This is a genomic window from Staphylococcus sp. CoH_129_LAB_1 (genome assembly GCF_058191515.1).
This window is the reverse complement of the sequence record NZ_JBXWKZ010000013.1, coordinates 1-57,671: the sequence shown is the minus strand read 5'-3', so window position 1 is coordinate 57,671 and position 57,671 is coordinate 1. Positions and strand designations below refer to the sequence as shown.

Below are 57,671 nucleotides of genomic sequence, written 5' to 3'. Positions count from 1 at the left end.
TTTTCGATAATATCATCAAAAAGAACGCCTAAAATTCCGGCTGGAATCATTCCTACTAATACGTGAAGTAAATTTAATCGGCGAGGTTTAGAACGCATTCCATCATTTTGAGCAACATGTTTATATTTTCCGATATGTAACATTTCATAGTAACGTTCACGGAATACCCATGCAGCAGCGAATACAGAACCTAATTGAATAACCACTTTAAAAGTAAAAGCAGAATGAGAACCTAAAAAGTGAGTTGATTTTAACCACATGTCATCTACTAGAATCATATGACCAGTTGATGATACAGGAGCAAATTCAGTTAATCCCTCTACTATACCTAAAATTAATGCCTTAATAAATTCAATAATAATCATAAGTAACCTCTTTCTTTTTATATAGACAATGAACTTTTATTTAAGTTAAGTATTTAATTTTTAAAATTCACTTTATTATAATAGCATATAAAAATACGCACTTACTAATATTTATCTGTGTATATCTTAATCATGTAAGATTATTTTGATATATAAATAGTAGATTGTATTTCAATAATGATTAGGGAGATTTAAAAAGGACATAATATTGTCACTGAATTTTGAAATCAATTAAATGATTATTTGTAATTAAGCTTTTATAATAAAGCATTAGGTGAAGAAATTTGAAAAATTTAATGAGTTTAGTCTTTAAATATAAATTATTTCCATTTTTTATGGGAATAGTTAGTTTATTCCTAGCCATATGTGTAGTGATTCAAAATATTGGAATTGCTGAGTTTTTGAATCAAGTCTTGTATCACGAGATTTCAGCTATTTATCCTTTATTATTCACTATTTTAATTGTATTAATTTTGAGAGTAACGTTTAATTTATTGAATCAACGATTAGGGGATGTTTTAGCTTATAAAGTCAAACATCAACTTCGTCAAAAAATAGTAACAAGTAAGTCTAAAGCTTCAATTGGCGTACAAACAAATATTTTAATTGAAGTGATAGATGGGATTACACCCTTTTTTAATAGTTACTTGCCACAAGTGTTTAAATCTATGTTTATACCCCTCGTCATCATTAGTGTGATGTGTTTTATACACCTTAATACTGCTATTATTATGGCTATTACTGCACCATTTATTCCATTATTTTATATTATTTTTGGCCTGAAAACTCGCGATGATTCTAAAGAACAAATGACGTATTTAAATCAATTTAGTCAAAGATTTTTAAATATAGCTAAAGGTCTGATTACTTTAAGACTATTTAAACGAACAACTCAAACAGAAAATCGAATATATAAAGAGAGTACACACTTTAGAGATTTAACGATGAAAATATTAAAGAGTGCATTTCTATCTGGACTTATGCTTGAGTTTATAAGTATGTTAGGTATTGGTTTAATTGCGCTTGAAGCGACGTTGAGTTTAGTCGTATTTCACCATATCAATTTTAAAATTGCAGCAATGGCGATTATTTTAGCACCAGAATTTTATAATGCAATTAAAGATTTAGGTCAAGCCTTTCATACTGGTAAACAGAGTGAAGGAGCAAGTGATATTATTTTTGATTTTTTAAATAGTATTGAAGAGTCAAGTATGAACATACCTAACCTAAATCAGAATCAACAAAATCAAATTGATTTCGATAAAGTAAGTTATCAATATCCTAATACGACTCGATATGCATTAAAGGAGATAAGTTTTTCAATCAAACAAGGGGAAAAAATTGCAATTGTTGGCCCAAGTGGTGCTGGAAAATCTACTCTTGCGAATCTTATTAAACAAATGATAGCACCCACGGAAGGTCGTATTATATTTAATTCTAAAGTTACAGAGATAGGTATGTTAAACCAGCATCCATATATTTTTTCAGCTTCTATTAAAGATAATATTACTATGTTTAAGGAGATTTCAGATAAAGAAGTTTTGAAAACTCTAGAAACAGTAAACCTTAAAGAAAAAATCTTAAGTTTGAATAAAGGTATTCATACTATAATTGGTGAAGGTGGAGAAATGTTATCTGGAGGTCAAATGAGAAGAATAGAACTTTGTAGATTATTATTACTACGGCCAAGTATTTTAATATTTGACGAACCTACTACCGGCTTAGATATTGAAACTGAACGTATTGTTCAACAAACATTAGAGCAAAACTTTAAGTATGCTACCACAATTACTATCGCACATCGTAATTCAACTATACGCCGTGCAACACGACGATTATTTATAAAAGAAGGTCATCTTATTAAAGATGATGATCAAATTTCTACGCAATTAAATAAGGTGGTGAATAAAGATGAAGCCACACATTAAATTTCATTTAGATAAAGATTTGTTTTTAGCTATATTAGTAAGCATTGCTGGAAGCCTTATAGCACTTACAATGTTCTTTCTAAGTGGATATATGGTAACTCAAAGTGCACTAGGCATGCCTATTTATGCATTGATGATACTTGTAGTTTCTGTGAAATTATTTGGATTTTTACGTGCTATTACACGATATATTGAACGTTTATTATCTCATCGAACTACATTTACAATGTTAAGAAATATAAGAGTACAGTTTGTAAAGCAACTCTTTCCAAGAGTACCTAATATTTATCGTGAATTTAGATCGAGTGATTTAATCTCAAGAATGGTTAATAAAGTAGAATCACTGCAAAATATATATTTACGTGTATATTATCCTCCTTTTGTCATAGGTTTAACTGCGCTAATTGCTGCTATTGCATTAATTTATTTTAGTATTACTCATGCTATTTTAATTGTCTTAAGTATGCTATTTTATTTGTGGATTGTGCCGTGGTTAAGTGCTAAACATGTGTGCATGCTTAAACAACAAGTTACAACTCATGAACGAAAAATGTTGGCTGAGTTTTATGATTATAAAGTAGGTTATCAAGAATTAATTACATTTAATCAACAAGATGCTTATAAAAAGAAAGTCATTAAATCATTAGAATATTATGATAGATTACAAGCTAAAGAAAATCGATTTTTGACATTTTATGATTATACATTGAACATTATTTCTATGGTAACGATTTTTTTAAGTTTAACTTTAGGTGTGATACAAATTGAACATGGACATTTGGATGTTATATATTTAACGAGTATTATTTTAATGATTTTAACCTTATTCGAACAGGCTATTCCAATGAGTAATTTTGCTTACTATAAAGCAGATACAGATCAAGCATTAACGGATATTAATGAGGTTTTTAATTCTTCGGTTACTACACCTAATTTAAATATAAATCAAGAACATGCACCTGTATTTAGTATTTCTAATCTGAATTTTAAATATTTTAATCAAGAAACATTAGTACTAAAAGATATTAATTTAACCATTCATAAAGGCGAAAAAGTAGCTATTATTGGACCTTCAGGTTCAGGAAAAAGTACGTTAATGCAATTACTATGTGGTTTATATGAAACAGAAGAAGGTAGTGTAGAGTTATACGGCCAACCCATTACAGAGATTAATGAAAGTGATAGATATAATGAAATCAATGCATTATTACAATCCCAACAAATATTTGATGGCACGGTTCGAGAAAATTTACTATCTAATCAAAAAGATGAAAATTTAATTGATGTCTTAAATAAGTTGAATTTAAGTTATTTAAATTTGAACACTCAATTGACTTTAGATGGAACGTCTTTATCTGGCGGTGAAATTCAACGTTTGTCTTTAGCACGTTTAATTTTAAAGTCTTCTAACATTTGGCTTTTAGATGAACCAACAACAGCTCTTGATGAAGACAATACGAAAAATATAATGAGGGAAATTAACAATCAAGTAGAAACATTAGTTGTTGCTACCCATGATTTAGATTTACTTCCATATTTCGATACCATTATTGTAATGATTGAAGGTGAGATTGTGGAGTATGGAGATTATGTGTCACTAAGCCAAAATAAAGGCTATTTAAATCATATGATCCATATTAATAAATGATAAAATAAAAAACCTGAGATAGTTTCAACAAATTATCTCAGGTTTTTCACTATTGATAAATATATAAATACATTTCGTAACGAATAACTTTAATTAGTTTAGTACTAGCATGTCACATTATTTATTTTCAGAAAAAGCAGTGATAATTTTACCTAATAGACGATTAAGTTCATGGACTTCATCATTACTCAAAGAAGAAGCGATGGCCACTTTTTGAGATGCATCACTTAGTTCGGGTTTAATATTTTCGCTTTTTTCAGTAAGATGAATAAATACTTCACGTTGATCAATTTCAGAACGTTCGCGTTTAATTAAATCAACGTTTTCCATTCTTTTTAATAAAGGTGATACTGTACCAGTATCTAATGCTAGTTCAGTAACTACTTTCTTAACATTTACAGGTGATTCTTCCCATAAAATATTTAAAACTAAAAATTGTGGGTAGGTAAGATTGTACTTTTTAAAGACTTTATTTGAATAGTAGCGATTTACTTGTCTTTGTGCATTGTACAAACTAAAACAAAGTTGTTCTTTTAAATTGTGTTGTTCAGACATTAAAGTTCTCCTCCAGACATTTATCCGTCTCTCTTTATTTCGGATTAAATTTCGTCTTTGTTGTGTAAAATATAAATTATAACACACTTCATTTCAATGCCATGCTAAAATTAAAGTATGGTTAAATTTTAGAAGAAATCACTATTTTAATCAAGTGTAATCTAACATGGATCTTTATAATATTAATTTCAAATACTTTTTATATAGAAATGAGTTTTTAAAATGATAAATAATAAAAATCAAAAAATATCTATTACAATTATTAGTGGCTTTTTGGGAAGTGGTAAAACTACATTTTTGAATAATTATATACGTCAATTATTAAAAAAAGATGAGAAAATAACGATTATTATGAATGAATTTGGAGCATTTGACGTTGATAGCTTACTTATTAAAGAAAACGTTGCTGTAAAATCATTAATTAATGGATGCGTATGTTGTGACTTAAATAATGATTTGGTGTTACAGTTACAATCACTTATTAAAGAAGGTGAAAGTCAACATATCCTTATTGAATCCACTGGAATTGCTCACCCTTTAGAAATATTTACAGCGTGCCAAGATCCAACAATTGTTGATGGCGTGGAAATTCCTAATATTATTGGACTTGTTGATGCCTTAAGATTTAATAATAGAATGAAATACACATCAGAGACGAATAAATTAATGGAAGAACAAATTAAATATAGTGATTTAATCATTCTCAATAAAATAGATTTAGTGTCAAAAGTAGAATTAGAAAATATAAAAGCACAATTAGTTTCTATTAATGCTAAAGCAACAGTTTACGTGACTACATATTGTAAAACAGATGACGTAGTAGTAATAAATAAATCTAATAATATTAATAAGCATGTGCACGTCCATCATCATAATGTGCAATCTATGAAGTATACGTTTACCTCTCCTATTGATCGACAATTATTTTATCAATTTATATTGCGTTTACCGGATGAAGTATTCAGATTAAAAGGATTTGTAAAATTTAAAGATCAGCCAGATTCAGTATACGAATTTCAATTTTCATTGGGGTTACCTACTTATGGGATAACTGATAAAGAAGTTCCATTAACTATTGTGATTATTGGTGAAAAGCTTGATACGACACGTTTGAAAAATCAGCTAGAAATGATTCAATTCACTTAAAATGATTACTTAATTTTTATATTATGAGGTATGAATATTCTAAAATTCTAATAAATAAGTCACAGGTCTGTCATGAGAATAAAGAAATATATCATTTATAATAGAATAAGGAGGGTATAATAATGAATCATAATGAAGATAAACGAACAAAACAAATTCGCTTTGAGTTTAAGTGGATTACGATGCCATATTTAATTTTTGCGATAATTATCTTATTGTTAAATATCTTTTATACAAATATAAAAATAACAATGACACTATTTGGATTGTTCTTTGCTTATAATTTAGGAATGTTGTTTATAGCATTTATTAATAAGTTTAAACGTACACTCGTATTAACGTTAATTTTAACTATTTTAAGTGCAGCAACTTTCTTCATTTTACTATACGTTTTTGGACTTAATAGAGAAATATTGGGTTAACAACAGTGCTAATCACATCATATAAATTAATAAAAAGGAGTCGCTATAGAACTTATGTTAAATTCTATAGCGACTCCTTTTAATTTAAAGATAAATAGGGTAGTTTACATATTAATAAATATAAGTATAGGAGTGGAAATATGAATATTGGTGTAATTCTCAATAGAGTATTTAGAATAAATAATAATCCGTTATTCGAATATATTGATCAACAAAAAGATGAAATTGATAAGTGCTATCTTCTTATTCCTAAGGAAATATTTGACGAGAAAGGTACAGATAAAAAAGCAAACTATTATTATGGAACTTTAGAAAAATTTTTAAATAATTTAAAAGAACACCATATAGAGCCATATATTATCGATTACAGTGATCTAGGCACATTTTGTACTGAACATCATATTAAAGAAATAATTATGGCAGGTGATATCATGAGTTATCATCAAGAAAATTATGATATTCGACATTTAAAACAAGCGTTTAAAAATTACGATATACCTGTAATAACCATCAACGTCAATCATTACTTTAAACCAAGTGACACTATGAATCAGCAGGGACAACCATATAAAGTATTCACAAGTTTTTATAAAGCCCACCGTTCAAAGCTTAGACAGCATTCTTCGTATCAATATCATTTGAATGATATCGCGGATAAATGTAGCCGATCGCAACAAACTATCACAAATGATTATTACGATGAAGGTCTATCAGAAAATCAAGCATTAAACAATTGGCAAGATTATTTGAATAATAGTATTCAAAATTATAAAAAGGATAGAGAGTATCTCCCTGAAGTACTCACTAGCCAATTGAGTATTGTATTAGCGTATGGTCTTATAGATATTAAACAAATTATTACAGATTTATTAGAACGATATGAAGAAAATGAGAGTAATATCGAAAGTTTTATTAGAGAAGTGATGTTTCGTGAGTTTTATTATGTCCTTATGGCCCAATATCCTTATACTGCTCATGAAGCATTTAATGAAAAATATCGTACGATACAATGGTCATATAATAAAGAAGAATTTAATCATTGGTGTGAAGGTAAAACCGGTTTTCCTATTATTGATGCTGCTATGACTGAATTAAATGAGACAGGATTTATGCATAATCGCATGCGTATGGTTGTCTCTCAATTTTTAACTAAAGATTTATTTATAGATTGGACTTGGGGCGAAGATTACTTTAGAAAAAAGTTAATCGATTATGATGCAGCTTCAAATGTGCATGGTTGGCAGTGGTCAGCTTCGACTGGGACAGATGCTGCGCCGTATTTTAGAATGTTCAATCCTACTAGACAAAGTGAACGTTTTGATAAGGACGCTTTATATATAAAAAAATATATTCCTATATTCGATAATGTGTCAGAAAAATTGTTGCATGATCCATCTCAACATCAAACACAATTAGTAAAAGAAGGTATAAAGTTAGGTAAAGATTATCCCGAACCTATAGTAGATCATAAAGTTGCGCGCGAACATGTGATGACAATATTTAAAAATATATAAAAAAAGAGCTAGGGGAAGGAAACTGAGTTCAAATTGAATCATGGTATCCCCCTAGCTTATTTAAATACATAAGTATATATAAAGGCTTAGAAAAAATTTTATACATTACATAATCCATAATAAATTGAAGTACACTAATGATTACAAAGAATAGTATCGATCATAATATCATTTTGCCATTCTTATCCCTTTAATGAATAATAAAATGACAAATTGAAGTAGCATCATTAACGAAATAAATATTAAACTACTACCATTTAAGGCACTAATGACTTCTGTGATAATAGTGAATGGACGGGTAATTAAATGAACAGTATGAAATCTCAAAAATCTACCCATAAATATTCCTAAACCATTTAAAAACATAAGTGCTATTAATAAACATCGATTTAACCATGGCTTTGAAGTGAAATGAGATAAATGAACAAATATGAGAGCCATGCAATAAATCGCAAAAAATACACCTAACAGTAAGAAAGTAAAGTATAACCATTCTATTAAATTAAGTTGGACGTAAAAATCAAATGTAAACTGATTGAGATGAATAAGATCAGTAACCATGTAAAATGTATTGGGTACTAATAAAATAAAAATAAGAGCAAAAATAATAAATATAGGCCATTCAAACTTTTTTCTAGGTCTAAATAATTCTAATAAGAAACATAACTCAAGTGGAATATAAGCTAGAAATAAATTTAAGCTTACAAAGTTAAATACACGCGTTTCAAATAATGATATTACAAAAAGAATAATAAAATAGATTCTTGCAATATAACGTGACGTCATAATATGCACTACTTTCTAACGATTTAGTTGAATTATTATAGTAAAGGTTAAATTCGAAGTAATCAAGAGAAAAAGAAATAGAGTATCTAAAGTTAGAGAGGTATTAATAATTGTAAAATATATGTGTAATCTGTAAGAAAAGAGTCTCAATGATTTTAAATAAAAGTGATATCATATTGTAATGAAGGGGTTGAATTGAGGTTTCTGCTCTTGATTGAAAGAGAAATATTACGATTTTAATAAGTTGAGTCTAGTCTACGAGTCAAAAGTTCGATTGATATCAAAATTAGTCATCGTAATAAAAACTTCACTTGTTGTTGAAATCACAGCTTTTGTTAAATGTCCACTTAACGTTTCGAAATATTGAGAGCCTAATATACTATGTAAATGTGAAAATGGTTGATTATCAATACGAGAAATATTCTCTAATAAACTTGTTCATTCTAATGCTTCAATTATTACTTTTTCATATCCAAATTACAATAATTTAGCACGACGTCATCACAAGCTCCGATACCACTCACTGAATTAAATTTAATATGTTAATGTTGAGCAAAGTGAGTAACCTCTTTTATAATATCTTCTCCATGTTCTAAAACAAGAAGAAAGTGTTTTCCATCTTTTCGGTATCTCATTGTCTTCATTTTTATAAGTAAAATCATTTAATTATATGTAACATAAATTTAAAATATTTTGAATAAACTATTAAGTAAGATAGTATATTTTAAAATAAAAAATAATATAATAGTATCTAAAAGAAAGATGAAAAATATAGAATTTTTAACTTTTCTCAGAATATGAATTAGATGAATTTTATTAATAGTATTTAATTATAGATAAAAGAGAGGTGGTCTTCTTGAAAAAACAATTATTTACATTATATTTTAATATATTTTTAATATTCGTTGGAATTGGCCTTGTTATTCCTGTTCTTCCAGTATATTTGAAAGACTTAGGATTAAAAGGAAGCGATTTAGGAATTTTAGTAGCCATTTTCTCATTGTCCCAAATGATTATTTCTCCTTTTGGAGGAAGTTTAGCTGATAAATTGGGGAAAAAGTTAATTATTTGTTTAGGATTATTATTTTTTACGATCTCTGAGTTTTTATTTGCTATGAGTCATTCTTTTATACTTCTAATAGTATCAAGAATACTTGGTGGTTTTAGTGCAGGGATGGTAATGCCTGGTGTAACAGGAATGATTGCAGATATTTCTAAAGCTAAAGATAAAGCGAAAAATTTTGGTTATATGTCTGCAATTATTAACTCTGGTTTTATTTTAGGACCAGGAATTGGTGGTTTTTTAGCAGAAGTATCACATCGACTTCCATTTTATTTTGCAGGTGCATTAGGTGTTATTGCGTTTATTATATCTGTAATATTGATTCGCCAACCGCAAAATACAGCGGAAAGTTATCATATTCACTTTGAAACTAAAGAACTTTCTAAAATTCAATGGAGTGTTTTTATTACTCCAATTATCTTAACGTTTGTACTTGCTTTTGGTTTGTCTTCTTTTGAGATGTTATTTTCTCTATATACTTCAGCGAAAGCAAACTACGCACCTGGCGATATTTCAATTGCTATTGTAGGTGGTGGTGTTGCGGGAGCAGTATTCCAAATTTTCTTTTTTGATAAATTTATGAGATATACCACTGAACTTACATTTATTACTTGGGCATTATTATATTCTGTCATTGTTATATTTAGTCTTATAATCGCTCATAGTTACTGGTCAATTATGTTAATTAGTTTTATTGTGTTTATTGGATTTGATTTAATTCGCCCAGCGCTCACTAATTATTATTCAAATATAGCGGGTAATCGACAAGGTTTTGCTGGAGGACTTAATTCTACCTTTACAAGTATGGGTAATTTTGTAGGTCCATTGGTAGCAGGTTCGTTATTTGATGTTAATATTGAATTTCCTTTATATATGTCTATTATTGTAATGTTATTTGGGATAGTAATTATTTTCATAGAAAAAAAATTTAAAGTTAAATCGTAGCGAATGTGATTAAATAAGTTTTATATAATAGAAATGTAACAATAAAAAGTCGTTAGGTAATATGACTGTTACAAAGATTACAATTATTTTAAATTGCCTTCTATTGAATTATTTTATCTATATTTGTATGTTAAGATATAAAAAAATTCAAAGAGAAGTGTGGGTAAGGAGATGAATTTAAAAAATATATTGTTAAGTGTGGTAGCTATCATTTTATCAATTTGTTTGGCATTTCTATTATTTATCGCAACCAATCAAAATGCCTTAGCTAAGGTACATCGAACTATTTCTACTTTTTCAAAAGTCGGAAGTATAGTAGAAACTAAAAATATATTAAATATAAACAGCAATCACACCGCCGAAGCTTCTGAGAAAAATCAAACGCAACGCAAAGCAGATATTCGTCAAAACCATGTTAATTATAGGTTAAATGAGAAAGCTCAAGAGAAATATTTATACTCGACAGAGGAATGTAAAACGATAGTTGAAAATTATATGCAACAAAATTATAGACAGCCTGTAAATTTAGAGCGTTTGAATGAAACTAATCAAGCCATCACTTTTGAAGCGTATCCACAAAACAAAAAAGCTGAAGACATAACAATTAATAAAATGGGTGAAGTTGTGATGATTTCTGCAAATTAAGTTAAATAAAAATGTAATGTAAGATTAGAGTAAGAAGGTGAAATCTAAAGGTTTCTATCTTACTCTATTTTTTATTTGTCAAAAAGAGTAGTAAAATTGGATATATAAAGAAGATAAATGAGGTGTTACATTGAAACATAAGAAAACCAATGCAATGAGAATGCTTGATAGAGCTAAGATTAATTATTCAGTAAATACATTTGAAATAGGTGAAGAACATTTAGATGGAGAAACAATTGCGGAATTAGTGCATGCAAATGTGAAAGACGTTTATAAAACATTAGTGTTAGAAAATGCTAATCATGATCATTTTGTATGTGTTATACCAGTCAGTGAAACATTAGATTTAAAAGAAGCGGCACATGTTATAGGTGAAAAGAAACTTAATTTAATGCCAATGGATGATTTAAAAAAAGTTACTGGCTATATAAGAGGAGGGTGTTCTCCAATAGGAATGAAACATTCTTTTCCAACGATTATTGATGAGTCAGCTTTATCACGAGACAAAATCAATGTGAGTGGTGGTCAACGAGGTATGCAAATTATACTCGAACCTAATGATTTAATTGCAGTTACACAGGCACAAACAGCGCGTATTACTCAACATTAAATGTATTAGCAGAGTGAGCAATGATATACATTGTGAACACTCTGTTAATTTTTCGTTTTTTTTGAACGTTTTTGAACGTTTTTGATAATTTTTGATTGAAATATGTAAGCGTGAACACTATAATAAAAGTTGTAAAGGAGTGTGAAAGATGATTTCTGAAAAACGACAAAGTTTAATTTTACAAGAACTTAAGAAAAAAGATTTTTTATCACTCCAAGAGTTAATTGAACGAACAGGTTGTAGTGCTTCAACTATAAGAAGAGATTTATCAAAGTTACAACAACTTGGACGTCTTCAACGTGTTCATGGTGGTGCGACACTTAATAGTCATAGAAATCAAGAACCCATTTTATCTGAAAAGCTGTCTACAAATCTAAAAGAAAAAAGAGAAATTGGAAGAAAAGCAGCTCAGTTCATTGAAGATAATGATTGTATTTTTATGGATGCAGGTTCTTCTACAATTGAGATGATTCCTTTTATAAAAGCACAAGATATCGTAGTGGTTACAAACGGATTATCTCACGTTGAAAGATTACTTCATCGAGGTATAAAAACCTTGATGATTGGTGGAGAAGTAAAAGCTACTACTTTTGCTACTGTCGGAGCAAGTGCCCTTGAAGTTTTAAGACGCTATTGTTTTGATAAAGCTTTCATAGGTATGAATGGCTTAGATTTGAATCATGGATTAACCACACCGGATGAAAAAGAAGCATTAATTAAAGAAAGAGCAATACATCAAGCAACCACATCTTATGTTTTATTAGATCATTCAAAATTAGATGAAATATATTTTGCGCATGTCTCAACCAAATCTTGCCGTGTTGAGTACATCGTATCTGAGCAATTACGTTATCATAATCGCTACAATGACTACAAAGAGAAATACCATTTTTTAGGAGGTTAATTATGATATATACAGTGACATTTAATCCATCTATTGATTACATCATGTTTACTGATGGATTTGAGCTAAAAGGGCTTAATAGAGCTAGAGAAACATACAAATTTGCTGGAGGAAAAGGTATTAATGTTTCTCGCGTGTTGAAAACCTTAGATATTTCGTCTACGGCATTAGGATTTGCTGGAGGTTTTCCTGGGGAATTTATTTCTAGTATTTTGGAACAAAGCGATATTAATACGGAGTTTATTAAAGTAAATGAAGATACTCGTATTAATGTTAAATTAAAATCCGGCGCTGAAACTGAAATTAATGCACCTGGTCCAAATGTGACTTCTGATCAATTCGAAGCATTATTAGATCAGATCAGACATACTTCTAAGGAGGACACTGTCATTGTAGCAGGAAGTGTTCCAAAAAGTATTCCGAGTGATGCTTATGCTCAAATTGCAAAAATCACTCAAGAAACAGGTGCAAAATTAGTAGTGGATGCTGAAAGAGATTTAGTTAATACAGTGTTAGAATATCATCCTTTATTTATTAAACCGAATAAAGATGAATTAGAAGAAATGTTTGATGTCACAATTAAATCAGATCAAGATGTCGTTAAGTATGGTAGAGAAATAGTAAAAAATGGAGCTCAATCTGTCATTATTTCTTTAGGTGGAGATGGTGCCATATATGTTGACGAAACAAGAAGTATTAAAGCTCAAAATCCTAAAGGTGAAGTTGTAAATACAGTAGGATCTGGTGACAGTACAGTTGCAGGTATGGTAGCGGGTCTTGAGTCGGGACTATCACTTGAAGAAGCATTTCGCCAAGCAGTAGCTTCAGGTACGGCTACGGCATTTAATGATGACTTAGCATTAAGAGAAGATATAGAAAAAATCAAGTCACAAGTTACAATTTCTGTACTTGATGGGGAGTGATAGAGATGAGAATAACAGAATTACTTACTAAAGAAACGATTGCTATGGATTTATCAGCTAGTGATAAAAACGGCGTCATTGATGAATTAGTTAATCAATTAGATTCAGCTGGTAAATTAAGCGATATAGCTCAATTTAAGGAAGCGATTCATAATCGTGAGTCACAAAGTACAACAGGAATTGGTGAAGGAATAGCAATTCCACATGCTAAAGTAGCAGCAGTGACATCACCTGCGATTGCTTTTGGTAAATCAAAAGAAGGTGTGGACTATCAAAGTTTAGATGGTCAACCTGCGCATTTATTCTTTATGATTGCAGCACCAGAGGGTGGCGCACAAACACATTTAGATGCTTTAGCTAAATTGTCAGGCATTTTAATGGACGATAAAGTAAGAGAAAATTTATTACAGGCTAATTCGAAAGAAGAAATACTTCGTATTATCGATGATGCTGATGATGAAGCAACTAAAGAAGAAGAAAAAGAAGCTCAAGAGCAAGAGGCTGAAGCACAAGCAACAACTAGTGCATCAGCAAATAATAATGCTGACGAACCTTACGTTTTAGCTGTAACAGCGTGTCCAACAGGGATTGCACATACGTATATGGCCCGTGATGCTTTGAAAAAACAAGCAGCAAAAATGGGAGTTAAAATAAAAGTTGAAACAAATGGTTCAAGTGGTATTAAAAACCATTTAACTCAACAAGATATTGAACGTGCAACTGGGATTATTGTAGCTGCCGATGTTCATGTAGAAACAGACCGTTTCGATGGTAAAAATGTAGTTGAAGTTCCAGTAGCAGACGGGATTAAACGTCCTGAAGAGTTAATTAATACAGCACTTGATACAAGTAGAAAACCATTTAAAGCCCATGGTGGACAAAAAAATACAGATAAAGATAGTAATGATGAAAAATTAAGTCCAGGTAAAGCATTTTATAAACACTTAATGAATGGTGTTTCTAATATGTTACCACTTGTTATTGCTGGTGGTATATTAATGGCGATTGTATTCTTATTTGGTGCCAACTCATTTGATCCAAAAAGTCCTGAACACAATGCGTTTGCAGAACAATTGTGGAATATTGGTAATAAGAGTGCCTTTGCATTAATTATTCCAATCTTAGCTGGTTTCATTTCTCGTAGTATTGCAGATAAACCAGGTTTTGCAGCTGGTCTAGTTGGCGGTATGTTAGCAATTTCTGGTGGCTCTGGATTTATAGGTGGTATTATTGCTGGTTTCTTAGCGGGTTATTTAACGCAAGGTATCAAATATATTACTCGTAATTTACCTCAAGCAGTTGAAGGTTTAAAACCAACATTAATTTATCCACTATTAAGTGTGACGATTACTGGATTATTAATGATTTATGTATTTAATCCACCTGCAGCATGGTTAAACAATCTATTATTAAATGGTTTAAATAGTTTATCTGGTTCTAACATTATGCTATTAGGACTAGTTATTGGAGCTATGATGGCAATTGATATGGGAGGTCCATTCAATAAAGCGGCTTATGTATTTGCGACAGCAGCTTTAACTGAAGGTAATGCTGCACCAATAACAGCAGCAATGGTTGGTGGTATGATTCCACCATTGGCAATTGCCACAGCAATGTTTATTTTTAAACGTAAATTTACAAAAGAGCAACGTGGCTCAATCGTACCTAACTATGTTATGGGTCTATCATTTATCACTGAAGGCGCTATACCTTTTGCAGCTGCTGACCCATTACGTGTGATTCCATCAATGATGGTCGGTTCAGGTGTTGCTGGAGCGATTGCATTAGGACTTGGTTCAAGAATTAATGCACCTCATGGCGGTATCATCGTTATAGCAGCAACAGACTTTAGTCATATTATCCAAACGATCATTGCTTTAATTATAGGTACACTTGTTTCAGCAGTACTTTATGGTTTACTGAAACCAAAATTAACAGAACAAGAAATTAAAGCTTCAGAATCTATGGATGAATAATAAATATTGGTTTAATGAGCCTGAGACATATTGAGTTGTCTCAGGCATTTTTTATATATTGATATTTGGTAATTAAATTGAAAACGTGTTGCATCAAGATTATTTAAAGGAGTACTAGCATCGAGCTCTTTGTAAAAAAGGCAATATTCAACGAAAGCTGGGGTTGGGGCCCCTAGCAAAAAGGGTTTTCTGGGAAACCCAACGTTCAACGAAAGCTGGGGTTACATTATCGAGGGGATTAATGCATTATGTCCAACCTTCTATTATATAGTTAATATGTAATTAAAAAGACATAGCGATATATATACTTGACTATTATTACAGATTAGTTTTAAATGGAAATTTGAGTTTAAGAAACAAATAACCATCTTGGACTATTATTGCACTTTTATAGTGTTCAATTAAAAAATCCCTCATATATCGTTTTTCTGATTTTCTTAAAGATTTATTACAAGAACCATTGAAGTATATATGAAATAGTAGGAAGAAAATCATTATATAATGCTTTTTAAATGTTAAAAGCTTTCTTATTCTTATTTAACCATTTAGTATAGAAATATGGTAAAATTAAAGTAATACATTTTTTTGGGGGTGTCTTGATGGGAAGGTCTTAACATGCTTTTATAACGGTGATAAGTATGGCATATTAAATTCTTGTTACTCATTAGAGACACATAATATTTGGAGGTGAATCCCTAGAAATAGGGAACTAATTGGAAACACTGACCATAATTAATTTAGTAATATTTTTTCTATTAATTGCTTTAACAACTGTATTCGTTGGATCTGAATTTGCATTAGTAAAAGTACGTTCAACAAGAATTGAACAACTTGCTGATGAAGGTAATGGAAGTGCAAAAATTGTTAAAAAGATGATTGCTAATCTTGATTATTATTTATCAGCATGTCAACTTGGTATTACGGTTACATCTTTAGGTTTAGGTTGGTTAGGTGAACCGACATTCGAAAAACTATTACATCCACTTTTCAATCTATTACATTTGCCAAGTGCAGTGACTACAACCATTTCATTTGTGATTTCGTTTGTTGTTGTAACTTATTTACATGTGGTATTAGGCGAGTTAGCACCTAAATCAATAGCAATACAGCATACTGAAAAATTAGCATTAACTTATGCTAGAACATTATATTATTTTGGTAATGTCATGAAACCATTAATATGGTTAATGAATGGTTCGGCACGAGTAATTATTAGAATGCTTGGTGTTGATCCTGATGCGCAAGCAGATGCAATGTCTGAGGAAGAAATTAAAATTATTATTAATAATAGTTATAATGGTGGAGAAATTAATCAAACAGAACTGAATTACATGCAAAATATCTTTTCATTTGACGAAAGACATGCGAAAGATATCATGGTTCCACGTACACAAATGGTAACGTTAAACGAACCATTTAATGTTGACGAATTACTTGAAACGATTAAAGAACATCAATTTACACGTTATCCAATTACTGAAGATGGGGATAAAGACCATATAAAGGGTTTTATTAATGTAAAAGAATTTTTAACAGAATATGCTTCAGGTAAAACAATTAAAATCTCTAATTATATTCATGAATTACCTATGATTTCAGAAACAACTCGTATTAGCGATGCATTAGTTTCAATGCAACGAGAACATGTTCATATTAGTCTTATTATTGACGAATATGGTGGTACTGCTGGTATTTTAACAATGGAAGACATTCTTGAAGAGATTGTCGGTGAAATCAGGGATGAATTTGATGATGATGAAATAAATGATATTGTTAAATTAGAGGAAGATATATATCAAATTAACGGACGTGTCTTACTTGATGATTTACATGAAAAATTTGATATCACTTTTGAAGATTCTGAAGATATCGATACAATTGGTGGATGGTTACAAGCACACAATACTAATCTTCAAGTTGAAGACTATATAGATACAAAATATGATCGATGGATTGTTTCTGAAATGGATAATCATCAATTGGTATGGGTTGTACTTAAATACCAATTTAATGAAACAAGACCTGTGATTAGTGATGAAGAGAAAGAAGAAAATCACGATCATAAACATGAATCGGATGAATAAAAATAAAGGCACTTGGGTATGTAAACCTAAGTGTCTTTATTTGTATGCGTAAAAAAAAATTAAGTTATGCTAATTTTTAGTTGAGAAATTATATTGAATAGGATGTGGCACAAATGATAAATGATACACAAGTGTTAAATAATGGTTACCCAATGCCTAAAGTAGGACTAGGCGTTTATAAAATGAAAGATGATGAGATGGAAAACGCAGTACAAACAGCATTAGAAGCGGGATATCGTGCATTTGATACTGCTTATTTTTACGGTAACGAACAAGCACTAGGTAAAGCTTTAAACAACAGTGATATTGCGAGAGAAGACGTATTTATTACTTCTAAATTATGGAATGATTATCAAGGATATGATAATACATTAGAATATTTTAATAAATCTTTAGACAACTTAGGATTAGACTATTTAGACTTATATTTAATTCATTGGCCATGTGAAAAAGATGGCTTATATATTGAGTCTTATAAAGCATTAGAAAAATTATATAATGAAGGTAAAATTAAAGCGATTGGTGTATGTAACTTTAAACCTCATCACTTAGAAACTTTGATGAAAGAGACAACTATTGTACCTCAAATTAATCAAATAGAAGTTCATCCTTATTTTAATCAACAAGATGTACAAGAGTATTGTGATAAACATGATATTACAGTCACAGCTTGGATGCCACTTATGAGAAATCGAGGATTATTAGATGACCCAGTAATTACAAAATTAGCAGAACAATATGACAAAACACCAGCACAAATTGTATTACGTTGGCATCTAGCCCATGACAGAATTATTATTCCTAAATCAAAAACGCCATCCCGTATTCGTGAAAATTATGATATTTTTGATTTTAATTTAGAACTTACTGAGATTGCAGAAATTGATAGTTTAAATAGAAATGCACGTCAAGGTAAAGATCCTGATAATGTAGCGATTGGAGATTTAAAATAATATAGTTTAAATTATTACAAAAGCTAGAGTTAATGTTAATTATTTGTTAATTACATGGTTATTAGTAGAATATTTATTGATTTTATTGATACAATATTATAAAGAATGTAGAAAAGGATGTAATTAGATGAAAATCAGAGTCATTATACCTTGCTTCAATGAAGGTAAAGTCGTAAAAAAAACTTACGATAGATTGACTGAAATTTTGACGGAGAATAGTAAAACTCGTCGTTATTATTATGACTTGTTATTTATTGATGACGGTAGTAAAGATAATACGATTGAGCATATACAAAATTTAGCGGAATACGATGAACATGTTAAATATATTTCTTTCAGTCGAAATTTTGGTAAAGAAGCAGCAATGATTGCTGGTTTTCAACACAGTGTGAATTTTGACGCAGTCGTAATGATTGATGGAGATTTACAACATCCTCCTGAATTTATACCTAAAATGATTGAAATGTATCAACAAGGTTTTGATCAAGTTGTCGCTAAACGAGACCGTAGTGGTGAAAATGTTGCACGTAAAACAATGTCAAAGTTGTACTATAAGCTCATTAATAGCTTTGTTGAAGATATTAAATTTAGTGATGGTGTAGGTGATTTTCGATTATTAAGTCAACGTGCAGTTAAATCAATTGTTTCATTAAATGAATATAATCGATTTTCTAAAGGATTATTTGAATGGATAGGGTATAATACAAAGATCTTTACTTATAAAAATGTAGAACGAGAAGCTGGAGAATCTAAATGGACATTTACCAAGTTATTAAATTATGGGATTGATGGATTAATATCATTTAATAATAAACCACTGAGAGCAATGATATATCTTGGAATGTTTATCTTTGGATTAAGCATCATTTATATTATTTATTTGTTAATAGGTATTTTAATGAATGGAATTAATCATCCAGGTTACTTTACAACAATAGCAGCTGTATTGTTATTAGGTGGCATTCAGTTAATGTCTATTGGTGTAGTTGGTGAATATATTGGACGAATTTATTACGAAGTAAAACAAAGACCAAAATATATTGTGGAAGCTTCCAATTTAAAAACACCTATTGAAAAAGTAGTAGCCGAAAAATAAAAAATAAACATGTAAAAGCTCTTACATAATAGCTTCTTACATGTTTATTTTTTTAAATTATTTTCAATATTATTATGTTTTAGTTGCCATAATAAATATATATCAAATAAAGCATAAATAATTATGAAGATATACCAAAATGACGTTAATAAGGTCAAAAGTACAATTGAAATAATAATAATTGTATGACCAATCATTATAGGATGTTGTAACTTACTTAAAAATTTAAAATGATTTATTTCATTTTTTGAAAAAGTACTTATGAAATCAATGCTTAAGCCTATAATGAATATAGCTGGAGCTAAATAAGGAATAGACATATAGATTGATTGGTCGCTAGATTCAAAAGTGATAAATAATGAGCAACTAATTATAATTGCAAAAATTAGCGCAAGAGATTTATACTCTGAAATAACTAAGTGCATATGTTTACGATTTAAATAATATTGTAAAATTGTCCAACTTAAGAAAAATATAATTGAAGCAAATGTTATAAAATTGAACTTTTCAATCGCAATACTATTAATAATAGCATTGATTACAATGGATAATAAAACGGAGTTAAATGTTAGTTGTTTGAAATGATGGTGATACAAATCAAAGCCTAGAACACATATGGTAATGGCTATATTAATAAATACATATATAATCATGCTGTACTCCTATCACGTGTAGTTCATTAAAATATTATAGCAATTAAAATACACTTAATCATTTCAAAACACTTAATAAATATGATTCTATTATAATTTACTAATTATACACCCTTTTTATTACTCCATAACAATGTATGTAACTGAGGTAAAACATACACATGATTCATATCGCTACTATTCATTACTGTGTCTACAAGTGTTTTATAGCGACCAAGTAATTTTTCAGTATGATGTTCCACATTATCATCTAAATAGGGGTTTCCTACTTGTAAATAAAACGGAATATTAGGATAACGATGATGAATCATTCTAGCAAATTGATAATCTTCCTTATCAAAAACAACTACTTTTAAGTTCAATGTTGATGGTATGCATTGCTTTATGACATCATCTAATATTTCTAAATTAGGCACCATATTAGAACTTGGAGGTTTAGGACTAATTGTTAAATCGTTAATTTGTCGCATCCAAGGTTGAAATTTACTGCCTTGTGTTTCTAATGCCGTATAAATATTTTTTTCTTCGAATAAATCTACTAAATCTTGAATTCCTTTAATTAGTGCAGGATTACCTCCAGAAATAGTGACATGATCAAATTGCTCGCCTCCTATCTCTTTTAAACGCTTATAAATGTCTTGAGCAGTTAATAACTCTATATCATTTTTAGCGCTACCATCCCACGTAAAAGCTGAATCACACCAACTACAACGATAATCGCATCCTGCTGTGCGGACAAACATTGTTTTTCGTCCTATAACTCGTCCTTCTCCTTGAATAGTAGGACCAAAAATTTCTAAAACTGGTATTTTTGAAGGCATTATTTTATCTCCTTTGGACGATATACAACATAACTTGATGGTGTTTCTCGTAGATAAACTTGTACGCATTTTGGCTTATTGGCACATATGTTAAGATGAGCTTGTACGATTTCAAAAATCGTCTGTGCCACAACTTCAGTAGAAGGACTTTTATCTTTAAATTGTGGTAAATCATTTAATAAATAGTGATCAAATTGATTATGAACCAAGCGTTTTAAGTCACTAAAATTAACTAAAAACCCATTATGATCAAGTGTATCTCCGACAATAGTTAAGTTAACAAAATAAGTATGTCCATGTGTTCTCATGCATTTTCCAGCATCTTCACTAGGAATAAAATGTGCTGCTGAAAAATTGAAGTCTTTATTTAATTCGAATGTATAAGGGTGATTTACTGAAGGATAAACTTGTTGTATCATAATTACGCATCTCCTTTTTGTTCTAAATATTGATGAAGTCCACGTTGTCTTAATTTACACGCTGGACATTCTCCACATCCATCTCCAATAACACCGTTGTAACATGTAAGAGTATTATTGCGCACATAATCTAGGACGCCTAATTCATCACTGAGTTCCCAAGTTTGCGCTTTATCTAACCACATTAACGGTGTATGAATAACAAAATCTCTGTCCATAGATAAACTAAGTGTGACATTCATAGATTTAATAAAACTATCTCGACAATCAGGATAACCAGAGAAATCTGTTTCGCATACTCCAGTAATAATATGCTTTGCATTAACTTGATAAGCAAGCGCCCCTGCAAATGATAAAAATAATAAATTACGAGCAGGAACAAAAGTATTTGGGATACCATCTTCACTTGTCTCAATGTTCATGTCATGATTTGTTAATGCATTCGGAGTAAGCTGAGATAGTAAAGACATGTCTAAAATATGATGCTTTAAGCCTTGTTCTTTTGCTATTTTTGAAGCAACTTCTATTTCAGTATCATGTCTTTGACCATAATTGAAAGTTACTAATTCTACTTCTTTAAAATGTCTTTTGGCATAAAAAAGACATGTCGTGCTATCTTGACCTCCACTAAACACAACAATTGCTTTTTCTAAATTCAAAACACTGTTTGGCATAACGTTTCTCCTTTAAAAGTTAATATTTTTAATTTATGATGAAATGGAATGAAAATATTTGTTATAAAATATAAAAAAAGCCTATCTCTATAAAAAAGATAGACTTAAAAGATGTAGAACATATATACATTAAATAATATGCATACATTTCTCCAAAGGTCTAGTTTTTTATAGAGGGTTTCGGCTAGGAACCTCTTTATATTCGAATTATACGATAGATAGCTTAATATATTCATATCTTAAAATCAAGTGATAGTTTATTGAACATTAAAGTAAGCGCTTATATATAAAATGTCTTTTTAAATATACTAGTTTGAAGGTTGGAAATAATTATGATTATAGTCATAGATAATAATGATTCATTTACATATAATTTGATTGATTACATCAAAACACAAACCACTCATAAAGTAGAGATATTAAAGGTAACAGAAGTGACTGTAGCATTACTTGAAGAATTAACAATTGAAGCTATCGTCATATCTCCAGGTCCAGGACAACCAAGTGATTATCCAATTTTGAAAAACGTTTTAGATAGATATGCATCTTTTGTGCCTATACTTGGTATCTGCTTAGGGTTTCAACTCATCTATGAATATTACGGAGGAGAAATTGTTCATGGGCCAAAGCCTGTTCATGGTCATACAACGTCTATAACGCATACAGGTAAAGGGATATTCAAACAATTACCACAAAATTTTAAAGTTATGCGTTACCATTCACTAATTGCAAATACACAACAATTACCCCCTCAATTAAATATTACAGCTACAAATAATGAAGGTATTATGATGGCATTTGAACATGATACATTAGCTATTTTTGCAGTACAGTATCATCCTGAATCTATATTAAGTGAATATGGTCATCAACAGATTCAATATTTTTTAGAGAGAGTAGGGAAAACACATGAATATTACGTTTAATTACCGTTATTATACTAATGAAGATGACTATACCAACTATTATTTGCATTTTGATCAATATACTTCAAAATTAGTTGCTTATTCTTTAGAAGAAGTGGGTGAAGTCATTCAATTTGCTGAAGAACAACAGAAAAACGGATACTATGTAGCGTTATATTTAACTTATGAATCAGCTCCTTTTTTTAATAAGCAATTAGAAACGTATCACTTAATGGAAAATGAAGTATACGCTGTTGCATACGCATTTAATCAGCCGTTAACCCCTGATAATACTAGAGATTCTATTCAATATCATTCTGTACATCATTTTCAATTTCAAGAAAGTGAAGAACAAATGAGAAGGAAAATTATTAAAATACAAGAAGCTATTACTGAAGGAGAAACGTATCAAGTTAACTATACTACTCGTTTATCGAGTAAGTTGCACTATCCTATTTCAGTTTTATATAACTATTTAACTCAAGCCAATAACGGCGACTATACAGCGTTGTTAGATACTGAAGAAGTAAAAGTAGCTTCTATTTCTCCAGAGTTATTTTTTCAAAAAGGTACGTTTAACGAAAAAGAAAATATTATTGTGAGTAAGCCGATGAAGGGAACAATGCCACGTGGAAAAAATAGTGTAGAAGATCAATTGAATTATGAAAAATTAATGTATTCTCATAAGGATAGAGCAGAGAATGTAATGATTGTTGATTTATTACGTAATGATATTTCAAGAATTTCAAAAACTGGAACCATCGAGGTCTATAAATTGTTTTTTATCGAAACGTATCAAACAGTATACCAAATGACAAGTATGGTAACAGGGCAACTAGAAGATGCAATATCTCTTAATTCAGTTTTAACAGCAATGTTTCCTTGTGGATCTATCACTGGTGCCCCTAAACAAAGTACAATGACTTATATCAAAAATTTAGAAAGCAGTCCACGATATATTTATTGTGGAACAATAGGTTTATTATTACCAGATGACAAAATGATTTTTAATATTCCAATTAGAACAGTAGAATATCGAAAAAATCTTGCTCTTTACGGCGTAGGTGCAGGTATAACCATTGATTCTATTCCATTAAATGAAGTTCAAGAATTTCGAGACAAAACAAAAATATTGGAGGAGTTATGATTGAAATTATTTGAAACAATGCGACTTGAACATGGGAATATACCAAGGTTAAACTATCATACTCGTCGATTATGTCATTCTTGTTCACAATTAGATTTTCATTTTTCAGAGAATACTTGGTTTAGTTATGTTGAAAACATAAAACATGATTATAACGATCGATTATATCGCTTGAAAGTAGAAGTTGGTAAAGATGGACAATTTACTCACGTTATTCAGCCGTTATCATCTAAAAAAAATTTTACTGCACGGTTTAAAAAATCTAACAGTGACTATCCACAAAAATTCATTATAAATAAAACAACGGAAAGAGCATACTTAGCCCATAATCACGAAACGGATTTGATATTACTGTATGATGATAGTGGTAAAATTTTAGAATTTGATATTGGAAATATTATGATTAAAGAAAAAGGAAACTATTACACCCCGCGATATAATAAAGATTTTTTACGAGGATGTATGCGCGAAAGTTTGTTAGACAGTCATATACTTAAGTTAAAAGATTATACTAAAGATGAATTAATGATAAAACTGAAAAAAGAAGAAGTAGAAGTTTATTTACTGAATAGTCTACGTGAAGTTGCTCAAGTATCTATTTATATATAAAATACAATTGATAGATATTGTAAAATTTAATTTGGTTAATGATGGAGAAGATTATGGCATTATTGTGGTTAATACTTATAGTAATACTCAATAGTTTAAGTAAATATGTAGTCGACCGATATTTGAAACATAAACTAACCATGATATCGCGTTTTGTAGTTACAATGACTGTGTTGTTTCAATTTGTACTAGTATATCTTTTAATACAGTCCATCATGCCATATGCTACGTATTTATTAAATCTATTTTATCATCAATAAATAGCTTCAAATAATTTAGAACGTAATAAGAGGTGCAATAATGAAAATTTATAGTCAGGGAGATCAAGCGATTATTATAGATATTGAACAAGAAGTCGCTGAAGACGTAACTAAAAATTTAATTGCTGTACGTACACATTTATTAAATAAACATTTACCCTTCATTACCGAAATTGTACCTACAGAATCTAATATGATGATTTGTTATGATGCTCGAGATATGATTAAACATCATAATATTTCTTCGCCATTTCAATATATGAAAGCACTTGTAAATTCAATTCAAACTGAATTAGAGCGCATTGAAACTAAACAAACAGCGTGCCACTTTCATAATATTCCTATCGTTTACGGTGATCAATTTGGACCTGATTTAGAGACTTTATTAAAATACTATCATTTATCCAAAGAGGAATTCATTCAACTTCATTCAAAAGCACATTACTTTGTCTCTATGATGGGTTACTCCCCAGGATTTCCTTATTTAACAGGGATGAATGAAAAATTATATGTTAATCATACAAGTCAGAAGAAAAAAAGAGTCCCTGCAGGTTCTGTTATTATTGAGGGAAAAAAATGTGGCATTGTAACGACAGATACATATAATGATTGGTTAGTTATTGGCTATACCCCAGTTAAATTATTCTCACCAGAGCGTGACAACTTTAATTTATTAAAATTAGGAGATAATATCTTATTTCATCCTAAAAATCCAAATGATATTGAATTAGGAGATTTCAAATAATGTCAATTATAATAGAAAAACCTGGACTTTTTAGCACTTTTCAAGACTTTGGACGGAAGGGTTATGAATATGCAGGAGTAATCCCTGGCGGTGCATTAGACACATTAGGACATGAAATTGCGAATCGCCTTGTGGCAAATGACAAAAACGAAGCTACTTTAGAAATGACACATATTATGGCTGAAATTAGGTTCACAGAGCCTACTTTAATCGCATTAACAGGTTATCGCTTTAAAGCATATACAGAAAACATGCAAATTAAACCCTATAAACTGTATTTAGTAGAAAAAGGGGAAGTGTTGACTTTCAAAGAAACGAGTACAACATCTCGTGTTTATTTAGCTGTCGGAGGAGGATTTAAATTAGATTCTTGGTTAAATTCAGCTTCAACAGATTTAAACGTTGGTGTTGGAGGGTTTCATGGAAGAATACTTCAAGAAGGCGATGAAATTGAAATGAAACGTCATTATACATCACGTCATCGTAAACTTTTTGAAAATTTAGCATATCAGCGGACAACAAATTGGGGGATTGATGGTTATGCTTTATCGTTTAATTATGTTTCTGACGTATTTCATGTCATAGCTAATAAAGGGACAAATGATTTTGATGCTGATACGCAACAAAAATTCATACATGGAGAGTACAAAGTAACGAATAAGGCTAATCGTGTAGGGATGTTACTAGAAGGTCCTAGTATCAAGGCATATTATGAAGATATGCCAGAGTATCAACCTGTAAAAAAAGGCACTATTCAAGTGAAACGGGACGGTACACCTATTATTTTATTAAATGATCATTATACTATTGGAAGTTATCCACAAATAGGCACCATAGCAAGTTATCACTTGACTAAACTTGCTCAAAAACCTCAAGGATCTCGTTTGAAATTTCAATTTATAGATATTGAAACGGCTGAAAAAAATACTGTGAAGTTTAGTAATTGGATGAATCAATTATTCCACGGTATCGAATATAGAATGCAATTGGAAATGTTAAAATAAAGACATAAATATTGAATATTAATAGTTCAAAGTTGTTTTTTGTGAAGGTATAGGACTATAGTCCGATTAAATCAAATAGGTTAGGCGTTATAATATAGCAATCAGTTTAAAAATGACTAATTACATAATTGAAATGGCTAAACTTAAGCTTTTTCTTGATAAGTGAGTAAAAATACTTTATATTTATATATTGAACTATGCACTATTATTACAAAAACATTACAAAAATTGCACTTTTTTAATAAATAGTTAACAATTAAATGTAGTGCTAAAAAATGTATTCTTTATTAAATGATAAATAAAAAATTTAATTGGTTTGAAAATATATTAAATTTTAACAGTAGCATTCGTAAATGGCCGTATTTGAAAAACTATAAACGGAGGAAACATTCATGAGTTTACACAAAAGAAAAATAAGTCTTTTTGCGTTTTTCTTGTTGACTGTATTTACAGTGACATTGAAAACGTATTTCTCATACTATGTCGATTTTTCTTTAGGTGTTAAAGGATTAGTTCAAAATTTAATACTATTGATGAATCCATATAGTTTAATTGCGCTTATTTTAAGTATCTTTTTGTTCTTTAAAGGTAAAAAAGCATATTGGTTTATTTTTATCGGAGGATTCTTATTAACATTTTTACTATATGCAAATGTTGTTTATTTTAGATTCTTTTCTGACTTCTTAACATTTAGCACATTGAATCAGGCGAGTAACGTTGAATCAATGGGCGGTGCAGTAGGTGCTTCATTTAAGTGGTATGATTTCGTTTATTTCATAGATACCATCGTTTATCTATTTATTTTAATATTTAAACAAAATTGGTTAGATAAACGTGTTTTTAGTAAAAAATTTGTACCAGTAGTGATGGCAGCATCAGTGGCATTGTTCTTCTTAAATTTAGCTTTTGCTGAAACTGATCGTCCCGAATTATTAACACGTACCTTTGATCACAAATATTTAGTTAAATATTTAGGACCTTATAATTTCACTGTATATGACGGTGTTAAAACGATTCAAAATAACCAACAAAAAGCATTGGCTTCTGAAGATGACTTAACTCGTGTTTTAAATTATACGAAACAAAGAAATGCAGAGCCAAACCCTGAATATTATGGTATTGCTAAGAAGAAAAATATCATAAAAATACATTTGGAAAGTTTCCAAACATTTTTAATTAATAAAAAAGTAAATGGTAAGGAAGTTACACCTTTCTTAAATAAATTGTCTACTGGTAACGATGATTTTAGATATTATCCAAACTTCTTCCACCAAACAGGACAAGGTAAAACATCTGATTCAGAATTTACAATGGATAATAGTTTGTATGGTTTACCGCAAGGATCTGCTTATTCATTAAAAGGAGATAACACATATCAATCTTTACCAGCAATTTTAGATCAAAAAGAGGGTTATACATCTAATGTTATGCACGGGGACTACAAAACATTTTGGAACCGTGATCAAATTTATAAACATTTTGGTATAGATAAATTTTATGATGCAACATATTATGATATGTCAGATGAAAATATCGTGAACTTAGGTTTAAAAGATAAGCCATTCTTTAAAGAGTCAGCAGAATATCAATCTAAGATGAAACAACCATTTTACTCTCATTTAATTACATTAACGAATCATTATCCTTTTACTTTAAACTCAGAAGATGCAAGTATTGATAAACCTAATACAGGCGATTCTACTGTAGATGGATATATTCAAACGGCGCATTACTTAGACCAAGCTTTAGAACAGTACATTAATGATTTGAAAGAAAAAGGATTATACGATAATTCAGTTATTATGATTTACGGTGACCATTATGGTATTTCTGAAAACCATAATAATGCAATGGAAAAATTACTTGGCGAGCAAATCACACCAGCTAAATTTACAGATTTAAATCGCACTGGATTTTGGTTGAAAATTCCTGGTAAAAAAGGTACTGTAGATGAAACATATGCTGGACAAATAGACGTCATGCCTACTATCCTACATTTAGTTGGTATTGACTCTAAAAATTACTTAATGTTCGGTACAGATATGCTATCTAAAGATCATAATGATGTGATTCCATTCCGTAATGGCGATTTTATTACAAAAGATTATAAATTTGTGAATGGTAAAGTATATTCAAATAAAAATAATGAATTGATAACGACACCGCCTAAAGATTTAGAAAAAAATAAAAAACAGGTGGAAAAAGATTTAGAAATGAGTGACGATGTGTTAAACGGTGACTTATTCAGATTCTATAATAATCCAGATTTTAAAAAAATAAATCCATCTAAATACGACTACAAAACTGGTCCTAATGGAAATCAAAAATAATTTAATATTTAGAGAGTATGTAGAATATACATTCTAGGCAAAAAACCGTAGATAAATAGCACTGAATCCTTAAACTGGGAACTTAATAAAAACACTATGTTCTAGGCTGCTAATTCTCTGTATTTTACAGGGGACAAGTAGCCTAGTTTTTGTTGAATTCGATTACTATAATAGTTTTTAATGTACTTTTCGACAATATCTATTACAATATGATTAGAGTTATTAAGCGATTATTGATGTAAAAAGTTTCAGACTTTAGCGAGGAATGGAAACTTTCTATCAGGGGCGTTATCGGCAGGTGTTCCCTTTTGGGACATACTTCTGATAATGCCTTGTACTTTTTTTAATATCCAATTCTATATCTTTTCTCTTATTTTCTAATTTTAATTGTTCTACTTCTGACAGCTCTTCTAATCCTTTAGCGTAGGTATATTGTTTACCAACGTGTTGTGAAAATCTATAACTTTCCCCATTTCGATACCATCGCCACCAAGTTTCCACTTGTGTTCTATTTCTAATATTTAATTCTTTCATAATTTCTTTTGTTGAAAATTCTGCTGCTTTCATTTCAACTGCTTTATACTTTGTTTCTACTGAATAAGAAATTCTTTTCATAGAAAAACACCTCCACACGATTCATTTTAATATGAATTCAACGAAAGTGTTTTTATATCATTCCCACTCATTGGGGTCAGTCCAAAATTCCATCTACGGGTTTTTATAGTTGTATAAAATAATCAATAAAAAAGAATCTGAGACATACATAAGTGTCTCAGATTAATGTAATTATCCTAATGATACGTCTAATATCATCATTATTGTAAAACCAAGCATTAAGCTTAATGTAGCTAAATCTGTATTATCACCTGATTGAGAATCAGGAATTAGTTCTTCCACAACTACGAAGATCATCGCTCCTGCCGCAAAAGCTAATGCATAAGGTAGTACTGGAGTTATAAAAATAATTGCAATGGCACCTATGGTTGCAAAAATAGGTTCTACTATTGCTGAGGCTTGACCATAATTAAAAGCTTTAAAACGTGTTGCACCAGCTGCTCTGATTGGCATAGATAAAGCAGCTCCTTCTGGAATATTTTGTATACCAATTCCAATAGCTAAACCAAGCGCCCCAAAAAAAGTAGCTTGTCCGTTGCCAGTTGCAATTCCACCAAATGCTACGCCAATTGATAAACCTTCTGGAATATTGTGTAGCGTGATGGCTAATACTAGTAAAGCATTTTTGCTTAAAGAAGTTTTAACGCCTTCTCGATATTGACTTTTATCGCCAATTTTTTGATGTATATGTGGAATGACTGCATCGAGACCTCTAATAAACACACCACCTAGAATAAAGCCAATCGCAGCAGGTAACCAAGCGGGTAAGTGACTATCTTTTCCATAATCAATTGAAGGCTGCAACAAAGACCAAAAACTTGCAGCAATCATAATTCCAGCTGCAAAACCTTGCATAGAAGTTAGGATTTTATTATTTACAGTCTTAAAAATAAAGACTGCAGCAGCACCTAATGCAGTTAATAACCATGTAACAATACCAGCAATAAGTGCTTGTAAATAAGGCGGTGAATTTTCGAAAAAGTCTATCATATCTATCTTCTCCTTATATCAATTAGCCTTAAAAAGGTGTATAATATATAGAACTGAATTAAGCTTATCAGAAATATATTAAAATTTCGATATTAAAAAGGAAGTAGAAATATGGAAGCGTATAAAATAGAACATTTAAATAAATCATATGCTGATAAAGTTATTTTTGATGACTTAAATCTCTCTATTTCTGAACATGAAAAAATTGGACTTGTAGGCATAAATGGTACTGGTAAAAGTACTTTATTAAAAGTCATTGGTGGTTTAGATGAAGATTTTTCAGCAGATATAACTCATCCTAATCAGTATCGTATTCGTTATTCTTCACAGAAGCAAAATCTAGATGGCGATATGACAGTATTTCAAGCTGTTCTAAGTTCAGATACGGATACTTTACGTATTATTAAAACATATGAAGAAGCTGTGAATACATATACAGTACATCAAAACGATGCAAATTTTAATAAAATGATGGAGGCTCAAGAACTCATGGACCAACATCATGCTTGGGATTACAATGCTGAAATTAAAACTATTTTATCAAAGTTAGGTATTAATGATACCGCTAAAAAAGTTAAGGCATTATCAGGGGGACAACAAAAACGTGTGGTCCTAGCTAAGACGCTTATTGAACAACCTGATTTGTTATTACTAGATGAGCCTACAAACCATCTAGACTTTGAATCAATTAACTGGTTAATTAATTATGTTAAGCAATATCCACATACAGTTTTATTTGTTACACACGATCGTTATTTTTTAAATGAGATTGCTACGCGTATTGTGGAATTAGATAGAGGAAAACTTAAATCTTATCCTGGAAATTATGAAGATTATATTGCCATGAGAGCAGAAAATGAAGTGATTGAACAAAAGCAACAAGAAAAGCAAAAAGCACTCTATAAACAAGAACTTGCATGGATGCGTGCGGGTGCAAAGGCAAGAACAACAAAGCAACAAGCACGAATTAATCGTTTCAATGATTTAGAGACAGAAGTTCAATCGCATCATCAAAAAGATAAAGGTCAGCTAAATCTTGCTTATTCTAGATTAGGCAAACAAGTATTTGAATTAGATCATTTAACGAAAAAGATTCAAAATAAAACTTTATTCAAAGATGTAACAGAAATCATTCAAAGTGGTCGAAGAATTGGTATTGTTGGTCCAAATGGCGCAGGCAAAACCACAATGTTAAACATTTTAAATCAAGATGATACTGATTATTCTGGAGAACTAAAAGTTGGTCAAACTGTAAAAATAGCTTATTTTAAACAAACAGAAGAAACTTTGGATAGAGATATACGCATGATTGACTATTTGAGAGAAGAAAGTGAAGTAGCAAAAGAAAAAGATGGTACGTCAGTTTCAGTTACTCAATTATTAGAGCGATTTCTATTTCCGAGTGCTACTCACGGTAAAAAGATTTATAAATTATCCGGTGGAGAGCAAAAACGTTTATATCTATTGAGATTACTCGTTCATCAACCTAATGTACTCTTACTTGATGAGCCAACAAATGATCTTGATACGGAAACATTAACGATTTTAGAAGACTATATTGGTACATTTGGAGGATCCGTAGTTACTGTAAGTCATGATCGTTATTTTTTAAATAAAGTAGCACAAGAATACTGGTATATTCATGATGGCCAATTAGAACGTATTATTGGAACATTCGAAGATTACGAGGCCTACAAAAAAGAAAAAGATCGACAGGATACGCTTGAAAAACAAGCTCAACAATCTAAACCTAAATCAAACGTTCGTAAAAAGACGGGATTGTCTTATAAAGAGAAACGCGAGTATGAAGTATTAATGGAACGTATTGAAACGACAGAACTTAGATTAGAACAAATTGATGATGAAATGATAGAAGCGAGCACAGACTATGCTAAAATAAAAGAATTAAATGAAGAAAAAGAACACCTAGAGCAATCATATGATGCTGACATCACGAGATGGAGTGAATTAGAAGAAATAAAAGAGCAATAAGGGGAATGTAAGTATGGAAGCAACATTGTCGCATTATTTTGGTTACGATACATTTAGACCAGGGCAAAAAGAGATTATTTCTAAAATATTAAATCATCATAATGTATTAGGGGTCTTGCCTACAGGCGGAGGTAAATCTATATGTTATCAAGTGCCTGGTTTAATGTTAGGTGGTACAACAATAGTTATAAGCCCATTAATTTCTTTAATGAAAGACCAAGTGGATCAACTAAAAGCAATGGGTATTGAAGCTGCCTATCTAAATAGTAGTTTAAACAAAAAGCAACAAAATGAAATTGAAGATGATTTAATAAATGGAAACATTCAATTTTTATATGTGGCACCTGAACGATTTGAAAATAATTATTTTTTAAATTTACTTAGTCGAATTAATATAAATTTAATTGCCTTTGATGAGGCACACTGTATTTCAAAATGGGGACATGATTTTAGACCGAGTTATCAAAGCGTTATAAAGAAAGTATTTGCACTACCTCAAAATTTTACAATTGTAGCTCTGACAGCTACAGCGACGGCTGAAGTCCAACAAGACATTATGGAAAAATTAAATATCCAAAAAGAGGATGAAGTCAAAACAAGTACAAAGCGACGTAATCTCATCTTTAAAGTAAATCCTACTTATCAAAGACAAAAGTTTGTTACTGATTATGTTAAATCACATCAAGACCAAGCAGGTATTATTTATTGTTCTACACGTAAACAAGTAGAGGAATTACAAGAATCTTTAGAATCTATAAAAATTTCTTCTGCCATTTATCATGCAGGCTTGACAAATAAAGAAAGAGAAGAAGCTCAAAATGACTTTGTATATGATCGAATTAAAGTCGTTATTGCTACTAATGCATTTGGTATGGGAATTGATAAATCTAATGTGCGTTATGTCATTCACTATAATATGCCAGGAGATATTGAATCTTACTATCAAGAAGCAGGTCGTGCAGGACGAGATGGTTTAAAAAGTGAATGTATTCTACTGTTTAGTGAAAGAGACAAGGGATTGCATGAGTATTTTATCACTGTTTCGCAAGCAGATGATGATTATAAAGATAAAATGGGCGAGAAACTGACGAAGATGATTCAATATACAAAAACAAAAAAGTGTTTAGAGGCGACAATTGTTCATTACTTTGAACCGAATGAACGTTTAGAAGAATGCGGGCAATGTAGTAATTGTATTCAACAGAATAAAACCTATGACATGACAAATGAAGCTAAGATGATTATTAGCTGTATTGCCCGAATGCGTCAACAAGAAAATTATAGAGTGATTATTCAAGTGTTACGTGGAGAAATAAGTGATTATATTAAATATAACGATTATAATCAACTTACAACACATGGTTTGATGAAAGATTACACTACTTCAGAGTTAAGTCATTTAATCGACGAATTACGTTTTAAAGGATTTTTAAATGAATATAATGGAATTCTTACGTGTGATGAACGTGTTAAAGAGCTGTTAAATGATAATGTAAAAGTCTATACGACGCCATTTAAACATAAAAGTAAAGAAAAAGTTTTCATTAATACAGTAGAAGGAGTTGACCGTACTTTATACAGTGAATTAGTAGAAGTACGACGTCAATTAAGTGAAAAGTTAAATATTGCACCCGTGAGTATTTTTTCTGATTACACATTAGAAGAATTTGCAAAACGTAAGCCAGAATCTAAACAAGAAATGATTACGATAGACGGAGTAGGAAGTTACAAATTAAAGCATTATTGTCCTAAGTTCCTTGAAAAAATTCAATCATATAAGACGAATATTTAATAAAGTTAAATTTAGTTACTATATAAAAAAACAGCTTAGAAAGATTATATATATTTTTGAGCTGTTTTATTTTTTGTATATTTAATTATTAATAGTATTTAAATCAATTAAGTATGAATTTATTAGTAAACATGATTTAATAGGGAATAAGTAATATAAAATTTATAGTAATGTGAAGTGATTGAGGGTGAAAAAGTGATTGAATTTAAAAATGTAACAAAACGTTATGGAACAAATACTGCAGTCGATAATATAAGTTTTAAAATTAATGAAGGAGAATTTTTTATTTTAATCGGTCCTTCAGGTTGTGGAAAAACCACGACTTTAAAAATGATTAATCATTTAATTCCGTTAAGTGAGGGATACATTTACTTTAAAGATAAGCCGATTAGTGACTATCCAGTTTATGAAATGCGTTGGGATATCGGATATGTACTACAGCAAATCGCATTATTTCCGCATATGACAATTAAAGAAAATATTGCACAAGTACCTCAAATGAAAAAATGGAAAGACAAAGAGATTAATCAACGCGTAGATGAACTATTAAATATGGTAGGACTAGATCCAAAGAAATACCGAGATCGTAAACCGAATGAATTATCAGGTGGACAGCGACAACGTGTAGGTGTAGTAAGAGCGTTAGCAGCTGATCCACCTGTAATATTAATGGATGAACCTTTTAGTGCATTAGACCCTATTAGTAGAGAAAAACTGCAAGACGATTTATTGAAATTACAAACTAAGATTAAAAAAACGATTGTTTTTGTAACTCATGATATACAAGAAGCCATGAAATTAGGAGATCGTATTTGTTTATTAAATGATGGTCAAGTTGAACAAATTGACACACCTGAAGGCTTCCAAAATCATCCTAAAAATCAATTTGTTAGAGATTTTATGGGAAATCATTTACATAAAGATATTAATAACTCAAAAATTTCTAATCTAAACCTTACAAAAACGATTACTGAATATGATAAACAACAAGGATATCCAATTGTGCAAGATAACATGAAACTACATGAAATTTATGGAACACTTGCTCAACATGAAGCAGTTATTGTAGAGAATGCGCATACCTCAACACAGTCATTATTAAGGCGAGAAGATGTATTCAAATATCTATCTGACAATGACAAGGAGGTTCAGGTATGAATGAATTTTTAACAACGCTTAATGATCGTAAAGGAGAATTACTAAGAACGATTTTTGAGCATATACAAATTTCTTTTATCGCCTTATTCATTGCAATTCTAATTGCAGTACCACTTGGTATTGCGTTAACTAAAACAAAACGTTTATCTGAAATTGTCATGAATATTGCAGCGGTATTACAAACGATTCCCTCTCTTGCTTTACTTGGATTAATGATTCCAGTCTTTGGTATTGGAAAGGTGCCTGCTATTATTGCATTAGTCATTTATGCATTATTACCTATTTTGAGAAATACATATACTGGTATCAAAGAAGTTGATCCATCACTTACAGAAGCGGCGAAAGGTATCGGTATGAAACCTATGAGACGTTTGACTAAAGTTGAATTACCGATTGCGATGCCGGTCATTATGGCAGGGATACGAACTGCTATGGTGCTCATCATTGGGACAGCTACATTAGCAGCATTAATCGGAGCAGGTGGTCTTGGGGATTTAATCTTATTAGGTATTGATCGTAATAATACAGCTTTAATTTTAATTGGAGCAATTCCAGCTGCACTATTAGCTATTTTATTTGATTTTATTCTTCGATATATGACGAAATTATCATATAAAAAACTTCTTATCACATTAGCTATGATTATATTGATTATTTTACTTGTCATTATTGTTCCTCTTTTTGGAAAACAAGGTTCAACAATCACAATGGCAGGTAAGTTAGGATCTGAACCTTCAATTATTACTAATATGTATAAAATATTAATTGAGGATGAAACCAATGATACGGTTAATGTGAAAAGCGGTATGGGGAAAACTTCTTTCTTATTTAACGCGTTAAAATCGAACGATATTGATGGCTACTTAGAATTTACAGGAACAGTATTAGGAGAGTTGACTAAAGAAGATTTGAAATCGAAAAAAGAAGCAGATGTATACCATCAAGCTAAATCTAGTTTAGAGAAAAAATATGATATGACAATGCTTAAACCGATGAAATACAATAATACTTATGCATTAGCAGTCAAAAGAGATTTTGCTAAAAAAAATAATTTACAATCAATTGGCGATTTACGTAAAGTACAAAATCAACTTAAACCAGGGTTTACTATGGAATTTAAAGATAGAGATGATGGTTATAAAGCAGTAGCTAAAAAATATAACTTGAATCTTTCTAATATTAAACAAATGGAACCTAAACTACGTTATACAGCAGTAGAGAAAGGCGACATTAATCTTATTGATGCTTATTCTACAGATGCTGAATTAAAACAATATGACATGGTAGTACTTAAAGATGATAAACATGTTTTCCCACCTTATCAAGGTGCTCCAATGTTTAAAGAAAAGTTTCTAAAAGAACATCCGGAAATTAAAAAAGCTTTAAATCAATTATCAAATAAAATTACGGATGAACAAATGCAAGAAATGAATTATAAAGTGACAGTGAAAAATGAAGATCCATATAAAGTTGCTAAACAATATTTAGAAAAAGAAGAATTAGTACATTAAATTTGTAAAAAACTCATAGATAAATTTTATCTATGAGTTTTTTTATCACATAAAGTATAAATGGATAATTTATGGTACTATTTTAATTAATAAGTGAAAAAGGAAAGTAACTTAATTTATATAGGAGTGATAATAAATGAAACAACAATTACAACAATTATCGGCATATCAACCTGGGTTATCACCGCAAGCACTTAAAGAAAAATTTGGTATAGAAGGTGAGTTATATAAACTAGCATCGAATGAAAATTTATATGGACCATCACCTCGTGTAAAAGAAGCAATTGAAGCTCACTTAGATGAGTTATTTTACTATCCGGAAACAGGATCTCCATCATTACGAAAAGCAATTAGTAAACATTTAAATGTTGATGAATCTCGAATTTTATTTGGCGCAGGTTTAGATGAAGTAATACTCATGATTTCTAGAGCAGTTTTAACACCGGGAGATAAAATTGTGACAAGTGAAGCTACTTTTGGACAATATTATCATAATGCGATTGTTGAATCAGCTGAAGTTATAAAAGTACCGTTAAAAAATGGTGGATTTGATTTGGAAGGAATTTTAAAAAAGGTTAATTCTGATACCTCATTAGTATGGTTATGTAATCCTAACAATCCTACAGGTACATATTTTAGTCATGATGAATTGGAGTCATTTTTGGAACGTGTTCCAAATCATGTGCCAGTTTTAATTGATGAAGCGTATTTCGAATTCGTCACTGCTGAAGATTATCCTGATACATTAAAACTACAAGAACGCTTTGATAATGCATTTTTATTAAGAACATTTTCTAAAGCATATGGATTAGCAGGTTTACGTGTAGGATATGTTGTGGCAACAAATGAAGCCATTGAAAAATGGAATATCATTCGTCCGCCATTTAATGTGACACGAATTTCAGAATATGCAGCGATTGCAGCCTTAGAGGATCAAGATTATTTAAAAGAGATTATTAGAAAAAATGCAAAGGAACGTGAAAAGTTTTATAACATTGAACAAAGTAAACACTTTTTACCTAGTCAAACGAACTTTGTATTTGTAGTAACAGATAAGCCACAAGCATTGTATAATGAATTATTAAACGTTGGCTGTATCACTAGACCATTTCCTAATGGAGTACGTATTACAATTGGATTTGAAGAACAAAATAATAAAATGATTGAAGTATTAAAACAATTTAATTATTAAACTAAGGAAAAACCTTTAATTACGATTCATGACGAATTAAAGGTTTTTTGCTATACTTTGAAAATGTGCAAAAGATAATTAAGGAAGTGATAGCATGGCACGTAAATCTATAGCAATAGATATGGATGAAGTATTAGCAGATACTTTAGGTGCAATTATTGAAGCAGTTAATATTGAAACTAAATTAGGAATTACGATGGAATCGTTAAATGGTCACAAATTAAACCATATGATTCCTGAACATGATGGGTTAGTAAGAGATATTTTAAGATCTCCAGAGTTTTTTAGACATCTTAAAGTGATACCACATGCTCAAGAGGTGGTGGAAAAACTTAATGAGCATTATGATGTATATATTGCTACAGCAGCAATGGATGTACCTACCTCATTTCATGATAAATATGAATGGTTACTAGAATATTTTCCATTTTTAGATCCACAGCATTTTATTTTTTGTGGAAGAAAAAATATTGTTAAAACAGATTATTTAATAGATGATAATCCTCGTCAGCTTCAAATTTTTGAAGGAGAACCTATTATCTTTACGGCTGCACATAATATAAATGAAACACGTTTTAAACGAGTTAATGGTTGGAAAGATGCAGAAGCAATGTTTTTAAATAATAATTAAAGTCAAAAGGTATGTATGAAGCTTGAAGAATTCATACATACCTTTTGATTAATACTCATCATTCGAAAAAGTAAGGATATTGATTGCTTTAGGGAACACGTCAATGGTGATAGGTGTTTCTAAATTAATTTCTCCATCAATATCTACTTTCATATTTGGTTCAGTACGTAATGTTATGTGAGAACCTGGAATATGATTAATTCCTTCGGTAATTTCATTCCAATTCATGCTATCTCTTTTTTTAAAAATATCATTTAAAATACTAAAACTTTGTTGTTCAAATATAAAACTATTTAATTTTCCATCTTGTGGAGAAAGGTCTGTGAGTGGAATACGACTGCCACCAATATTAGGTCCATTTGCTATAACTAGCATAGACGTATTTCCTTTATATTCTTTGTCGTCTATTACCAATGTATAGTCAAAATGTTCGGGATTCATGAGCGTTTTTACAGTAGAACCAACATAGCTTAATTTTCCAAAGATATCTTTACGTCCTTCTTGAACATTTTCAGCATTTTGTACAATAAGTCCTAGCCCGACAAAGTTAAGTACATAATTATCATTTACTTTCATAACATCATATGACTCAAGATGTGAAGACAATAATTGCTCACTAGCTTTTTTGAAGTCAGGATTTAAGTTTAATGTTTTAGTAAAATCGTTAAATGTTCCTCCTGGAATGATACCTATAGGAAGGTTTAGATCATATTTCATCACCCCATTAATCAATTCGTTAACTGTACCGTCTCCCCCCAATATAAAAACGATATCGATATCATTACTATAAGCATAATCTTTTATTTCTTTACAATATCTTTCAATGTCACCTTCATTTTCACTTAATTGTATTGAAAGATGCTTACATAACTGAGTTAGTGATTTAGCGACTTCTCCTAATCCATCATATATATCTTTAAGTCCGCTATGTTCATGGTAAAATAGCACCCCATGATTATACTGTTGCTCCATAGTTAAACCTACTTTCATTTAAAATGATATTATAAATATTTACCCTGAATGTTATAATTTTAAATATATAATTAAAAGAAACTTCTAGATTTCATAACTAGAAGTTTCTTTGACTATTTTGTATTTAATTAGTGGATGCCTTTCATAGCTTTTGTAATTTTAGGTGAGAAAACTAAGATGATAAGAGTAATAACAATAGCAACTGTACCTAAGAAAATAAAATAATTAGTTTGACCAAGTGGTTTAATTAATTTTACTAATGTACCGTTAATTGCTTGCGCTGAAGCATTTGTTAATAGCCATACACTCATCATTTGGGCATTAAATGCTTTAGGTGCAAGTTTAACAGCAGCACTATTACCTGTAGGTGATAAACAAAGTTCCCCAATAACACAGATTACATATGATAAAATAACCCAGTTAACTGAGAATTGTGTATGTCCATAACCTAAACCAACTAATCCAATTAGAATGTATGATAAACCTGCTAGTAATGTACCAATACTAAATTTAATAGCTAAAGAAGGTTGCTTTTTACCCATTTTCAACCAAATCATAGAAATAACTGGTGCAAATAATAAAATAAATAATGGATTGATAGATTGGAATAAGGCTTCTCCAAATCGAGTTGTCCAACCAAATAAGTTGAGTTGCATGTCAGAACGTTCTAAACCATAAATATTTAAAACGTTAGAACCTTGTTCTTGAATTGACCAGAATAACATACCTAAAATAAATAAAGGTATAAATGCTTTAACTCGAGAACGTTCTACATCGGTAACGTCTTTACTACGAAGCATAGTTGTAAAGTAAATGATTGGTAAAGCTACTCCTAGAACTAATACAGTATTACTAATTAAATCGAATGAAAGTGTATGGGTATAATATGTAACTAATAATACGATAATCACAATTGCTACTACGATACCGATAATCATTCCATATTTACGCTTTTCTTCTTTAGATAGTGGATTAGTAGGTTTCATTCCAACACTACCTAAATTCTTTCTATTAAATAACAAATACCAAACAAGACCTAATGCCATACCAATAGCTGCAAGAAGGAAGCCACCATGGAAATTACGTATATCTACAAAATGTTGCAGTATGATAGGTGAAATTAATGCGCCTAAGTTAACAGACATATAGAAAATAACGAAACCTGCATCGATACGTGTATCATTTTCAGGATATAAACGACCTACAATATTTGAAATATTAGGTTTCATTAAACCTGATCCGATAATAATAAAGAACATTGATGAGAATAAACCAAATAAAGCGAATGGTAAACTTAAACAGATATGTCCAATAATAATAAGTACAGCACCTAATAAAGTAGCACCACGTGTGCCTGTAATTCTATCAGCAATCCATGCGCCAGGAATAGAAGACATGTAAATAAGTGCTCCATATACTGACATAATCGACATTGCTGTAGTTTGATCAATACCTAATCCATTTTGGTGTATTGCGAAATACATATAAAATATGAGCATCGCACGCATACCGTAGTAACTGAATCTTTCCCAAAACTCTACGAAAAAGAGAACACCTAGTCCATTTGGATGACCAAAAAATCCTTTTTGAGGTATAGATTGAATTGTTTCTTCATGGGCGTTTTTTGTTGTCATAAACGTCCCACTCCTTTCTTTCCTAATATGACTGATTACTATGTAAATAAGATTGTACAATTAAATCTCACAAGAATTTCTTAAAAATATAAATTTTTAGAATTTTCAGTCAAATAAAATACAATAACTTATAAAAATAAAAGTTTTTGTTGCTCATGAACTTATATCTTTATAAATTTTAGCGATAATATTAAAATACGCTTTAATTTAATAAATCGCAATAGTTTATTTAAAAAATCTAAAATAAAAATGACTCCTTTTATATTATATTAGTAAAAATAAAAGGAGTTAAAAAACATTTTATCGATTATCGATTATCTATTTTTTCAGGATACATATCGTGATTCATTAAACGATGTTCGGCCATCTTTTCGTATTTAGAATTTGGACGACCATAATTTGTATATGGATCTATTGAAATACCTCCACGTGGCGTGAACTTACCCCACACTTCTATATAATGAGGATCCATTAAGTCAATTAAGTCATTCATGATAATATTCATACAATCTTCGTGAAAATCACCATGATTTCTAAAACTAAATAAATATAATTTTAGTGATTTTGATTCTACCATTTTTATATTTGGTATATATGAAATATAAATTGTAGCAAAATCAGGTTGTCCAGTGATAGGGCAAAGGGAAGTGAATTCTGGGCAATTAAACTTTACAAAATAATCTCTTCCTTGATGTTTATTATCAAAAGTTTCGAGTACTTGAGGTGTATAGTCAAATTCATATTTATTGTTTTGATTGCCTAATAATGTAATATCTTGTAATTCTTCTTTATTGCGACCTTGTGTCATAATTTTCCTCCTAATTTTTAGATGTATTAGATTGTCTACGTGCTTTTTCAAACATAAAGTAACTAGCGCCAATAATGACGATATAACCTATAAATGCATAGAAATCTGGTGTTTCTCCGAATAATATAAAGCCAAATAATGCAGTAAATAATATAGAAGCATAAGTAAAAATAGAAATGTCTTTTGCTGGAGCAAAACTATATGCTAATGTAATACCAATTTGTCCCACTGCTGCTGATAATCCAGCTCCTAATAAATATATAATTTGTAACTTTGTCATAGGTTCATATGTTGCAATAGAAAAAGGAATAAGAACGATGACTGAAAATAATGAAAAATAAAATACAATAGTGTAAGGTGCTTCACGTTTACTTAATGCTCGTACACAAGTATATGCAGAGGCAGCGAAGATACCTGAGAATAAACCGGCTAAAGAAGAGAACATAGTTGAAGAAAATTCTGGTTTAACAATGAATAACATACCAAAAATAGCAATTAGCATAGCTATAATTTGATACTTTTTAATATTCTCTTTTAAAAATATTAAACTTAATAAAATAGTCCAAAAAGGGTTAAGCTTCATTAAAGTATCAGCATCACTTAATACCATGTGATCAATAGCATAAATATTTAGCAATACCCCAATAAGACCTAACGTCGATCTAGTAATTAAAAGTGGTTGACTACTCATTTTACCAAATATAGGTTGCCTATATTTTATTATGAAAAATAATGGAATAAACATGGCTACTAAATTTCGTGCTAAAGATTTTTGAAATACAGGTAAGTCTCCGGCTAGTCTAAAAAAAACAGACATGAAGCTAAAACCAATAGCAGAAATTAAAATAGCAATAATACCTTTTACCTTAGGATTCAAAGTATATCTCCTCATTTATAAAAATTTAACGTCTATATATTAGCATAATTTATTTGTGGGTGCATAAGTACTTGCAAAGATGAAAAAGAAAAACTATAATGATTGCGAACATACGTTCTTTTTTGTAATAGAAGGTACGTTGAATATTTTATTTATTTCATAAGAATTTATTCGGCTTTTAATATTTAAAATAAGTTATTTTTTAAATAAATGGTTAGCAATACATTTTATTTTATATTGTTAAGTTCTGAAAACCCTGAATAAATAAGATTTAATAATGATAGATAAAAAATCAAGTGAAATACCTTAAAAAAACTAAAATAATTTTTTCTTAGTTTTTAATATAGATATGACGCACTTTCAACCGTTTTCACGAACATTTGACATTAAATATTACCTTTTAATTAGGGTATCAATTATGTATAATGAAACACAGAATATAGTGTTTGATTTCAAAGCGAGACACAACATGTTGTGTTTGGAGAAAGTGAAAGATTTATATGAATAATTCATTTTAGTAGCAATTTCACACTTATTTGAGTTGGTTTTGCCGAAATCTACACTATCTAGTTGAACGATTTATAAATAGTGATTTTTAGAATTTAATGGCTGAAACACAATATATAGTGTTAACTTTTTTAAGTTTCCAAGATGATATTCGTTCTAAAAGTAAGTTTTCTTATAAGACTAAGAGAACTTCTTTTTAATTAAAAAGTAAGATTGTCGAAAGAAGGCGTTCCTATGAAAGTAGTTTATTTCTCTTTTTCAGGAAATGTACGAAGATTTATAAAGCGTAGTGAAATTAAAGATATATTAGAAATCAATAAAGACAATTGTAGAAATAGTATTGAGGAACCTTATATTTTAGTTACAGGTACAATTGGTTTTGGTGAAGTTCCTCAAGAGGTCCAGTCTTTCCTAGAAGTTAATCATGCATATATACGTGCTGTAGCTGCTAGTGGTAATCGTAACTGGGGACAAAACTTTGCAAAAGCAGGTCGAACAATTTCGGAAACATACCACGTGCCTTTATTAATGCAATTTGAGGTTCAAGGCACAAATAAAGATGTTATTGAATTTAGAGATAAGGTGGGGCATTTCAATGAAGATTATGGACGAGAAAAAGTACAATCATATTGAATTAAATAATGAAGTAACTAAACGTAAAGACAACGGCTTTTTTAATCTTGAAAAGGATCAAGAAGCTTTAAAAGTTTACTTAGAAGAAATTAAAGATAAAACAATTTACTTTGATAGCGAAATTGAACGTTTACATTACTTAGTAGATAATAATTTTTACTTTAATGTTTTTAAAAAGTACAGTGAAAAAGATTTAGTAGAAATTATTGAATTCGCAAAATCTATTAATTTTGAATTTGCTAGTTATATGTCTGCAAGTAAATTCTATAAAGATTATGCTTTAAAAACAAATGATAAATCTAAGTACTTAGAAGACTATAATCAACATGTTGCCATAGTAGCTCTATACTTAGCAGATGGTAATAAAGAACAAGCTAAACAATTTATTTTAGCGATGATTGAACAACGTTATCAACCTGCTACTCCTACTTTCTTAAATGCAGGACGCGCACGTCGTGGAGAACTCGTTTCATGTTTCTTACTAGAAGTTGATGACAGTTTAAATTCCATTAATTTCATAGATTCTACTGCTAAACAATTAAGTAAAATTGGTGGTGGCGTGGCTATCAATTTATCTAAATTACGTGCCCGTGGTGAAGCAATTAAAGGTATTAAAGGTGTAGCTAAAGGCGTTTTACCTGTAGCAAAGGCGTTAGAGGGTGGCTTTAGTTATGCTGATCAGTTAGGTCAACGTCCTGGAGCTGGAGCAGTATATTTAAATATATTCCATTATGATGTTGAAGAGTTTCTAGATACTAAAAAAGTTAATGCCGATGAAGATTTGCGTCTATCAACAATTTCTACGGGACTTATCGTACCATCAAAATTCTTTGATTTAGCTAAAGAAGGTAAAGACTTTTATATGTTTGCACCTCATACTGTAAAACAAGAGTATGGAGTGACATTAGACGATATTGATATTGAAAAATATTACGATGAACTTGTAGCTAATCCAAATGTTCTTAAGAAGAAAAAAGATGCTCGAGAAATGTTGAATATGATTGCTCAAACACAATTGCAATCTGGCTATCCATATTTAATGTTTAAGGATAATGCGAATAAAGTACACGCAAATTCCAACATTGGCCAAATTAAAATGAGTAATTTATGTACTGAAATTTTCCAATTACAAGAAACATCAATTATTAATGACTATGGAATTGAAGATGAAATTAAACGTGATATTTCATGTAATTTAGGTTCATTAAATATAGTGAATGTAATGGAAACAGGTAAATTCAGAGATTCAGTACACACTGGAATAGATGCATTAACAGTAGTAAGTGATGAAGCGAATATTCAAAACGCGCCAGGTGTAAAAAAAGCTAATAGTGAGTTACATTCTGTAGGTTTAGGCGTAATGAACTTGCATGGCTATTTAGCGAAAAATAAAATTGGTTATGAATCTGAAGAGGCAAAAGATTTTGCTAACATCTTCTTTATGATGATGAACTATTATTCAATTGAGCGTTCTATGCAAATTGCTAAAGAACGTGAAGAAGCATATCAAGATTTTGATAAGTCAGATTATGCAAGCGGTAAATATTTTGACTTCTATACATCACAAGAGTTTGTGCCTCAATATGAAAAAGTTAAAAACTTATTTGACAATCTTGATATTCCAACGGCTGAAGACTGGAAAGAATTGCAACAAAATGTACAAAAGTATGGATTGTATCATGCTTATAGACTAGCGATAGCACCAACGCAAAGTATTTCTTATGTACAAAATGCGACAAGTTCAGTTATGCCAATTGTAGATCAAATTGAACGTCGTACTTATGGTAATGCTGAAACGTTTTATCCAATGCCTTTCTTATCACCAGAAACAATGTGGTACTATAAATCAGCATTTAATACTGATCAAATGAAGCTTATAGATTTAATTGCTACAATTCAAACGCATGTCGATCAAGGTATTTCTACAATCTTGTATGTTAATTCTGAAATCTCAACACGTGAATTATCAAGATTATATGTCTATGCACACCATAAGGGATTAAAATCTTTATATTATACACGTAATAAACTATTAAGCGTCGAAGAATGTACAAGTTGTGCGATTTAATGAATAGTGGAAATAAATATTTAGAGGAAAGATTAAATCGTTCTCATAGATAAGCGTTTTAATCTTGTCCTCTTAAATAATGTAATGGTTAATAATTTGAGGAGGATTTTATTAATGAAGGCCGTCAATTGGAATACTCAAGAAGATATGACAAATATGTTTTGGCGTCAAAATATTTCACAAATGTGGGTAGAAACTGAATTTAAAGTTTCAAAAGATATTGCAAGTTGGAAAACATTAACTGAAGATGAAAAAAATACATTTAAACGTGCTTTAGCAGGTTTAACCGGATTAGATACACATCAAGCGGATGATGGTATGCCATTAATTATGCTACATACAACTGATTTACGTAAAAAAGCAGTGTATTCATTTATGCAAATGATGGAGCAAATTCACGCTAAAAGTTATTCTCATATCTTTACAACACTTTTACCATCTAGTGAAACCAATTATTTATTAGATAAATGGGTGATTGAAGAGCCACATTTAAAATATAAATCTGATAAAATCATCTCTAATTATCATAAATTATGGGGAAAAGAAGCCTCTATCTTTGATCAATATATAGCAAGAGTTTCAAGTGTCTTCTTAGAAACATTCTTGTTTTATTCTGGTTTTTATTATCCACTATACCTTGCGGGACAAGGTAAAATGACAACGTCAGGAGAAATTATTAGAAAAATTTTACTTGATGAATCAATTCATGGAGTGTTTACTGGTTTAGATGCACAAAGTTTACGTAATGAATTATCAGAAAATGAAAAACAAAAAGCTGATAAAGAAATGTATAAGTTATTAGAAGAACTATACAAAAATGAGGTATCGTATACACATATGCTATACGATGATATCGGTTTAACTGAAGATGTTTTAAATTATGTACAGTATAATGGAAATAAAGCTTTATCAAACTTAGGATTTGAACCTTATTTTGAAGAAAAAGAATTTAATCCTATTATTGAAAATGCATTAGATACATCAACAAAAAATCATGACTTCTTCTCAGTTAAAGGCGATGGATATACATTAGCGTTAAATGTCGAAGCATTACAAGATGAAGATTTCGTTTTCGATGATTAAGTCACAATATTACAGTTTTATTTATGGAGTAAAATTAGAAGCTCACAAAAAGAGCTTTTGATCTTGCTCTTTTTTATTTTGAAATTAAAAACATAGAATAAATGTATTGAATCACACGAGTTCTATTGAAAAATTTAAGAAAACCCTTTAATATAATAGCTAATGATAATCATTATCAATGATAAAGGACACATTGTTACATCAAGGAGAAATATTAGTGAAGTTTTTATTTAAAGGTTATACGTTATTTATTTTATTAGTCATTTTGAGTATATGTTCTTTATTTATAGGCGTAAGTCAGTTAGCAATTGCAGATATTTTTCATTTAACGGATGAACAAAAAAATATATTATTTTCGAGTCGTCTCCCTAGAACGATAAGCATTCTATTGTCAGGTAGTTCTCTTGCGTTAGCTGGTTTAATTATGCAACAAATGATGCAAAATAAATTTGTCAGTCCAACTACAGCGGGAACAATGGAATGGGCAAAATTAGGAATATTACTTTCGCTTATTTTTTTCCCTAAAGGTCATACTTTAATGAAGTTACTATTCGCAGTTGCACTAAGTCTTGCAGGAACATTCTTATTTGTAAAACTGATTCAGATTATTAAAGTAAAAGAAGTTATTTTTGTTCCACTTTTAGGTATTATGATTGGTGGAATTGTATCAAGTTTTACGACATTTATAGCACTAAGAACGAATGCATTGCAAAGTATTGAAAATTGGCTAAATGGTAATTTTGCAATTATTACAAGTGGACGTTATGAAGTACTTTATTTAGCCATTCCTTTATTAATATTAGCGTATATATTTGCTAATCATTTTACGATTGCTGGAATGGGTAAAGATTTTAGTCATAACTTAGGCGTTAAATATGAACAAATTGTTAATATTGCGCTTTTAATAACCGCTACGCTTACTGCTTTAGTAGTAGTAACAGTGGGGACTTTACCATTTTTAGGATTAATTATTCCTAATATTATTTCAATGTACAGAGGTGATCATTTGAAAAATGCATTACCGCATACATTAATGTTAGGTTCCATTTTTGTTCTTATTGCAGATATTATTGGAAGACTTGTCGTATATCCATTTGAAGTTAATATCGGTCTTACAATAGGCGTCTTTGGGACTATTATTTTCTTGATTTTATTAATGAAAGGTAGAAATAAGTATGCAAATTAGTGTTCGAAAAAAATTAATACTGCTAAGTATTGTTACTGTTTGCATGGCAATATTTTATCTGCTTGTAGGACTAGATACCGAAATATTTGAATATCAGTTTCAAAGTCGGCTAAGAAAATTTATACTCATCTTAATTGTCGGAGGTGCGATTGGAACTTCTGTGGTCATCTTTCAATCAATTACCGCAAATAGGCTGCTCACACCTTCAATTATGGGATTAGATTCTATATATTTATTTGTTAAAGTACTACCGGTGTTCTTGCTAGGCACACAAGCAACAATGGTAACGAATGTTTACATTAATTTCCTAATTACATTAATCACAATGGTACTTTTTGCCCTGTTTTTATTTCAAGGAATATTTAAAATTGGTAATGCTTCAGTCTATTTTATACTTCTTGTCGGTGTAGTTTTAGGTACATTCTTTAGAAGTATTACTGGATTTATTCAACTTATTATGAATCCCGATGATTTCTTAGCAGTTCAAAGTGCAATGTTTGCGAGTTTTGAGGCCTCAAATTCAAAATTAGTACTCGTTTCAAGTCTACTTTTAATTTTATTAATAATTATAACGTTTATATTAAGACCTTATTTAGACGTTTTGCTTTTAGGTAGAGCTCAAGCAATAAATTTAGGTGTACCTTATGAAAAAATGACAAGACTTTTGTTAATTTTAGTATCATTGCTTGTTTCGATATCTACTGCTTTAGTAGGACCGGTTACTTTTTTAGGACTTTTAACTGTAAATTTAGCACATGAATTTATGAAAACTTATGAGCATAAATTTATTTTACCTGCGACAATTTTAATAAGTTGGATTAGTTTATTTATATCTCAATGGATCGTGGAAAATGTGTTTCAAGCAACAACGGAGTTTAGTCTAATGATTGATTTAATAGGTGGTATCTACTTTATATACTTACTTATTAAAAGGAGAAATGAAGAGTGATTCAGATAAGAAATTTAGATAAGACAATTCAAAATAAAATGATTTTAAAAAATATTAATATTGACATTCGAAAAGGTAAAGTAACTTCTTTAATAGGACCAAATGGGGCAGGAAAGAGTACGCTTTTATCTGCAGTAAGCCGATTGTTTGAATATAATAAAGGATTAATAAAAATTGAGGATAAGCCGGTTACTGATTATAAAAATGATGAATTAGCAACAAAATTAAGTATTTTAAAACAAACGAACCACACGGATATGAACATTACAGTAGAACAACTTGTGAATTTTGGTCGCTTTCCGTATTCAAAAGGTCGAATGAAAAAAGAAGATCATGAAAAAGTAGCGTATGCCTTGGATTTACTTAATTTAAATGATATTAAAGATAGAAATGTAAAAACCCTTTCAGGTGGACAAAAACAGCGAGCGTATATTGCAATGACGATTGCTCAAGATACAGAATATATTTTATTAGATGAACCATTAAATAACTTAGATATGAGACATTCGGTTCAAATTATGCAAACACTTAGAGCATTATGTCATAAATTAGATAAAACAATTGTTATTGTCCTTCATGATATTAATTTCGCATCTTGTTACTCAGATGACATCATTGCACTTAAGAATGGTGAAATTATTAAAGCTGGATCTAAAGACGATGTTATTCAATCAAACGTATTAAGAGACTTATATGAAATGGATGTTCATATAGAGGAAATTAAAGGACAACGTATCTGTTTATATTACGATGAGAAAATTTTTAATTCAATTTAAAGATATATATATTGAATTTTAAGGGGGGATGCTTCAAATATAATCATAAAATTGCAACATTTTTATTTTTTAGCACTAAAGTTGAATTTTTTAAAGGAGAGAGAGAGATGAAAAAAACAGTTTTATTTTTATTATTAGCTTTAACTTTAGTATTGTCAGCTTGTAGTAATGGTTCAAATGGAAATAAGTCAGAAAATAAAGACAGTTCAAAAGATACTGTGTCAATAAAGAATAATTATGAAGCAAGTGGCGAAAAGCAAGATGGTAGTGACGCAAAAAAAATAAATAATACAGTTAAAGTACCAAAGAATCCTAAAAATGCTGTTGTTTTAGATTATGGTGCATTAGACGTACTAAAAGAGTTGGGCGTAGAAGATAAAGTAAAAGCTTTACCAAAAGGTGAAAACGGTGAATCTTTACCTGACTTTTTAAAAGAATTTAAAAACAGTAAATACATAAATACAGGTAGCCTTAAAGAAGTAAATTTTGACAAAATTGCTCAAGCGAAACCTGAAGTGATTTATATTTCTGGTAGAGCAGCAAATCAAAAAAATTTAGATGAGTTTAAAAAAGCTGCGCCAAAAGCTAAAGTAGTTTACGTTGGTGCAAGTGAAGATCATTATGTAAAAGATATGAAAGTAAATACAGAAAACTTGGGTAAAATTTATAATAAAGAAGATAAGGCAAAAGATATAAATAAAAAATTAGATCAAAAAATTGCTGATGTGAAAAAGCAAACTAAAGATTTTGATAAATCTGTAATGTATCTTTTAGTTAACGAAGGTGAGTTATCTACTTATGGCCCTGGTAGTAGATTTGGAGATTTAGTGTTTGACACTTTAGACTTTAAACCTGCTGATAGTAAGGTGAAACCAAGTCCACACGGTCAAAATATTAATAATGAATATATTACTAAGAAAAATCCAGATATTATTTTAGCTATGGATCGTGGTTCAGTAGTTGGTGGCAAATCAACGGCTAAACAAGTGCTTAATAATGATGTTCTTAAAAACGTGAAAGCAGTTAAAAACGATAATGTCTATGAAATAGATCCAAAACTATGGTACTTCGCTTCTGGTTCACCAACTACAACTGTAAAACAAATTGATGAATTAGAAAAAGTACTTAAAAAAGCTGAAAAATAAATCTATCGTGTAAAAGATTTTATTAGCTTTATATAACATGAAAAATGAGTGTGAAGAGGTTTGAGATGATGAATTTATAATAAATTATTTCTCCTTCTCTTTCCGCTCTTTTTTATATTGTAAAAAAAGGTGTAATAGTATAATATATAAATTAATGATAACGATTATCATTATCATTAAAAGAACATCAAGGATGTGACAACTATGAAAAAAAGTATTTTATTAATACTATTCAGCTTAATTTTAGTTTTATCAGCTTGTGGTAATCATTCTAATAAAAAAGATGAATCCATGAAAAATGACGAAAAGAACATGTTGACAATCGAAAATAGTTATAAAACACGTGCTGAAAAAAAAGATAAAAGTGATGCAGTAAAAGTGAACGAAACTGTGAAAGTGCCGAAAAATCCTAAGAATGCTATTATATTTGATTATGGTGCAGTAGACATATTAAAAGCATTTGGCGTTCAAGATACTATTAAAGGCTTACCAAAAGGTGAAAAGAATTCAACATTACCTAGTTTCCTTAATGAATTCAAAGATGATAAATATATTAACACAGGTGATATGATACATATTAAATTCGATAAAGTTGCTCAAGCTAAACCTGAAGTGATTTACATTTCTAATAGAACAGCAACTCAAAAGAATATTGAAGAATTGAAAAAAGCAGCTCCAGATGCAGCAATTATTTACGTAGGTTCGACTGAAGAAAATTACTTAAATGATATGAAACGTGTAACAAATAACTTAGGTAAAATATATGGTAAAGAAGATAAAGCGAAATCATTAAATGAATCATTAGAGAAAAAAATAGATGATATGAAAGCCAAAGTTCAAAAAAATAATAAAAAAACAATGTATATATTAGTAAACGAAGGTGAACTATCAACATTTGGACCTGGAGGAAGATTTGGAGATTTAGTATTTGATACTTTAGGATTTAAACCGGTCGACAATCATGTTAAAGCGAGTCCACACGGTCAAAATATTAGTAACGAATATATTTCTAATAAAGATCCAGAAATTATATTAGCAATGGATAGAGGTCAAGTTGTAAGCGGTAAATCTAGTGCAAAAACAGCATTATCTAATGATGTTTTAAAAAATGTAAGTGCTGTTAAAAATGGATATGTTTTCGAAGTGGATCCTAAATTATGGTATTTCAGTGCTGGTTCTACTACTACTACAATTAGACAAATTAATGAATTAAATAAATTTTTAGATGAAATAAATAAATAATTATAAAAGCCTCATTAGTTTAAATAAAAATCTAATGAGGCTTTACTATTATATGTTGAAGTATAAGTGATAATGTGATTTACAACTCGGATTAAAATGAGAATGACAATTTGGACAAGAGTCAGTCATCATATAATCTTGAATAGACAGTTCATGATGACAAATACCACAAAGAATAGCTTTTACATTAAACTCATTTTTTGACCAACGTTGTATACTATGGGGTTCGTGTTCATTATGGCATTGAAAACAAGGATAATATTTATTGCAACACTTAAATTTAATCGCAATGACGTCAAGGAATGAATGATAGTGAATACAACGTGTTTCATAGTCTACGAGAGAGCCATAAACTTTTGGCACTGTTCCACATCTCCTAACATTGAGAATTTACTCTGAATCTGGATGTTCACCAATAATTCGAACTTCACGATGTAAGTCAACATCAAATTTTTCTTTCACGACGTTTTGTACGTGATGAATTAAGTTTTCGTAATCAGTTGCTGTACCATTATCAACATTTACCATAAAGCCGGCATGTTTAGTTGAAACTTCTACGCCACCAATACGATGACCTTGAAGATTTGAATCTTGAATCAATTTTCCAGCAAAATGACCCGGAGGACGTTGGAACACACTACCACATGAAGGATATTCAAGGGGTTGTTTAGATTCACGGCGCTCTGTTAAATCATCCATTTTAGCTTGAATCTCATTCAAGTTGCCTGGTTCTAAAGTAAATGCTGCTTCAAGAACTACTAAATGTTGTTTTTGAACGACACTATTTCTATAGTCTAAATGTAATTGTTCTTTAGTAAGTTGAATTAAATCGCCGTGTTCATTTACACATAAAGCATAATCGATGCAATCTTTAATTTCTCCTCCATAGGCACCCGCATTCATATAAACAGCACCACCAACAGAACCAGGGATACCACAAGCAAATTCTAAGCCAGTGAGAACGTGATCTCTTGCTGCTCTGGATACATCTATAATTGCTGCACCGCTTCCTGCTATAATTGCATCGTCTGAGACATTGATATGATTAAGGGATAATAAACTAATCACAATACCTCTGATACCGCCTTCGCGAATAATAATATTTGAACCATTACCTAAGTAAGTCACAGGTAACTGATGTTCTTGAGCATAGCGTACGATAGTTTGTACTTGTTCATTTTTGATAGGCGAAAGATAAAAATCCGCATTTCCACCAGTTTTTGTGTATGTATAACGTTTTAAAGGTTCATTAACTTTAATAATGTCTTCAGGTACCAAAGATTTTAAATCTTTTAAGATGTCTTCTTGTTCTAGCATAAAGTACATCCTTTCTTCTCTTCTGTAATCTAAACTTTATTATAGCAACTTTACATATGTTTTGCTAAAAGAGTTTAAAACAATTTGTATATTATTAAAGTGTATTATACAAATTATCGAAAAATTCTTGTTTCTGAGTTTCATAGTATCTGATTGTTGAATTTAAATTGATAAATTCGTTTTTCTGATTAGAAAATGTCTGTGCTACTTGATTTTGCGTAGAAAGTGCTTGATCTACGGCAAGATATTGAGTGAATAATGGCGTATCTATTTGGATAATATGTAATCTTACTATTTGCTTGAGATTAATCATATTATCAAATTTTGCCATCATCACTTTCTTTTTATAAGGATGGTGTAGTCGATAAAACCCTACATAATTCAATCTTTTTTCATCAAGAGACGTAATATCATGCAGATTATTGACTCCAACTAAAACATCTAAAATCGGTTCTGTAGGGTAAGCAAAATGTTGCGTCCCTCCGATATGTTGTGTGAATTTTACTGGAGAGTCTAATAAGTTAAATAACAGAGACTTTGTGTCTTCGTACAGCTGATGATAGTCAGTGACAGTTGCATGGTTTATAAATGGTTGAACAGATGCATACATATGTAACTCCCTTAACTAGATAATTATACAAATTCTGAAATACTATAACATAATTTATTTTCAATATAAATAACTTTATGTATAATACGGGTGTTAGGAGTGCAAAAATGAAAAAATTAATAATACTTTCATTATGTTCACTATACTGTTTGGTACTCTCTGGCTGTAGTCAGAATAATCAAGAAGATTTAAATCGCTTTAATCAACACTTATCTAAAGTAGAGACTAAGAATAAAAATGTGGAAAAAGTGATGGATCAATTAGAACTGAGCCAATTAAATAATATAAGTAAAACCGATACAACAGATAAGAATAAAAAATCGTTTGAACGACTACAGAAAAATATAAATCACAGATTAGTGCCCAAGTTTAAAGATTATGAAAATGAAGCAGAAAACCTTCCATCTAAAACAAATAAAACTCGTAAATTAAAAAAAGAATATTTAAATAATGTTAGTAAGCAACATCAATCTATAAACGAAATTAAATCATTTGTAGATTTATATAATCAATCAGTTGTGGAAAATGAAAAAATTCTAAATTATACACATTCATTTGAAATAAATAGAGCACAAGTAGAAAAAGACATAAGTAAAACAAATAATCAAGACAATGCACATCTTTTAAAATCTAAAATCGAAAACAATAATCGTGATTTACGAAAAACTGCTCAGAAATATTTAGAAAAGGATAGTTATCCTACTTCAAAAGCAATTGATGAGCATATTAAACCATTGATACAAAAGCAGATTAAGGATCTAAATCAAACTAATATTACAGATTCACATGTGAACAATGCTCGTAAAAATGCGATAGAAATGTATTATAATTTACTTAATTATTATGATACACGTGAAACAACTATTAAAATTGAAGATCAACTTTCAAAAATTAATGTTGAAAAACTACCTAAAACGGGTAAAGACTTAAGTAAGGGAAATCATGATTTTAAAGCAAAACTAAAAAAAGCCCAGAAAAATGAATAAAAATCTAAATTTAAGTTTTTGGTTAACATTATATGGTGAAATGTGTATAATTGTAGCCATTGAGAAGTTTAATTAAAAAAAGGGGCAAAGTTAAAAAATTTTAGAGGTGAATAGAATGGCTATAAAGCTGAGTTCGATTGACCAGTTTGAACAAGTATTAGAAGAACATAACGATGCATTTGTATTAAAGCATAGTGACACATGTCCAATTTCAGCCGAAGCATTTGATCAATTTAATAAGTTTTTATATGAAAGAGATATAGATGGATACTATTTAGTAGTCCAAGAAGAAAGAAAACTTTCTGATTATATTGCTGAAAAAACAAATGTGAAACACGAATCACCACAAGCTTTTTATTTTGTAGATGGAAAAGCAGTATGGAATGCTAGTCACAGTGATATCAATGTATCTACATTAGCACAAGCTGAAGAATAAGAAAGATAAATATATCGATTTAAGAGTCTGGTACATTTTATGTTACCAGCTCTTTATTATATCTACAACTTTATTACTTTAAATTCCTTTTATTATGATAAATTATAAAAAATGAAATATGAGATTAACATATGTATAATGTGAGAGTGAAGTTATAACGTATGAATTTAAGAAAGATAGAAAATGGCATGAGGTGAGGACATAATGAAAATTTTAGTGGCCATGGATGAATTTAACGGTATTATTTCGAGTTATCAAGCGAATCGTTATGTAGAAGAAGCTGTAGCAAGTCAAATTGAACTTGCTGATATTGTACAGGTTCCTTTATTTAATGGACGTCATGAATTATTAAATTCAGTATTTCTATGGCAATCAGGTACAAAATATACAGTGAATGTTCATGATGCTGATATGAATGAAATTGAAACTACATATGGACAAACTGAAGAGGGTACTGTCATCATTGAAAGTAATCTATTTTCAAAAGGTAATAAGCCCATCGAACAGCGTACTAGTTTTGGATTAGGAGAAGTCATTTTAGATGCATTAACTAGGGATACACAGCATATTATTATATCTTTAGGCGGTATGGATAGTTTTGATGGAGGCGTAGGAATGCTACAAGCGTTAGGTGCTAAGTTTTATGATGATGAAAATAGAGAACTTGATGCACGAGAAGGCGCACAAATAATTAAGTTCATTCGTCATATTGATATCTCTGGTCTACCTAATACATTGAAAAATGTCAGATTACAAGTGATGACAGATTTTTCTAGTAAGTTGTATGGAAAAAATAGTGAAATTATGAAATTAAGCTATAATCATCAAATTTCTCACGAAAAAGCGGCAGAAATTGATAATTTACTTTGGTATTTAAACGAGATTATAAAAAATGAGTTGCATATAGCTTTAGGACCGATTAAACGAGGAGGCGCTGGTGGTGGTATAGCTGCGATGTTACAAGCGTTATACAATTCAGAGATTTTAACAAGCCATGAACTAGTAAATCAAATTACACATTTAGATGAGTTAGTATCTCAAGCTGATTTAATTATCTTTGGAGAAGGTTTAAAAGAAGAAGATCGTATTCTTGAAACAACCACACTGACTATTGCAGAACTTACAGAAAAACATCACAAACCTTCTATTGCAATTTGTGCTACTAATGATAAATTTGATGTATTTAATCATCATCACGTAACGGCCATGTTTAATACATTTATCGAAATGCCAAACACATATACAGACTTTAAAATGGGAATTCAAATAAGACATTATACAGTTCAAGCTTTACGATTATTAAAAACTACAGTTAATGGGATAAAATAAAAACAAATAAAAAAAGTTTAGTTCAAAGTGGACTGACCCCAATTAGTGGGAATGATATAAAAACACTTTCGTTGAATTCATATTAAAATGAATCATGCGGAG

Annotated in this window: 52 protein-coding genes and 2 pseudogenes (1 of these 54 running past the window's edge); 37 read left to right on the top strand and 17 right to left on the bottom strand. The window is 30.1% G+C overall.

All coding sequences use genetic code 11. The annotated features are described in order from the left end of the window. On the bottom strand, window positions 1-365 hold the 5' end (the start) of the coding sequence (locus AC2FB1_RS05675; RefSeq protein ID WP_490674313.1) for an undecaprenyl-diphosphate phosphatase. 505 nt of this gene lie to the left of the window's left edge; 365 of the gene's 870 nt are visible here — the first part of the coding sequence; it begins with the start codon at window positions 363-365; its stop codon lies off the left edge, out of view. Window positions 366-649: 284 nt separating this feature from the next. On the opposite strand from AC2FB1_RS05675, the gene AC2FB1_RS05670 reads away from it, so the two are divergent. Next, window positions 650-2,293 (top strand): ABC transporter ATP-binding protein/permease, encoded by a 1,644-nt coding sequence (locus tag AC2FB1_RS05670; protein ID WP_490674312.1) that lies wholly within the window; start codon window positions 650-652, stop codon window positions 2,291-2,293. Continuing rightward, window positions 2,277-3,941 carry an amino acid ABC transporter ATP-binding/permease protein gene (locus AC2FB1_RS05665; protein ID WP_490674311.1) on the top strand — a complete coding sequence of 555 codons (1,665 nt, stop codon included), beginning with the start codon at window positions 2,277-2,279 and terminating at the stop codon, window positions 3,939-3,941. The genes AC2FB1_RS05670 and AC2FB1_RS05665 overlap by 17 nt, the downstream gene beginning before the upstream one ends. A 117-nt stretch (window positions 3,942-4,058) precedes the next feature. Here AC2FB1_RS05665 and mgrA read toward each other — a convergent pair whose 3' ends face one another. After that, entirely contained in the window at window positions 4,059-4,496 is a 438-nt protein-coding gene (gene mgrA, locus AC2FB1_RS05660) for a global transcriptional regulator MgrA (RefSeq protein WP_490674310.1), read from the bottom strand. Between the two features lie 222 nt (window positions 4,497-4,718). Here mgrA and AC2FB1_RS05655 point away from each other — a divergent pair, with 222 nt between their 5' ends. The 3 genes from AC2FB1_RS05655 (at window position 4,719) to AC2FB1_RS05645 (ending at window position 7,578) form a co-directional block, all read left to right on the top strand. Further along, entirely contained in the window at window positions 4,719-5,642 is a 924-nt protein-coding gene (locus tag AC2FB1_RS05655; protein WP_490674309.1) for a CobW family GTP-binding protein, read from the top strand. Window positions 5,643-5,764: 122 nt separating this feature from the next. Further along, complete coding sequence (locus tag AC2FB1_RS05650; protein ID WP_490674308.1) at window positions 5,765-6,064, top strand: hypothetical protein; 300 nt, start codon at window positions 5,765-5,767, stop codon at window positions 6,062-6,064. Between the two features lie 140 nt (window positions 6,065-6,204). Next, a complete protein-coding gene (locus AC2FB1_RS05645) occupies window positions 6,205-7,578 on the top strand; it encodes a cryptochrome/photolyase family protein (protein WP_490674307.1) in 1,374 nt (457 codons plus the stop codon). A gap of 168 nt (window positions 7,579-7,746) precedes the next feature. Here the strand turns inward: AC2FB1_RS05645 and AC2FB1_RS05640 are convergent, their stop codons facing one another. Both AC2FB1_RS05640 and AC2FB1_RS05635 read right to left on the bottom strand, forming a co-directional pair. Then, window positions 7,747-8,364 carry a DUF1361 domain-containing protein gene (locus AC2FB1_RS05640; RefSeq protein WP_490674306.1) on the bottom strand — a complete coding sequence of 206 codons (618 nt, stop codon included), beginning with the start codon at window positions 8,362-8,364 and terminating at the stop codon, window positions 7,747-7,749. A 255-nt stretch (window positions 8,365-8,619) separates the two neighbouring features. Beyond that, window positions 8,620-8,999, bottom strand: a pseudogene (locus AC2FB1_RS05635) (PPC domain-containing DNA-binding protein). Window positions 9,000-9,220: 221 nt separating this feature from the next. On the opposite strand from AC2FB1_RS05635, the gene norA reads away from it, so the two are divergent. From norA to AC2FB1_RS05590, 9 genes are all read left to right on the top strand, one after another. Continuing rightward, window positions 9,221-10,372 (top strand): multidrug efflux MFS transporter NorA, encoded by a 1,152-nt coding sequence (gene norA / locus AC2FB1_RS05630; RefSeq protein WP_490674305.1) that lies wholly within the window; start codon window positions 9,221-9,223, stop codon window positions 10,370-10,372. A gap of 171 nt (window positions 10,373-10,543) precedes the next feature. Next, window positions 10,544-11,017, top strand: a complete 474-nt coding sequence (locus tag AC2FB1_RS05625) for a hypothetical protein (RefSeq protein WP_490674304.1) — start codon at window positions 10,544-10,546, stop codon at window positions 11,015-11,017. 154 nt (window positions 11,018-11,171) lie between these two features. Then, window positions 11,172-11,627: a Cys-tRNA(Pro) deacylase gene (ybaK, locus tag AC2FB1_RS05620; RefSeq protein ID WP_172457931.1), complete on the top strand. Its 456-nt coding sequence runs from the start codon at window positions 11,172-11,174 to the stop codon at window positions 11,625-11,627. A 148-nt stretch (window positions 11,628-11,775) separates the two neighbouring features. Further along, a complete protein-coding gene (locus AC2FB1_RS05615; RefSeq protein ID WP_490674303.1) occupies window positions 11,776-12,531 on the top strand; it encodes a DeoR/GlpR family DNA-binding transcription regulator in 756 nt (251 codons plus the stop codon). Window positions 12,532-12,533: 2 nt separating this feature from the next. Next, on the top strand, window positions 12,534-13,454 hold the full coding sequence (gene pfkB, locus AC2FB1_RS05610; protein ID WP_490674302.1) for a 1-phosphofructokinase: 921 nt from the start codon (window positions 12,534-12,536) through the stop codon (window positions 13,452-13,454). A 5-nt stretch (window positions 13,455-13,459) separates the two neighbouring features. Next, the gene (locus AC2FB1_RS05605) at window positions 13,460-15,430 is read left to right on the top strand and encodes a PTS fructose transporter subunit IIABC (protein ID WP_490674301.1); all 1,971 of its coding nucleotides are present in this window, start codon (window positions 13,460-13,462) and stop codon (window positions 15,428-15,430) included. Window positions 15,431-16,143: 713 nt separating this feature from the next. Further along, window positions 16,144-17,514 (top strand): hemolysin family protein, encoded by a 1,371-nt coding sequence (locus AC2FB1_RS05600; protein ID WP_490674300.1) that lies wholly within the window; start codon window positions 16,144-16,146, stop codon window positions 17,512-17,514. A 113-nt stretch (window positions 17,515-17,627) separates the two neighbouring features. Beyond that, complete coding sequence (locus AC2FB1_RS05595; RefSeq protein ID WP_490674299.1) at window positions 17,628-18,467, top strand: aldo/keto reductase; 840 nt, start codon at window positions 17,628-17,630, stop codon at window positions 18,465-18,467. Between the two features lie 127 nt (window positions 18,468-18,594). Beyond that, window positions 18,595-19,563, top strand: a complete 969-nt coding sequence (locus AC2FB1_RS05590) for a glycosyltransferase family 2 protein (protein ID WP_490674297.1) — start codon at window positions 18,595-18,597, stop codon at window positions 19,561-19,563. A gap of 44 nt (window positions 19,564-19,607) precedes the next feature. Here AC2FB1_RS05590 and AC2FB1_RS05585 read toward each other — a convergent pair whose 3' ends face one another. From AC2FB1_RS05585 to queC, 4 genes are all read right to left on the bottom strand, one after another. After that, window positions 19,608-20,216 (bottom strand): hypothetical protein, encoded by a 609-nt coding sequence (locus AC2FB1_RS05585; protein WP_490674296.1) that lies wholly within the window; start codon window positions 20,214-20,216, stop codon window positions 19,608-19,610. A gap of 104 nt (window positions 20,217-20,320) precedes the next feature. Beyond that, complete coding sequence (queE, locus tag AC2FB1_RS05580; protein WP_490674295.1) at window positions 20,321-21,037, bottom strand: 7-carboxy-7-deazaguanine synthase QueE; 717 nt, start codon at window positions 21,035-21,037, stop codon at window positions 20,321-20,323. After that, window positions 21,037-21,456: a 6-carboxytetrahydropterin synthase QueD gene (gene queD / locus AC2FB1_RS05575; RefSeq protein WP_490674294.1), complete on the bottom strand. Its 420-nt coding sequence runs from the start codon at window positions 21,454-21,456 to the stop codon at window positions 21,037-21,039. Before queD ends, queE begins: the two co-directional genes overlap by 1 nt. A gap of 2 nt (window positions 21,457-21,458) precedes the next feature. Beyond that, window positions 21,459-22,130 (bottom strand): 7-cyano-7-deazaguanine synthase QueC, encoded by a 672-nt coding sequence (gene queC, locus AC2FB1_RS05570; protein ID WP_490674293.1) that lies wholly within the window; start codon window positions 22,128-22,130, stop codon window positions 21,459-21,461. A gap of 332 nt (window positions 22,131-22,462) precedes the next feature. On the opposite strand from queC, the gene AC2FB1_RS05565 reads away from it, so the two are divergent. The 6 genes from AC2FB1_RS05565 to ltaS all read left to right on the top strand — a co-directional run bounded on the left by AC2FB1_RS05565 (window position 22,463) and on the right by ltaS (window position 29,130). Beyond that, window positions 22,463-23,056, top strand: a complete 594-nt coding sequence (locus AC2FB1_RS05565; protein WP_490674292.1) for an anthranilate synthase component II — start codon at window positions 22,463-22,465, stop codon at window positions 23,054-23,056. Beyond that, complete coding sequence (locus tag AC2FB1_RS05560; protein WP_490674291.1) at window positions 23,040-24,182, top strand: chorismate-binding protein; 1,143 nt, start codon at window positions 23,040-23,042, stop codon at window positions 24,180-24,182. Before AC2FB1_RS05565 ends, AC2FB1_RS05560 begins: the two co-directional genes overlap by 17 nt. Continuing rightward, a complete protein-coding gene (locus AC2FB1_RS05555) occupies window positions 24,183-24,791 on the top strand; it encodes an aminotransferase class IV (protein ID WP_490674290.1) in 609 nt (202 codons plus the stop codon). A gap of 300 nt (window positions 24,792-25,091) precedes the next feature. Next, a complete protein-coding gene (locus AC2FB1_RS05550) occupies window positions 25,092-25,796 on the top strand; it encodes a 5-oxoprolinase subunit B family protein (protein WP_490674289.1) in 705 nt (234 codons plus the stop codon). Next, window positions 25,796-26,800: a 5-oxoprolinase subunit C family protein gene (locus AC2FB1_RS05545; RefSeq protein ID WP_490674288.1), complete on the top strand. Its 1,005-nt coding sequence runs from the start codon at window positions 25,796-25,798 to the stop codon at window positions 26,798-26,800. The genes AC2FB1_RS05550 and AC2FB1_RS05545 overlap by 1 nt, the downstream gene beginning before the upstream one ends. A gap of 392 nt (window positions 26,801-27,192) precedes the next feature. Continuing rightward, a complete protein-coding gene (gene ltaS, locus AC2FB1_RS05540; RefSeq protein WP_490674287.1) occupies window positions 27,193-29,130 on the top strand; it encodes a polyglycerol-phosphate lipoteichoic acid synthase LtaS in 1,938 nt (645 codons plus the stop codon). A 326-nt stretch (window positions 29,131-29,456) separates the two neighbouring features. Here the strand turns inward: ltaS and AC2FB1_RS05535 are convergent. Beyond that, window positions 29,457-29,745: pseudogene (locus AC2FB1_RS05535) on the bottom strand (helix-turn-helix domain-containing protein); the annotation flags it as partial. A 171-nt stretch (window positions 29,746-29,916) separates the two neighbouring features. Next, window positions 29,917-30,735 (bottom strand): ZIP family metal transporter, encoded by an 819-nt coding sequence (locus tag AC2FB1_RS05530; RefSeq protein WP_490674286.1) that lies wholly within the window; start codon window positions 30,733-30,735, stop codon window positions 29,917-29,919. Window positions 30,736-30,846: 111 nt separating this feature from the next. On the opposite strand from AC2FB1_RS05530, the gene AC2FB1_RS05525 reads away from it, so the two are divergent. The 6 genes from AC2FB1_RS05525 to AC2FB1_RS05500 all read left to right on the top strand — a co-directional run bounded on the left by AC2FB1_RS05525 (window position 30,847) and on the right by AC2FB1_RS05500 (window position 39,011). After that, window positions 30,847-32,727, top strand: coding sequence for an ABC-F family ATP-binding cassette domain-containing protein (locus tag AC2FB1_RS05525; RefSeq protein WP_490674285.1), 1,881 nt, complete (start codon window positions 30,847-30,849; stop codon window positions 32,725-32,727). A gap of 13 nt (window positions 32,728-32,740) precedes the next feature. Next, window positions 32,741-34,519 carry a DNA helicase RecQ gene (recQ, locus tag AC2FB1_RS05520; protein ID WP_490674284.1) on the top strand — a complete coding sequence of 593 codons (1,779 nt, stop codon included), beginning with the start codon at window positions 32,741-32,743 and terminating at the stop codon, window positions 34,517-34,519. A 195-nt stretch (window positions 34,520-34,714) separates the two neighbouring features. Further along, a complete protein-coding gene (locus AC2FB1_RS05515) occupies window positions 34,715-35,677 on the top strand; it encodes an ABC transporter ATP-binding protein (RefSeq protein WP_490674282.1) in 963 nt (320 codons plus the stop codon). Then, window positions 35,674-37,188, top strand: coding sequence for an ABC transporter permease/substrate-binding protein (locus AC2FB1_RS05510; RefSeq protein WP_490674281.1), 1,515 nt, complete (start codon window positions 35,674-35,676; stop codon window positions 37,186-37,188). The genes AC2FB1_RS05515 and AC2FB1_RS05510 overlap by 4 nt, the downstream gene beginning before the upstream one ends. A 136-nt stretch (window positions 37,189-37,324) precedes the next feature. Next, entirely contained in the window at window positions 37,325-38,380 is a 1,056-nt protein-coding gene (hisC, locus tag AC2FB1_RS05505) for a histidinol-phosphate transaminase (protein WP_490674280.1), read from the top strand. A gap of 94 nt (window positions 38,381-38,474) precedes the next feature. Then, entirely contained in the window at window positions 38,475-39,011 is a 537-nt protein-coding gene (locus AC2FB1_RS05500; protein ID WP_490674279.1) for a 5' nucleotidase, NT5C type, read from the top strand. A gap of 48 nt (window positions 39,012-39,059) precedes the next feature. Here the strand turns inward: AC2FB1_RS05500 and AC2FB1_RS05495 are convergent, their stop codons facing one another. The 4 genes from AC2FB1_RS05495 to AC2FB1_RS05480 form a co-directional block, all read right to left on the bottom strand. Continuing rightward, window positions 39,060-39,983, bottom strand: coding sequence for a diacylglycerol/lipid kinase family protein (locus AC2FB1_RS05495; RefSeq protein ID WP_490674317.1), 924 nt, complete (start codon window positions 39,981-39,983; stop codon window positions 39,060-39,062). A gap of 128 nt (window positions 39,984-40,111) precedes the next feature. Continuing rightward, window positions 40,112-41,617: an S-Cys-Gly-3M3SH uptake peptide MFS transporter gene (locus AC2FB1_RS05490; RefSeq protein ID WP_490674278.1), complete on the bottom strand. Its 1,506-nt coding sequence runs from the start codon at window positions 41,615-41,617 to the stop codon at window positions 40,112-40,114. A 307-nt stretch (window positions 41,618-41,924) separates the two neighbouring features. Beyond that, a complete protein-coding gene (gene queF, locus AC2FB1_RS05485; protein ID WP_002449091.1) occupies window positions 41,925-42,425 on the bottom strand; it encodes a preQ(1) synthase in 501 nt (166 codons plus the stop codon). Between the two features lie 10 nt (window positions 42,426-42,435). Continuing rightward, window positions 42,436-43,302, bottom strand: a complete 867-nt coding sequence (locus AC2FB1_RS05480) for a DMT family transporter (protein WP_490674277.1) — start codon at window positions 43,300-43,302, stop codon at window positions 42,436-42,438. Window positions 43,303-44,043: 741 nt separating this feature from the next. Here AC2FB1_RS05480 and nrdI point away from each other — a divergent pair. The 8 genes from nrdI to AC2FB1_RS05440 all read left to right on the top strand — a co-directional run bounded on the left by nrdI (window position 44,044) and on the right by AC2FB1_RS05440 (window position 52,891). After that, window positions 44,044-44,442 carry a class Ib ribonucleoside-diphosphate reductase assembly flavoprotein NrdI gene (gene nrdI, locus AC2FB1_RS05475; protein ID WP_490674276.1) on the top strand — a complete coding sequence of 133 codons (399 nt, stop codon included), beginning with the start codon at window positions 44,044-44,046 and terminating at the stop codon, window positions 44,440-44,442. Further along, on the top strand, window positions 44,405-46,510 hold the full coding sequence (gene nrdE, locus AC2FB1_RS05470) for a class 1b ribonucleoside-diphosphate reductase subunit alpha (RefSeq protein ID WP_490674275.1): 2,106 nt from the start codon (window positions 44,405-44,407) through the stop codon (window positions 46,508-46,510). Before nrdI ends, nrdE begins: the two co-directional genes overlap by 38 nt. Before the next feature lie 114 nt (window positions 46,511-46,624). Then, window positions 46,625-47,593, top strand: a complete 969-nt coding sequence (nrdF, locus tag AC2FB1_RS05465) for a class 1b ribonucleoside-diphosphate reductase subunit beta (RefSeq protein ID WP_490674274.1) — start codon at window positions 46,625-46,627, stop codon at window positions 47,591-47,593. Between the two features lie 217 nt (window positions 47,594-47,810). Beyond that, window positions 47,811-48,779: an ABC transporter permease gene (locus AC2FB1_RS05460; protein WP_490674273.1), complete on the top strand. Its 969-nt coding sequence runs from the start codon at window positions 47,811-47,813 to the stop codon at window positions 48,777-48,779. Beyond that, window positions 48,769-49,728, top strand: coding sequence for an iron chelate uptake ABC transporter family permease subunit (locus tag AC2FB1_RS05455; protein WP_490674272.1), 960 nt, complete (start codon window positions 48,769-48,771; stop codon window positions 49,726-49,728). Before AC2FB1_RS05460 ends, AC2FB1_RS05455 begins: the two co-directional genes overlap by 11 nt. Then, window positions 49,725-50,504, top strand: coding sequence for an iron ABC transporter ATP-binding protein (locus tag AC2FB1_RS05450; protein ID WP_490674271.1), 780 nt, complete (start codon window positions 49,725-49,727; stop codon window positions 50,502-50,504). Before AC2FB1_RS05455 ends, AC2FB1_RS05450 begins: the two co-directional genes overlap by 4 nt. 107 nt (window positions 50,505-50,611) lie before the next feature. Further along, window positions 50,612-51,649 (top strand): ferrated catecholamine ABC transporter substrate-binding lipoprotein SstD, encoded by a 1,038-nt coding sequence (locus AC2FB1_RS05445; protein ID WP_490674270.1) that lies wholly within the window; start codon window positions 50,612-50,614, stop codon window positions 51,647-51,649. Between the two features lie 204 nt (window positions 51,650-51,853). Further along, window positions 51,854-52,891, top strand: a complete 1,038-nt coding sequence (locus tag AC2FB1_RS05440) for a ferrated catecholamine ABC transporter substrate-binding lipoprotein SstD (protein WP_490674269.1) — start codon at window positions 51,854-51,856, stop codon at window positions 52,889-52,891. A gap of 48 nt (window positions 52,892-52,939) precedes the next feature. Here the strand turns inward: AC2FB1_RS05440 and AC2FB1_RS05435 are convergent, their stop codons facing one another. The 3 genes from AC2FB1_RS05435 to AC2FB1_RS05425 all read right to left on the bottom strand — a co-directional run bounded on the left by AC2FB1_RS05435 (window position 52,940) and on the right by AC2FB1_RS05425 (window position 54,818). Then, on the bottom strand, window positions 52,940-53,254 hold the full coding sequence (locus tag AC2FB1_RS05435; protein ID WP_490674268.1) for a CHY zinc finger protein: 315 nt from the start codon (window positions 53,252-53,254) through the stop codon (window positions 52,940-52,942). A gap of 27 nt (window positions 53,255-53,281) precedes the next feature. Continuing rightward, entirely contained in the window at window positions 53,282-54,208 is a 927-nt protein-coding gene (gene murB, locus AC2FB1_RS05430; RefSeq protein WP_490674267.1) for a UDP-N-acetylmuramate dehydrogenase, read from the bottom strand. Window positions 54,209-54,302: 94 nt separating this feature from the next. Further along, on the bottom strand, window positions 54,303-54,818 hold the full coding sequence (locus tag AC2FB1_RS05425) for a GrpB family protein (RefSeq protein WP_490674266.1): 516 nt from the start codon (window positions 54,816-54,818) through the stop codon (window positions 54,303-54,305). A 107-nt stretch (window positions 54,819-54,925) separates the two neighbouring features. Here AC2FB1_RS05425 and AC2FB1_RS05420 point away from each other — a divergent pair, with 107 nt between their 5' ends. The 3 genes from AC2FB1_RS05420 to AC2FB1_RS05410 all read left to right on the top strand — a co-directional run bounded on the left by AC2FB1_RS05420 (window position 54,926) and on the right by AC2FB1_RS05410 (window position 57,569). Next, window positions 54,926-55,804 carry an EMYY motif lipoprotein gene (locus AC2FB1_RS05420; RefSeq protein ID WP_490674265.1) on the top strand — a complete coding sequence of 293 codons (879 nt, stop codon included), beginning with the start codon at window positions 54,926-54,928 and terminating at the stop codon, window positions 55,802-55,804. Between the two features lie 115 nt (window positions 55,805-55,919). After that, window positions 55,920-56,240: a bacillithiol system redox-active protein YtxJ gene (gene ytxJ, locus AC2FB1_RS05415; RefSeq protein WP_490674264.1), complete on the top strand. Its 321-nt coding sequence runs from the start codon at window positions 55,920-55,922 to the stop codon at window positions 56,238-56,240. Between the two features lie 204 nt (window positions 56,241-56,444). Continuing rightward, window positions 56,445-57,569, top strand: a complete 1,125-nt coding sequence (locus AC2FB1_RS05410) for a glycerate kinase (protein ID WP_490674263.1) — start codon at window positions 56,445-56,447, stop codon at window positions 57,567-57,569. Window positions 57,570-57,671: the final 102 nt, after the last annotated feature.

Bases quoted from the DNA above. Each gene is read 5' to 3' on its own strand.
- AC2FB1_RS05665 (WP_490674311.1), top strand. From the start codon at position 2,277: ATGAAGCCACACATTAAATTTCATTTAGATAAAGATTTGTTTTTAGCT.
- mgrA (WP_490674310.1), bottom strand. From the start codon at position 4,496: ATGTCTGAACAACACAATTTAAAAGAACAACTTTGTTTTAGTTTGTAC.
- AC2FB1_RS05655 (WP_490674309.1), top strand. From the start codon at position 4,719: ATGATAAATAATAAAAATCAAAAAATATCTATTACAATTATTAGTGGC.
- AC2FB1_RS05650 (WP_490674308.1), top strand. From the start codon at position 5,765: ATGAATCATAATGAAGATAAACGAACAAAACAAATTCGCTTTGAGTTT.
- AC2FB1_RS05645 (WP_490674307.1), top strand. From the start codon at position 6,205: ATGAATATTGGTGTAATTCTCAATAGAGTATTTAGAATAAATAATAAT.
- AC2FB1_RS05640 (WP_490674306.1), bottom strand. From the start codon at position 8,364: ATGACGTCACGTTATATTGCAAGAATCTATTTTATTATTCTTTTTGTA.
- AC2FB1_RS05625 (WP_490674304.1), top strand. From the start codon at position 10,544: ATGAATTTAAAAAATATATTGTTAAGTGTGGTAGCTATCATTTTATCA.
- ybaK (WP_172457931.1), top strand. From the start codon at position 11,172: ATGAGAATGCTTGATAGAGCTAAGATTAATTATTCAGTAAATACATTT.
- AC2FB1_RS05615 (WP_490674303.1), top strand. From the start codon at position 11,776: ATGATTTCTGAAAAACGACAAAGTTTAATTTTACAAGAACTTAAGAAA.
- pfkB (WP_490674302.1), top strand. From the start codon at position 12,534: ATGATATATACAGTGACATTTAATCCATCTATTGATTACATCATGTTT.
- AC2FB1_RS05605 (WP_490674301.1), top strand. From the start codon at position 13,460: ATGAGAATAACAGAATTACTTACTAAAGAAACGATTGCTATGGATTTA.
- AC2FB1_RS05595 (WP_490674299.1), top strand. From the start codon at position 17,628: ATGATAAATGATACACAAGTGTTAAATAATGGTTACCCAATGCCTAAA.
- AC2FB1_RS05590 (WP_490674297.1), top strand. From the start codon at position 18,595: ATGAAAATCAGAGTCATTATACCTTGCTTCAATGAAGGTAAAGTCGTA.
- AC2FB1_RS05585 (WP_490674296.1), bottom strand. From the start codon at position 20,216: ATGATTATATATGTATTTATTAATATAGCCATTACCATATGTGTTCTA.
- queE (WP_490674295.1), bottom strand. From the start codon at position 21,037: ATGCCTTCAAAAATACCAGTTTTAGAAATTTTTGGTCCTACTATTCAA.
- queD (WP_490674294.1), bottom strand. From the start codon at position 21,456: ATGATACAACAAGTTTATCCTTCAGTAAATCACCCTTATACATTCGAA.
- queC (WP_490674293.1), bottom strand. From the start codon at position 22,130: ATGCCAAACAGTGTTTTGAATTTAGAAAAAGCAATTGTTGTGTTTAGT.
- AC2FB1_RS05565 (WP_490674292.1), top strand. From the start codon at position 22,463: ATGATTATAGTCATAGATAATAATGATTCATTTACATATAATTTGATT.
- AC2FB1_RS05560 (WP_490674291.1), top strand. From the start codon at position 23,040: ATGAATATTACGTTTAATTACCGTTATTATACTAATGAAGATGACTAT.
- AC2FB1_RS05550 (WP_490674289.1), top strand. From the start codon at position 25,092: ATGAAAATTTATAGTCAGGGAGATCAAGCGATTATTATAGATATTGAA.
- AC2FB1_RS05545 (WP_490674288.1), top strand. From the start codon at position 25,796: ATGTCAATTATAATAGAAAAACCTGGACTTTTTAGCACTTTTCAAGAC.
- ltaS (WP_490674287.1), top strand. From the start codon at position 27,193: ATGAGTTTACACAAAAGAAAAATAAGTCTTTTTGCGTTTTTCTTGTTG.
- AC2FB1_RS05530 (WP_490674286.1), bottom strand. From the start codon at position 30,735: ATGATAGACTTTTTCGAAAATTCACCGCCTTATTTACAAGCACTTATT.
- AC2FB1_RS05525 (WP_490674285.1), top strand. From the start codon at position 30,847: ATGGAAGCGTATAAAATAGAACATTTAAATAAATCATATGCTGATAAA.
- recQ (WP_490674284.1), top strand. From the start codon at position 32,741: ATGGAAGCAACATTGTCGCATTATTTTGGTTACGATACATTTAGACCA.
- AC2FB1_RS05510 (WP_490674281.1), top strand. From the start codon at position 35,674: ATGAATGAATTTTTAACAACGCTTAATGATCGTAAAGGAGAATTACTA.
- hisC (WP_490674280.1), top strand. From the start codon at position 37,325: ATGAAACAACAATTACAACAATTATCGGCATATCAACCTGGGTTATCA.
- AC2FB1_RS05500 (WP_490674279.1), top strand. From the start codon at position 38,475: ATGGCACGTAAATCTATAGCAATAGATATGGATGAAGTATTAGCAGAT.
- AC2FB1_RS05495 (WP_490674317.1), bottom strand. From the start codon at position 39,983: ATGGAGCAACAGTATAATCATGGGGTGCTATTTTACCATGAACATAGC.
- AC2FB1_RS05490 (WP_490674278.1), bottom strand. From the start codon at position 41,617: ATGACAACAAAAAACGCCCATGAAGAAACAATTCAATCTATACCTCAA.
- queF (WP_002449091.1), bottom strand. From the start codon at position 42,425: ATGACACAAGGTCGCAATAAAGAAGAATTACAAGATATTACATTATTA.
- nrdI (WP_490674276.1), top strand. From the start codon at position 44,044: ATGAAAGTAGTTTATTTCTCTTTTTCAGGAAATGTACGAAGATTTATA.
- nrdE (WP_490674275.1), top strand. From the start codon at position 44,405: ATGAAGATTATGGACGAGAAAAAGTACAATCATATTGAATTAAATAAT.
- nrdF (WP_490674274.1), top strand. From the start codon at position 46,625: ATGAAGGCCGTCAATTGGAATACTCAAGAAGATATGACAAATATGTTT.
- AC2FB1_RS05455 (WP_490674272.1), top strand. From the start codon at position 48,769: ATGCAAATTAGTGTTCGAAAAAAATTAATACTGCTAAGTATTGTTACT.
- AC2FB1_RS05445 (WP_490674270.1), top strand. From the start codon at position 50,612: ATGAAAAAAACAGTTTTATTTTTATTATTAGCTTTAACTTTAGTATTG.
- AC2FB1_RS05440 (WP_490674269.1), top strand. From the start codon at position 51,854: ATGAAAAAAAGTATTTTATTAATACTATTCAGCTTAATTTTAGTTTTA.
- murB (WP_490674267.1), bottom strand. From the start codon at position 54,208: ATGCTAGAACAAGAAGACATCTTAAAAGATTTAAAATCTTTGGTACCT.
- AC2FB1_RS05425 (WP_490674266.1), bottom strand. From the start codon at position 54,818: ATGTATGCATCTGTTCAACCATTTATAAACCATGCAACTGTCACTGAC.
- AC2FB1_RS05420 (WP_490674265.1), top strand. From the start codon at position 54,926: ATGAAAAAATTAATAATACTTTCATTATGTTCACTATACTGTTTGGTA.
- ytxJ (WP_490674264.1), top strand. From the start codon at position 55,920: ATGGCTATAAAGCTGAGTTCGATTGACCAGTTTGAACAAGTATTAGAA.
- AC2FB1_RS05410 (WP_490674263.1), top strand. From the start codon at position 56,445: ATGAAAATTTTAGTGGCCATGGATGAATTTAACGGTATTATTTCGAGT.